Genomic DNA, 55,170 nt, shown 5'->3' with positions numbered 1-55,170 from the left:
AAGGGCGCCAGTTGGCGCCCTCAATTCTTCGCGTCGGATAAAACTCAGCTGTCGAGGAAGCTGCGCAGCTTGCGGCTCCTGCTCGGGTGCTTGAGCTTGCGCAGCGCCTTGGCTTCGATCTGGCGGATACGCTCGCGGGTGACCGAGAACTGCTGACCGACTTCTTCCAGCGTGTGGTCGGTGTTCATGCCGATGCCGAAGCGCATGCGCAGGACACGCTCCTCGCGCGGCGTCAGCGAGGCGAGAACCCGCGTCGTGGTCTCGCGCAGATTGGCCTGGATCGCCGCGTCGATCGGCAGGATCGCCATCTTGTCCTCGATGAAATCGCCCAGATGCGAATCCTCCTCGTCGCCGACCGGCGTTTCGAGCGAGATCGGCTCCTTGGCGATCTTCAAGACCTTGCGCACTTTTTCGAGCGGCATTGCGAGCTTTTCGGCCAGTTCTTCCGGCGTTGGCTCGCGGCCGATCTCGTGCAGCATCTGGCGCGAGGTGCGTACGATCTTGTTGATCGTCTCGATCATGTGCACCGGGATGCGGATGGTGCGCGCCTGGTCGGCGATCGAACGCGTGATCGCCTGCCGGATCCACCATGTCGCGTAGGTCGAGAACTTGTAGCCGCGGCGGTATTCGAACTTATCGACCGCCTTCATCAGGCCGATATTGCCTTCCTGGATCAGGTCGAGGAACTGCAGGCCGCGATTGGTGTATTTCTTGGCGATGGAGATGACGAGGCGCAGGTTGGCCTCGACCATTTCCTTCTTGGCGATCGCGGCTTCGCGCTCGCCCTTCTGCACCTGGTTGACGATTTTTCTGAATTCCAGGATCGAGATCGCCGTTTCGGTGGCCAGGTGCTGGATCTCGGCGCGCAGGTCCTTGATCGCATCCTTCTCGTTCTTGGTGAATTCCTTCCAGCCGCGCGAGGTCAGGTTGGCGATCGAGCGCGTCCAGTTCGGGTCGAGCTCCGAGCCCTGATATTCCTTCAGGAATTCCTCGCGGCGCACGCCGTAGCTTTCGGCCAGCCGCAACAGCTTGCCCTCGTTTTGCACCAGGCGCTTGTTGATGTCGTAGAGCTGCTCGACCAGCGCCTCGATGCGCGCCGTGTTGAGCGACAGCGACTTCACCGCCTTGATCAGCTGATCCTTCAGCTCCTTCAGCCGGCGGTCCTGGCTGGGCGACAGCGTGCCGGCGGCAGCCAGACGGTTCTCGACCTGCTGGTCCTGCAGCTTGCGCAGCTTCTTGTAGGTGTCGGCGATGACGTCGAGCGTCTCCATCACCTGCGGACGCAGTTCGGCTTCCATCGCCGCCAGCGACAGGCTGGCCTCGTCCTCGTCTTCCTCGTCGTCGTCCCCGATGCCGCGCGTATCGGCGCCGACATTGGTGATGTCGTCTTCATCGTCGCGCCCGCGACGCGGCTTTTCCTCGGCCTTGGGCGCTTCCTCAATGCGCTCGACCACCGGCGCCTGCTTGGCTTCGGGGCCGGCATAGGTGGCTTCGAGATCGATGATCTCGCGCAGCAGGATCTTGGATTCGTTGAGTTCGTCGCGCCAGATGATGATGGCCTGGAAGGTCAGCGGGCTTTCGCACAGGCCCGCGATCATCGTCTCGCGGCCGGCTTCGATGCGCTTGGCGATGGCGATTTCGCCCTCGCGCGACAGCAGCTCGACCGAGCCCATCTCACGCAGATACATGCGCACGGGATCGTCGGTGCGGTCGGTCGGCTCTTTCTTGGTGGTGGTGGCGGCGACCGCCGTACCGGTCTGTTCGGCCAGTTCGTTGGCGTCTTCCTCGGCGTCCGCCGCGGTGTCGCCGGCCTCGGCCTCTTCGCCCTGCTCGTCATCCTCGACGACATTGATGCCCATGTCGGACAGCATTGCCATCGTGTCCTCGATCTGCTCGGAGGTCACTTCCTCGGAAGGCAGCACCGAATTCAGCTCGTCCATCGTGACATAGCCGCGCTTCTTGGCGGCCTTGATCATCTTCTTGACAGCATCATCGGAAAGGTCGAGCAGAGGGCCATCGGTGGCGCCTTCGCGTTCGGTCTCGACCTCTTCCTTTTCCTTAGTCGCCATAATTTTTATCTTCTCCTAGCGGCCAAACTTTGGGGCCGCGTAAGCTGTCGGACCAGTCAAATCGGATACGCTCGTTTTTTGAAACGCGCCTCACCGGGCCACTAACCGCATCATCTCTTTTGTTTGGTGCATGCCATCACCCCAAAACCGGTTCCAATCTCGGCTGACCACTCTTGGGCGACATGCATTAAGTCCAGATTAACCCTGATATCTGTGGCAGGCGGCCTGCCTGTCCAGTGACCAGTACCTCACATCGCTCATTTCCCGTCGGCGCGGGTGCGGGTTAACGTTTCGAATCGTCCTGATTCCGCCATTCTGTCGGAAGGTCAAGCGCCTCTGGCATGATTCGCATGAAAAAAGCGAATCAATTACCCGACTTAGCGCGCCCTGCTCCTTGGGGAAGCCCGGCCACGCTCTCATTCCTGTTCTCAGCTGCACTTAGGCTCGCCCGGCCCTGCCCGACGAAACGCCAAATCCTTCGATCAGCGCTTCCGTCGCCTGTACATCCTGAAATTGCGCCTGAATTTCGATCAGATGGCGGAAGTTTTCGTCCGAAGGATCCGCTTCGAGAGCCGCTTCCGCCTGTTTCAGCTCCTTATGTAAGGTGCGCGCGCTGCGCTGCAAGTGCAGGGCCTGGTTCAGGGCATCTCGGGCATCGTCGAGCGCGGCCGTCTCCAGCGCCGGCCATTGCCGCGCCCGCCGGATCAGGCCGACGGCGCGCTCCCAGATCTCCGCGCAGCCGGCGCGTTCGATCGTCGCCACCACGGCATGGCGGTCATTGGCCATGTCATGCGCCATCGCGTCGAGGATGGCGGCGTGCAGCCGCTGCAGCTCGGAATTGGCGAGGTCGAGAAATTCTACATGGGCGAAATTCTCGTCGATCAGCGCCGGATGGTTGACCAGCGCGACAATGATCGTCGCCTCGCGCACCGACATGCCCTCGCTGCCGCGCTTGACCAGCGCCGACTGGCCGAGGCTTTCGGTGATCGCCATGCGGCCGCCACCAGGCTTGGCGAATTGCCCGCCGGGCGCGGCTGCCTTGCCCTGTCCCGGTTTCCAGTCCTGGCGCCCTTGCCGCGCATCGCGCTGCGAGCCGAAGAAGCTCTTTTCCCGCTCACGCATTTCCTGCTGGTAGTGATAGCGCGTGCTTTCGTCGCGGATGCGGCTGGTCAACTCCCGCAGCGTCTTTCCCAGTTCCGCCCGCCGTTCCGGCGTGTCGAAGACACCGCCGGCTGTCTCGCGCATCCACAACAGGTCGACCAGCGGCCGCGCATCGGCAAGCACCGCGCGGAAAGCGTCAGGCCCCTCGGCCTTGACGAGGTCGTCGGGATCCTTGCCTTCCGGCAGCAGCGCGAAGCGCGCCGAACGGCCGGCCTGCACCGAGGGCAATGCCAGATCCGCGGCACGCCATGCCGCCTTCAGCCCGGCCTTGTCGCCGTCGAAGCACAGCATCGGCTCCGGCGCCATGCGCCACAACAGCTCGAGCTGGTTCTCGGTGAGCGCGGTGCCGAGCGGCGCCACGACATTCTCGAAGCCGGCCTGTGCCAGCGCGATCACGTCCATGTAGCCTTCGACGGCAATCACCGTGCCGCCCTTGGCCAGAGCCTTGCGGGCACGGGCGAAATTGTAGAGCACATTGCCCTTGTGGAAGAGCTCCGTGTCGGGCGAGTTCATGTATTTGGCCAGCGCATCGGGCGCCAGCGCCCGGCCACCAAAGGCGATGATCTTGCCGCGCGAATCCGGGATCGGGAACATGATGCGGTCGCGGAACCAGTCATAGGAGACCGGAATGTCGTCGCCGTGGCGCACCAGCCCGCACGCCTCGATATCGGCTTTCGGCACGCCCTTTGCGGCGAGATGCTCCTTCAAGGCATTGCGGCTATCGGGCGCGAAGCCGAGCCGGAACGAATGCTGCGTCGCCGGCGTCAGCCCGCGGTCCCGCAGATACGCGCGGGCCTTGGCGCCCTCGGGTCCCTGAAGCCGTTCCTGGAAGAAGGCGGTCGCCATTTCCATGACGTCGGTCAGGCTGGCGCGTTCCTTCTCGCGCCGTTCCTCCTGGACGTCGCGGACTGGCATCGGGACACCGGCCATGTCGGCGATCTTCTCGACCGCTTCGGGGAAGCTCATTCCGTCGAGTTCGGTGAGGAATTTGAAATGGTCGCCCGAGACCGAGCAGCCGAAGCAATGGTAGCGGCCCTTCTTGTCCTCGCAATGGAAGGACGGGCTCTTCTCGCCATGGAAGGGACAGCAGGCCCAATAGTCGCCGCGCGACGTATTGGTCTTCTTGCGATCCCACGCGACGCGCTGGCCGATAACAGATGAAATCGGCACGCGGTCGCGGATCTCGTCGAGAAAGGCGGGCGGAAAGCGCATTGAGGGAACTCGTTTCCCCTCCATATAAGCATACCCGCGAAATCCGACGACCCCCAATGCGGACGATGCCCGGTTTCCACAGGGCAAAAAGAAAGGCGGCCCTTTGCGGACCGCCCTTCCCAGCTCAATCCAGCGATCGAACCTTACCGCGCGGCAAGCGCGCCGAAGACGACGCCGGAGAGGATGCCGACCAGCACGTAGTCGTTGCCGACGCGGATCCATTCCTGGCCGCGGCCGGGACGATGCAGGCCGTAGCGGCCATAGTCGCGGATCGGCTGGTGTTGCCTCCAGCCGGAATACTTCTGGCCGTTGCGCCAGTTGTTGCGCTTCACGACGACCTTCTTCTTGTAGACGCGCTTCCTCACGTCGTTGTGGTGGCCTGGCTTCTGCCAGTCGACCTTGGTGTAATTCGACTGCGGCGCGACCGGGGCGTTCATCGGCGCGGCCTGACCGGTCATGGAGGTGGCGGCCAGCATCGTGACAGCGAGAGCGGAAAGGACAATGCGTTTCATAAGAGGTCTCCTTGGTTGTCGATGCCCGAGGAATAGCGGCCGGGGGATGAACTGAAACTGAACGGCGGCATTACAATTGTGTAATGAAATCCTCCGCTTATTTCGAATATTTGAACATCATCGCAAAGACAGCCGCCACAAGCACGCCAACCGGCCGCTTCCCTGTCCCACCGCGACCCGGCGATGCAACCATTTGCGCACCCGTCCATTTCCCGACACCGCCTGTCGCCTTGCGGCGGCCCCTTGAAATCGACAAGATTTTATTATCCGGCTAAAATATTCCAGTTATATATGACGACTGCCATGACCATGATTCGTACCCTCGCTTCCCTTCCTGACCGCAGCGCCGTCCGCACCGCGCGCCCCGCCCGCATGCAGGCGCCGCAATGAGCGGTTCCGTCGTCCTTCTGCATCTGGCCGGCGCTGTCGCGCTGATGCTGTTTGCCACCCGCATGGTCAAGACCGGCGTCGAACGTGCTTATGGTGATGTGCTGCGCCATCGTCTGCGCGCCACCATGCGCAATCCGATCATGGCGGTGCTGGCCGGCACCGGCCTTGCGATCGCGCTGCAAAGCTCGACCGCGGTGACGCTTCTGGTGGGCTCCTTCGCCGGCTCCGGCATCGTTTCGGGTGCCGCAGGCCAATTGGCCGTGCGTGGCGCCGAGATCGGCTCGGCGCTGGTGGTCAAGCTGCTGACCTTCGACCTCACGCTTTTGGTGCCGCTCTGCCTGATCACCGGCACGGTGATGTTCATGGCCACCGAACGGCGCGACTGGCGCCAGACCGGCCGCATCCTGGTCGGCATCGGCCTTTTGATCCTGTCGCTGGAAATGATCGGCCAGGCATCGGAGCCGCTGCGCAACAGCCAGCTCATGCCGGTCATCATCAATTACTTCTCCAGCGATTCCATCACCGCCTACCTGCTGGCGGCGCTGATCACCTGGCTGTTCCAGTCGAGCATCGCGGCGGTTCTGCTGATGGCGACGCTGGCCGGCCGTGGCCTGATCAGCCCGGAACTCGGCGTCGTCCTCATCCTCGGCGTCAATCTCGGCTCCTCCATCATCGCACCGATGCTGACCCGCTCGGCCGGGCCTGCCGTGCGCGTCGTGCCGATCGGCAATCTCCTGATGCGCGGGCTTGGCTCGCTGGTCATGCTGATCCTGTTCATGATCTTCCGGCCGCATGTCGGCTTCCTCGGCGCGACGGCCGCGGATCAGATCGTCAACGCCCACATCCTGTTCAACGTCATCATCCTGCTGGCAGGCCTGCCGCTGGCCGGTTTCGTCTACCGCGCTTCGGAGAAGATCGTGGCGCTTGGCACCAAGCCGGAGCCAACGGCCTCGCTCGACGTCGTCGAGTTGTCCGCGCTCAACGAGAGCGCGCTCGACGTGCCGAGCCAGGCGCTGGCCAACGCCACGCGCGAGGTGGTGCGGGTCTGCGAGACGGTCGAGATCATGCTGAAACGCATCATCGAGCTCTATGAGAGCGCCGACGCCGACAAGATCAAGGCGCTGGCCGCCCTCGACGACCGCGTCGACCGGAAGCATGCCGCCATCAAACTCTACCTCGCCAAGGTCACCAAGAACCCGCTGACCGAGGACGAGGCGCTGCGTTGCCAGGAGTTGATCGGCGCCTGCGTCAAGCTCGAGCAGGTCGGCGACATCGTCGTGCGCAACATGCTGGTGCATGTGAAGAAGAAGTTCGATCGCGGGCTGGAATTCACCGACGAAGGCTGGAGCGAGTTGTGCGCCTTCCACAGCTCGGTGCTGGCCAATGCAAGGCTCGCCTTCAACGTGCTGGTCTCCCGCGACCCTGAAACCGCCCGCCAGCTGGTGCTGGAAAAGGACCAGTTGCGCGACCGCGAGAAGGAAACCAGCGCCAGCCATTTCCTGCGGCTGCGCGAAGGCACCGCCAAGAGCGTCGAGACCAGCTCGATCCATCTCGATACCATCCGCGACCTGAAGCAGATCAACTCGCTGCTGGCGTCGATGGCCTATCCGGTGCTCGAAGAGCGCGGCCTGCTGACGGGGTCAAGGTTGAAGGCGAGCTGAAGCCACCCCACCGGCTGCGGTGCTCACTTGACGGCAAAATACCTTTGCTCCGCTTCCGGCAGACAGGATAAGGATCGGCTACCCAGGCTTTCGGAGGAATCGATGGACACCCATTCGCGCAGTTTTGCCAAGGCGCTGTCCTGGCGCGTGACCGGCACCATCGACACGCTGATCATTTCCCTGGTCGTCACAGGAAGCGTCAAACTCGCCGCGGCCATCGGCATAACCGAGGTCTTCACCAAGTCCCTGCTCTACTATTTCCACGAGCGGGCGTGGCTGAAGATTCCCTATGGCCGCAAGAACACGGCCTGAAGCTGCCGGTCAAGAAAACCTAAAGTCGCGACAAAAATTTCTGGATTGCCCCCGCGGTCCATCCGTGGTTTGAGGCCATTCCAGCCAAGGCTTCCCCATGTCGCTTCCGCTTATCGCCCTGTTCATCGCCGCTTTCGCCTTCGGCACCACCGAATTCGTCATTGCAGGCGTGCTGCCGCAGGTGGCGCAAGGGCTTGGCGTCTCCGTCCCATCCGCCGGCTATCTCGTTTCCGGCTATGCTTGCGGCATCGCCATAGGCGGCCCGCTGCTGGCGCTCGCGACCAAGTCCTTGCCGCGCAAGACCTTGCTGCTCGGGCTCGCCGTCGCCTTCACCATCGGCCAGGCGGCCTGCGCGCTGGCGCCCGACTTCACCTCGATGCTGCTGCTGCGCATTGCCGTCGCGGTCGCGCACGGCGCCTATTTCGGTGTCGCCATGGTGGTCGCTGTCGGCCTCGTTCCCGAAGACAAGCGCGGCATGGCGGTGGCGGTCATCCTGTCCGGCCTCACCGTCTCCAACGTCATCGGCGTGCCGGCCGGCACGGCGATCGGCAACATCTGGGGCTGGCGCGCCACCTTCTGGGTGATGTGTGGGTTGGGCGTGGCGGCAACTCTTGCCATGGCCGCCCTGTTGCCGCGCACCACCGGCTCATCGGCCAAGCCCGCCGGCCTTGCCCGTGAGGTCCGCGTGCTGGCGCGCCAGCAGGTCTGGACCTCGTTGATCCTGATGCTGATGCTGATGCTCGGCCAGTTCTGCCTGTTCACCTACATCACGCCGACCCTGCTGGAAGTCACCGGGCTCGACGAGAACCTGGTGCCCTGGGTGCTGCTGCTCAACGGCGTCGGCGCCACGCTTGGCGTCTTCCTCGGCGGCAAGCTGTCGGACTGGAAGCTGATGCCGTCGCTGATCACCATGCTTGGCCTACAGGCGGCGACGCTGGCGGTGATCTACGCCGTCAGCCCCTACCCCGTGCCGATGGTCATCGCGATCGTCATCTGGGGCGGCCTCAATTTCGCCATCGGCACGCCGATCCAGACCCGCATCCTTGCGTGGACGGCGGATGCCGCCAACCTCGCCTCCTCGCTGATCCCGTCCGGCTTCAATGTCGGCATCGCGCTTGCCGCGTCGCTGGGCGCCGCCATGCTCAATGCCGGCTACGGCTACCGCAGCCTGCCGCTGGTCGGAGCTTTGGCGATGCTGGTCGCCGTGGTGGTCGCAATTGTCTCCCAGGTCTGGGAAGGGCGCAGCAACGCCACGCCGCCGCTGACGGCTCCAGCCGAGTAGCGGCTTCAGCTTTCGGTCTCCTTCAGCACGTCGATGAAGGCGCGCAGCGCCGGCGGCACCAGCCGATGGCCCGGATAATAGAGGAACAGGCCGGGAATGGGCGGACACCAATCGTCCAGCACGGTGACAAGCGCTCCCCGGTCGAGGTGAGCCTTGGCGGATTTGTCAGAGATGTAAGCAATCCCCATGCCGCCGGCGGCGGCCTCGGCCATCAACTCCATATTGTCGAGTGTCAGCGCGCCAGGGACATCGATCGCGATCTCCTGGCCATGTTTCTCGAACTCCCATCGGTAGGGTTTGCCACTCGGCAACCGAAACCGGATGCAGGTTTGATCCCTGAGATCATCCGGGACGCGCGGAACCGGGCGACCTGCCAGATAGGCCGGCGATGCAACGGCAATGAAGCGTGTCGGCCCGCCGAAGCGCACCGCAACCATGTCTTGCGGCACGGCCTCGCCCAGACGGATACCGGCATCAAAGCCTTCAGCGACGACATCGACCAGTCTTCCCTCGGTGACGAGATCGAGCGAGACTTGGGGGTAGCGCTGAAGAAAGACCGGCACCACGGATCCGAGCAACAGTCGCGCACCGATCTCGCTGGTGTTGATCCGCAGCGTCCCTGATGCAAGACCACGGAAGTCGTCGACCTCTGCCAATGCGGCGTCGATATCCGACAGAAGCGGCCGCAGGCGCGTAACGAGCCGCTCGCCCGCCTCGGTCGGCGCGACGCTGCGCGTGGTGCGATTGAGCAGGCGCACACCCATGCCCCGTTCCAGCGTCCGCATCATGTGGCTGAGCGTGGACGGCGAAAGGCCGAGATCGTCGGCCGCCTTGCGGAAGCTGCGATGCGAGACAATCGCGGCGAGCGCAGTCAATTCCGGAAGTCCGGGCTTACCACTCATGGGAAATCTTCATCAAGCTATATAAAATTGAACGGATAGTATCATGAATTGGATCGAGTAGTCTTGGCTGAAGTCAACATGAGAGGACATTTCCCATGACCAGGACATGGTTCATCACCGGCACCTCATCCGGTTTCGGGCGACTTTTGACAGAAAGGCTTCTGGCCCGTGGCGACCGTGTCGCCGCGACTGTACGAAAGCCACGGACGCTCGCCGATTTGAAGGCGCAACATGGCGATCGGCTCTGGATCGCGTCGCTCGAAATAACCGACACCGATGCTATCCGGGCGACGATCGGCAGGGCCTTTGGCGAACTGGGACGCATCGATGTCATCGTCAGCAACGCCGGCTATGGCCTCTTCGGCGCCGCCGAGGAACTGGAAGACGGCCAGATCCGCGACCTGATCGACACAAACCTCATCGGCTCGATCCAGCTGATCCGGGCAGCACTGCCGCATCTGAGGAAACAGCAGGGCGGCCGCATCCTGCAAGTCTCCTCGGAGGGCGGACAGATGGCCTATCCCGGCTTCAGCCTCTATCACGCCACCAAATGGGGCATCGAAGGCTTCGTCGAATCCGTTCGCCAGGAAGTTGAGCCGTTCGGCATCGGGCTGACGCTGGTCGAGCCCGGGCCGACACGCACGAACTTCGGTGCCAGCCTGGTCAGTTCCGGGTCCACGGATGCCTACGAGAACACCCCGGTCGCGGACTTACGCCGGGCTTTTTCCGAGGGTTCGTTCGACATCAAGGGCGATCCCGGCAAGGTGGTCGAGGCGATGATCGCCTCGGTGGAGCAGGATCCCGCGCCTCGACGATTGACCTTCGGCGCCACCGCCTACGCCTCGATCCATAGCGCGCTCCAGGGCAGGCTTGCGGAGTTGGAGAACCGGAAGGACGTGGCACTCGCCATGGATATCGACCCCTGACCCAAACGGTAGCATGCGGTCACCCGCGCCAGCGCAAGAGGCGCATGGCGTTGGCGGTGACCAGCACCGTGGCGCCGGTGTCGGCCAGGATCGCCGGCCAGAGGCCGGTGATGCCTAAGACGGTCGTGACCAGGAAGACCGCCTTCAGCCCCAGCGCCACGGTGATATTCTGGCCGATATTGGCCATCACCGCACGCGACAGCCGCAGCATCCGGACAACGTCCGTGACGCGGCCATGCAGGATCGCCGCATCCGCCGTTTCCAGCGCCACATCGGTGCCGCCGCCCATGGCGATGCCGATGTCGGCGGCGGCGAGCGCCGGCGCGTCGTTGATGCCGTCACCGACCTTGGCCACCGTCAGCCCTTCGCGCTGCAACTCGCCGATCATCCGCTGCTTGTCCTGCGGCAGCAGTTCCGCCCGCGCCTCGATGCCGAGCGAGGCGGCGATGGCTTCCGCCGTGCGGCGATTGTCGCCGGTCAGCATCACCGCGCGGATACCCTCGGCCTTCAGCGCCGCGATGCCCGCCGCCGCGTCCGGCCGCGGCTCGTCACGCATGGCGATCAGCCCGGCCAGCACACCATCGGCCACCAGCACAGACACGGTCTTGCCCTGGCCGTTGAGGCTGTCGATGGCAAGGCGCTGCGCTTGCGTCATGTCAGTGCGTTCGCCCGCCGCCGGGCCCGAACCGAGGAAGATGGAGACGCCGCCGACGCTGCCCTCGACTCCCTTGCCGGAGATCGCCTTGGCCGAGAGCGCCGGCGGCACCGGTGCCTTGTCCGCCTTTGCCCTGTCCAGGATCGCCACCGCCAGCGGATGGCTGGAGCCTTGCTCGAGTGCCGCCGCCAACGCCAGTACGCTGCGTTCGTCGCGGCCATAGGCCACGATGTCGGTCACCACAGGCTTGCCCGCGGTCAGCGTGCCGGTCTTGTCGAAGGCGACCGCGGTGATCCGGCGAAAGCCTTCCAGGACCGCGCCGCCCTTCATCAGCAGGCCCCGCCGGGCGCCGGTTGCCAGCCCAGCGGCGATTGCCGCCGGCGTCGAGATGACCAGAGCGCAGGGACAGCCGATCAAAAGGATCGCCAGGCCCTTGTAGATCCATTGGTTCCAGTCGCCGCCGGCGACAAGCGGCGGCAGCACCGCCACCAGCGTGCCGACTGCCAGCACACCGGGCGTATAGTATCGTGAAAAGCGGTCGATGAAGCGCTCGGTCGGCGCCTTGGCCTCCTGCGCTTCCTCCACCAGCCGCACCACGCGGGCGATGGTGTTGTCGGAAGCGGCCGCCGTCACCCGCACCTTCAGCACGCCGTCGCTGTTGATCGTGCCGGCGAACACAGGCTCTCCAACGCTCTTGCGCTTCGGCGTGCTCTCGCCGGTCACGGGCGCCTCGTCAATGTCGCTCGAACCCTCCGTGATCTCGCCATCGGCCGGGATGCGGTCGCCCGGCCGCACCGTGATGACGTCGCCGACCGCAAGGTCTTCGGCGGGAACCTCAACCGTGCCGCCTCCCCGCTCGACCAGCGCCGTCTTCGGCACCAGATCGGCAAGGCCCTGGATGCTGGCCCGCGCACGGCCGGCGGCGACACCCTCGAGAAGCTCCCCGATCAGGAACAGCACCACGACGGCTGCCGCTTCTTCCGTGGCGCCGATCATCACGGCCCCAACAGCGGCGATGGTCATCAGCATCTCGATCGAGAACGGCGTGCCGGCGAGTGCCGCCATCAGCGCACGCCGCGCGATCGGAACGAGACCGACCAGCAAGGCGGCCAGGAAGACCCAGCGCTCGGTCGTGGGATACAGGTGACCGATGCCATAGGCGGCCAGAAGCGCTGCCGCGCAGGCCAGCGTCAGCGCCGCGCGACGGCCGCGCCACCACGCCTGCCCAGGCTCGGCATGGCTGTGGAGATGGGATGACCCTGCGGCCTCCTTGGTGATTTGTTGGCCGCCGACATGGTCGTGGCCTTCGTGTCCGTGACCTTCATGGTCATGGCCTTCACGGTCAGGGCCTTCATGGTCAGGGCCTTCGTGGTCATGAGCGGCATGATCGTGCGCCTTGGCCGTTGGCCTGCCGGCAAGAGCCTCCGCCTTGACGATGCCGTAGCCCAGCCGCGCCACCTGCCGCAGCACCTTGTCATCGTTGAGCGGACCGCCATGGCTGACGGTCATCGAGGCGCCGGTCACCGAAACCGAGACATCGGCCACACCGTCGAGGCGGCGCACCGCCGTATCGATCTTGGCCGCGCAGGAGGCGCAATCCATGCCGCCGATCCTGAACCGTGTCTGCTTTAGAAGAGCCGTCATCACATCACCTGTCTGCTCTTTCACCGGCTGCCGCGCCGGACCTTGCACCTTGATGTCAGCCAATGTAATTGCTCTAGTCACTAGAGCTTCAAGAGGCAAAATGCATGTTTTCGATCGGTGATCTCTCGCGCCGCACCGGGGTCAAGGTGCCGACCATCCGTTATTACGAACAGATGGGCCTGGTCGCCGCGCCCGAACGCTCGGAAGGCAACCAGCGCCGCTACTCCAGGCAGGAGCTGGAACGGCTGGCCTTCATCCGCCACGCCCGCGACCTGGGCTTCGCCGTCGAGGACATCCGTTCGCTGATCGAGCTCAGCTTCCATCCCGAGCAGCCTTGCGGCCATGCCGACAAGATCGCGCAGGAGCAGCTGGTTTCCGTGCGCGAAAAGATCGCCCAGCTGAAGCGGCTGGAAACCGAGCTGGAGCGCATCGCCTCTTGCTGCGACGGCAAGACGGTCGGCGACTGCTACGTCATCCGCGCGCTGTCCGACCACGCGCTCTGCGCCGATGAGCACAAGTGAGACTTTGATTTCGGCGAGGAGATTCATTTTCGCGGCGAAAGGAGTTAATCGGCGGAAAAGAATCGAACAGCGGCAAGGCAGGGACAACGGATGAAAGTGTTTATCAGCGCCGACATAGAGGGTACCGCCGGCATAGCGGACTGGGACGAGGCGCTGAAGGAAAGACCGGATTACCAGGAATTCCGCGAACTGATGACCGCCGAGGTCGCCGCCGCCTGCGAAGGCGCCAAGGCCGCCGGCGCCAAAGAGATCCTGATCAAGGACGCGCACCAGACCGGGCGCAACCTCATTGTTTCGAAACTGCCCGACCATGCCAGCATCGTGCGTGGCTGGAGCGGCCACCCCCATGTCATGATGTTCGGCCTCGACAAGAGTTTCGACGCGGCACTTTTCACCGGCTATCACGCCAAGGCCGGCGTCGAGGCGAACCCGCTTGCCCACACCATGAACGACAGGATTTCGCGGCTGATCATCAATGGCGAGGTCGCCTCGGAGTTCACCGTCAACGCCTATACCGCGGCCCTGCTCGGCGTCCCGCCAGTGTTTCTGTCGGGCGATCGCGGCATATGCGATGACGCCCGCGCGCTCGTGCCGGAAATCGGCACGGTAGCGGTGAGCGAAGGCTTCGGACGCGCCGCGCTGTCCATGTCGCCGGCGCGAGCGATCGACCGGATTCGCGAGGGGGTGGAAAAGGCGCTGTCGCGTGACCTGACGGCGTGCCGCCTCGATCTGCCCAGGCATTTCGACGTGGAGATCGAGTTCAACAATCCGACCGACGCCTACCGCGCCAGCTGGTATCCGGGAGCGGAGCATCCGCGCGAGCGCACCTTGCGCTTCGTCTCCGACGATTATTTCGAGGTGCTGCGCGCGCTGCGCTTCCTCACCGTGTGACGCCACTGGCCGAGCTGGCCGCCGCTTCCCAGAAACGGTTGGCGATCGGGCGCGCGCCATCGGCGTGGCGATAGAGGCGGATCTCGGTGGTCAGCTCCCAGTCGGGATCGACGGACGCCGGCACAAGTGCTCCCTGGGCCAGTTCGCCGGCGATCAGACGTTCCGGCAGCCACGACACGCCCCAGCCGGCGAGCGCCATCGCCTTGTGGCCGATGCAGATGGTGTTCTCATGCGTTGTGTTGCGCACGAAGGGCGCACGCTTGGCGAACAGCTTGTTCAGCGCCATGCCGAAAAATGAGAAGTCGCCATAATCGATATAGGGCAGCGGCGTGTGTGTCCTCAGCGCATGGTCGAGCAGCGGTCCCTCCGGATGCGGCGCCGCCACCGGCTTCACCTTCTCCGTACCCAGCACGAGGAAGGAAAAGCGCGAACTGTCGAGCAAGAACGGCACCGAGGGATGGAAATAGGTCAGCAGGAAATCGCAATTGCCGTCGAGCAGCGTGTCGATGTTCTCCTCGATGCCGCCCTTGTCCGGGCTGACATGCGAACTGAAGCGCGGCAGGTGCGCGCGCATGTCGTCCAGCCATGCGGGCAGGAAGGTGACAGTTAGCGTGTGCAGCGCCGAAAACGTCACCCTGTGCTTTTCCGCCTCGTTGCGCGGGCGCAGTGAATCGCGATTGCGATGCATAGTGCGTATGGCGTCCTCGGCCATCGGCAGGAAGCGCGCGCCCTCCGCCGTCAGCGTTATGGGAAAGGTCGCCCGGTTGACGAGGGTGGCGCCCATCCAGCCTTCGAGCTGCTTGATGCGCCGGCTGAAGGCCGGCTGCGTCACGCCGCGCAGATAGGCAGCCCTGGAAAAACTCAGGCAGCCGGCCAGGCAGCAGAAATCCTCCAGCCATTTCAGTTCCATGCAATCCAGTCTCCCGCGTCTTGCGCAGCTCCGTATAGCGGCCTTTCCTCACGCCGCGCAAATCCCATGCAAAAAATGCATAAGCACGAAGAAACATGGCATTGGCCACGGTCCAGCGATGCCACTAGCGTCCGCCCACTTCATCAAAACGGGAATGATCGTGGCGCGCGAAGTCTATGTGGAAGGCAGTTTCGTCAGCGAGCACGAGGCGAGGATTTCGGTCTTCGACAGGGGGCTGCTGTTCGGAGACAGCATCTATGAGGTGACCGCGGTCATCGAGGGACGCCTGATCGACAATGATCTCCACCTGGCGAGGCTCGAACGGTCGCTTGGCGAACTCGAAATCCCGATGCCGCTCTCGAAGGAAGCAATCGTCGAAGTCCAGACCCAGTTGATTGCCCGCAACAAGCTGCGGGAAGGTGTCATCTACCTGCAGATCAGCCGTGGCATCGCCGACCGCAACTTCGGCTATGCCGAAGACATCAAGCCGACCTTCTTCGCCTTCACCCAGGCCAGGGATATCAGCGACACGGCGGCATTGCGCGACGGTATCCGCGTCGCCGTCGTCGACGACCAGCGCTGGGCACGACGCGATATCAAGACCACCATGCTGCTTGCGCAGGTCCAGGCCAAGCATGTCGCCTCTCAACGCGGCTGCAAGGAGGCCTGGCTCGTAGAGGACGGCTTCGTGACCGAGGGCGCCTCCTCCACCGCCTATATCGTCACCGCCGACAACCGCATCGTCACCCGTGCCAACTCGCGCGCCATCCTGCCGGGCTGCACGCGCCGTGCCGTGATCAAGGTGGCCGATCAGTTGAACCTGGTCGTCGACCAGTCACGCTTCACCGTCGAAGAAGCGCAGAACGCCCGCGAGGCCTTCCTCACCAGCGCATCGAGCCTGGTGACCCCGGTGATCGAAATTGCGGGACGAGCGATCGGCGACGGCAAGTCCGGGCCGGTCACGCGGCTCCTGCAGAAGACCTATCTGGACCTGGCATTGGGGAGCCCTGCACAGGTTCAGTAGGAGAAGACCCGCAACGACAATCAACAATGGGGAATTGAAAATGAAATCCTTGAAATACGCATTATGCGCCTCCGTCCTGACATTGGCCTGCGCCACCTCGGCCGTGGCCGAGACCCAGGGCTATGGCGACTGCCAGGTGACCGGCGAGCGCGGCACCGACAAGATCACTCCGGCGGTTGCCGGCCAGTTCACCGTCATCATCAATCTGCCGGCGGTCGGCCAGTTCAACGGCGATACGCCCGACACGATCAAGGACGGCTACGAGTTCTGCATGGCGGTCAACATCGCGCATCGGCTCGGCCTCGATACGGTGAAGCTGGTCAACGCCTCGTTCGATTCCATCGTCGCCGGCCAGAACAAGGATTACGACATCGCGCTGGCGCTGATCTCGGTGACGGAGCCGCGCAAGAAGGTCGTCGACTTCTCGGTGCCCTACATACAGTCGGACAATGGCGTGGCGGTGAAGGCCGGCGACACGGTCACCGAAGAAACCATCAAGACCAGCCGCGTCGGCGTCCAGGCGGGCACGACGCTGGTGCAGTTCGCGCAAGAGACCCTCAAGGCCAAGAGCGTCGATGTGTTCGACGACACGGCCTCGATGTTCACCGCGGCAGCAGCCGGCAAGGTGGACGCCGTGATGACCGACCTCGGCATCGTGCTCGGCCAGGTGGCGAATTCCAACGGCAAGCTTGCCGTCGTCGGCAAATACGCCACCGACCGGCCGACCGCCGGCATCTACCCGAAGGGCTCGCCGAACGGAGCGGTCATCGACAAGGTCATGACCGACCTCAAGAACGACGGCACGCTGAAGAAGCTGGAGGCCGCTTATCTGCTGCCGTCCTGGGGTGGCCTCTCCCCCGACAGCGTGCCGACCTGGAAATACTGATGTCGATTCCGACAGCCGAATCGGGAAGCGAGCGCGCCAGCCAATGGCGTGCTCGCAGCAAGGTCCGCACGTATGGCAGGCGGGCCTGGGTCGTGCTCGGCGTGGCTGTCGCGATGTTCCTCGCCATTGCCTGCACGTCCCTGCACATCGCCGCCTATGTACTGCGGCAGGGCTGGCCGAACGTCCCTGTCCAGATCATGTCGGCGCTCGCCTGCGTGCCGCCGCTATGGGTCATCGGGCTTGCCTGGCGCGCTGTCAGGCTGTCGGCGCGCGCGGCATCCTCGGATGATGTACATGCCGGCCGCGAACTCGGGTCCATATCCTCGGATGCATCCTGGAATGCCCTTTCCTATTCGGTGGCGCTCCTGATCATCTGCGCCTTCGCCTGGTTCCTGGTGGTCAACGATGCCGCCGTCAGCCGGACGTTCTTCGATCTCGACCTGATCTGGAAGTCGGCCTGGACCATTCTCAAGGCATTCGGCACCAACATCTCGATCTTCTTCTTTTCCGCGATCCTCATCCTGGTCTGGGCGCTGGTCGTCGCCATCGCCCGCACCTTGCCTGGCAAGGCCGGCCGGCCGATCCGCACGCTTGCGATCGTCTATGGCGACCTGTTCCGCGGCCTGCCGGCCATCATCACCATCTATCTCATCGGCTTCGGCCTGCCGCTGACCGGACTGCCCATCCTGAAGGACCTGTCCTCCAACGCCTATGCGATCATCGCGCTCACACTGACCTACGGCGCCTACACCTCGGAAGTCTATCGCGCCGGCATCGAAAGCGTGCATCCGAGCCAGATCGCGGCGGCGCGTTCGCTGGGCCTCTCCTATTTCAGGACGATGCGCTATGTGGTCGTTCCGCAGGCGGTACGCGGCATCATTCCGCCGTTGATGAACAACTGCATCAGCCTGCAGAAAGACACCGCGCTGGTCGCCATCATCGGCACCATCGATGCCTTCAACCAGTCGAAGATCGTCGCCAGCAATAACTTCAACCTGTCGGCGGTGACGACTGTGGCGCTCCTCTTCATCCTCATCACCATCCCGCAGGCCCGGTTCGTCGATCGGCTGATCGAGCGGGACCGCCGCAAAATGCGCTCGGGATCCTGACGAGCGGGGAGTAACCACCATGGCATTGGTCGAAATCGACAAGGCCTACAAGCGATATGGCGCGGTCGAGGTGCTGAAGGGCATTTCGCTGGACATCGAGGAACACCAGGTGGTCTGCCTGATCGGCCCTTCGGGTTGCGGCAAGTCCACGCTGCTGCGCTGCATCAACTGTCTCGAGCCCATCCAGGGCGGCGAGATCAGGCTGCATGGCGACCGCGTCACCGGTCCGGGCGTCGACCTCGACCTGCTCCGGCGCGAGATCGGCATCGTCTTCCAGAGCTACAACCTGTTTCCGCACATGAGCGTCATCGAGAACATCACGCTCGGCCCGGTCAAGGTGCTGGGCACGCCGCGCAAGGCGGCCGAAGACAAGGGCATGGCGCTGCTCGAACGGGTCGGCCTCGCCGCCAAGGCACGGGAATATCCCGACCGCCTGTCCGGCGGCCAGCAACAGCGTGTGGCGATCGTGCGCGCGCTGATGATGGACCCTGCCCTCCTGCTGCTCGACGAGATCACCTCGGCGCTCGATCCCGAGCTCGTCTCGGAAGTCCTGGACATCGTGCGCGACCTGGCGACCAAGGGCATGACCATGGTGCTGGCGACGCACGAAATGGGATTTGCGCGCGAGGTTGCCGACAAGGTCTGTTTCCTGCAGGAAGGGCTGGTCTATGAGGAAGGCCCGCCTTCGCGGATTTTCGGCAACCCGCAGGGCGAACGCACCCGCGCCTTCCTGAAACGGATCATCGACGCGGGACGTTTGTAAGGAGCAGGGATGATCAGGACTGTCGGTGATTTCGGCCTGACCTGCGGCACCTTGCCGGCGGGCGCAAGGAATTCCATCACCGACGTGCCCGGCGTGCGGGTCGGCCATTCCACCCTGCGCGATGGGGACATCAACACCGGCGTGACCGCGATCTTGCCGCATGACGGAAATCTGTTCCGCAAGAAGGTGACGGCGGCAAGCCATGTCATCAATGGTTTCGGCAAGACGGTCGGCCTGACGCAGGTGCAGGAACTCGGCACCATCGAAACACCTGTTCTCTTGACCAACACGCTCTCGGTCGGCACCTGCGCCACGGCCCTGATCCGCGACGCCATCCGCCAGAATCCGGATATCGGCCGCACCACCGGAACCGTCAATCCGGTGGTCGGCGAGTGCAATGACGGTCCGCTGAACGACATCCAGGCCCTGGCCGTGACCGAAGAACACGCCCTCGCCGCACTGGCGGACGCTCGTGAAGGCGCGGTCGAACAGGGCAATGTCGGCGCCGGAACGGGAATGAGCTGCTTCGGCTTCAAGGGCGGCATCGGCTCGGCGTCCAGGAGAATCGCGCTTGGCGGCGAACATCACCTTGGTGTTCTCGTGCTCTCGAATTTCGGCAGGCCGGGCGACCTCATTCTGCCCGATGGGCGCCGGCCCGACCCCAGGCGGCCGGCCGAGGCCGAACGCGGTTCGATCATGGTCGTGCTGGCAACCGACGTGCCGCTCGAACACCGCCAGCTCGAGAGAGTAGCACGCCGCGCCGGGGCAGGCATCGCGACACTTGGCTCCTTCTGGGGCCATGGGAGCGGCGACATCGCCATTGCCTTCAGCACCGGAAATCCGGTCGACCACGACGAAAGCCGCGATCTGGTACCACTGCTGACGCTCAACGAAGCACGCATCGACATCCTTTTTCGGGCGGCGGCGGAAGCCACGCAGGAGGCCGTGCTGAACTCCATGCTGTCGGCCGAAGCCTTCACCGGCAGGGCCGGCAAGCACCGCGCATCGCTGGCCGACTGGCTGCGCGATCAGGCCTAGCGGCGAGGCGGCCTACAAATCGATCCGGAACCGCAGACTCTCCACCCCGCCATAGGCGGCATCCTCGAGGAAGCGCTCGACGAGCTTGCCGCCATTGGCCAGGATCACCTTGTGTGATGCCGGATTGCCCGGCTTGGCGGTGATCTCGACATAGGGAAGGCCGACCGCCCTCGCCTCGTCGAGCATCAGCCGCAGGGCCTCGGTTGCGTAGCCGCGCCGCTGCTTCCAGGGCACCACCGCATAGCCGATATGGCCAAGCACATGCGACGGCAGCATCGCCGTTCCTTTCTGCCAGCGAAAGCCGATCGAGCCCGACGCCTCGCCATCCCAGATCCAGCGGCGGAATCCCGGCAGGCGCGGCACTTGCGTGCCATCGGGCAAGGTGATCGGGCCGCCCCTGGCTTCAGGATCATCCAGGCTGGCCAGGAAGGCCACCGGAGCCTGCTCTATCGCCGCGAGCTGCTCGCGCGTTGCCTCCACGGGCCGAACATTGTCCGGCGACCAGCCGCGCTCGAGCGCCGCCTTGTAGGACGGCAGATGTTCAAGCGCCGGTTTGACGATCTCGACCATGATCCATGCTCTCCCAGTGACGCTGGGATAGCCTTGGCCGCTAGAGCGCTCAAGCCGCCTGGAAGCGGATCTCGCCCTCGTTCAGGAAGCAGGCCTTGTCGAAGAGGGACAAATCAAGCGGGTTGGGCAGGCGAACATCACTGATATCCGGGACCGGCTTCTTCGCGGGATCGTAGGACCGGTCGATCTGCGAGATGAAGACCAGGATCACGCCGCTATCGCGCGCGAAAGCCTTCAGCGTGCGGACCTGGTCCATCAGGCCTGGATTCTCTCGTTTCTGATCGAGCAGTTGCAGGTAATCGATGACCGCCAGCGTGCCACGCGGCGCCGACCCCAACACCCTGACGATATAGCCGGCGCTGATGGCATCGGAAGTGTCGAACTCGAACAGCCGGTCGAACCGGGCCGGCTCGACGCCGATGGCGCGGAGCCGCTCCAGTACATCGCGTTGCGTATATTCCAGCGTGAAGAACACGCTGCGGTGGCCCGACTTCATCGCTTCGACCGCCAGTTCGAGGCTCATCAGCGTCTTGCCATGGCCCGGCCGCGCGCCGACCAGAACCAGGTCACCAGGTGTGAGTTGCGCGAACAACCTGCTGGCGGGCGCCGTCTCGGACAGCTTCGCCGCAAGCAGGCTCCAACTGGCAAATCCCTCTTGCGCGGCAATCCGGTCAAGCGCCCGGTGGAGCGGGATTTTTGCCTCGCGCGACAACAGCCTGGCTTGACGCTTCAGATGGTAGGCGGGCGCGGATAACATCATCTCAAAAACCTCCTGGTGCGAGCAGTTTTCGCAACCCCTCCTTATGCCTGATGCTCGAACAGTCGGTTCGGTGACGAGAGTGCCCCGCATGAACGAATGCTTTCCCGGTGGAGGGAGGAGGCGTGGGCCACGCCAGAATCAGATGATAGCTCAATCCGAACGGACGTAGAATTGGCGTCGCGAAAATCGTTGCACCCCGCTCGCACCTTCAGCCCGCGTTTGCCAGGGCGACCGCATCCTGGCCTGCCGGAAAACGGAGTTTGCCCGAAGTGTCGTGGACAGCGGCCCAGATAGCTTCGGCAACGTCGCTTTCCTTGGTGGTCAGCGCGGGCCGGGCGAAGGCCGCGAAGATCGGGGCCGCGAAATCGGCATAGGCTTCAGGGATCATGTCTTCGATGCGCACCGAAGTATTATGCGAAAAACGCGTTGTTGGCGCGTATCCGGGCTCGACCAGCTTTGCGCGGATACCGAAATAGGCAAGTTCGTGCGCGAGCGATCCGGTGAAGCCCTCGATGGCCTGCTTGCTGGCGGTGTAGGCGGCCGCCAAGGGCATTGCGGCGAGGGTGGCGCTTGAGGTGACGTTGACGATCACGCCGGACCGGCGCTCGCGCATCTGCGGAATCACGGCCTGCGCCATGGCCATCACGCCAAGCGTATTGGTCTCGAAGACCTTGCGGATGTGCGACATCGTCGTCGCCTCAAAGGCGCCGACCACGCCGATGCCTGCATTGTTGACAAGAACGTCGATCGGACCCGCGGCTTTGACGGTGGCCGAGATACTGGCCTCGCTGGTGACGTCCAGCGGCAGGACCCTCAGGCGCTCCGAGCGCGGCAGTATGTCCTCCCGCGGTGTCCGCATGGTGGCGATGACGTTCCACCCATTGACGAGAAAATGGCGGGCTGTCTCGAGGCCATAGCCAGATGAACAGCCGGTGATGAGGATCGTTTGCATGCTTGGCTCCGTTGGTTTCAATGCCCTTTCGTAGGCTTGCCAACACAGACGATCCATAATCAATAGTCTTATTTTTATTTCCAACTGTCCAAAAATGGCTCATACCGGGCGAGCAAGTGACCTTGAAGAGGCTACGCCGCGCGAGGCACTGCCCTATGCGGTCACGCGGGCGTCGCGGGCGAACTTGCCCGGTGAGCAACCAAGCCGTTTCCTGAAAGCAGTGCTGAAGGCGCTGGCGGACTCGTAGCCGATCTCACCGGCTATTTTGTCCAGGGTTTTCGAGCCTCGGATGAGAGCATCCTTCGCCAGCGCCATGCGCCAGCGGGCCAGGTACTCGATCGGGCCGCAACCGAGCACGTCCACGAAGCGAGCCGCGAAGGCCGACCGCGAAAGTCCCGCGATCCTGGCGAGTCCCGCGACCGTCCAACCCGCCCGGACATCCCCGTGCATGGCGCGGAGCACGCGCGCCAGCGCCGGATCCCGCATCCCACCGAGCAGGCCGGCCGCGCCGGAACCGATGCCACGCCATCGCAGCGCTTCGACGAGCAGAATCTCGAGCAATCGCTGCAAGACCATTTCCTTGCCCGGATCTTCGTTCTCGCACTCCTCCATGATGAGGCTAATGACCCTGCCAAGCCTGGAGGAACGCCCCTGCGATCCCGGCACGTGGATGACGCTCGGAAGGAGCGCGAGCAGAAGCGCGGCATTGACCGGCTCGATTCGAAACGTCCCGCCGAGCGCGACAAAATCCGGGTCTCCATCTTGCTCGCCATGCTGGACGGCAACGTCCATTGGCGTCCGGAGCTCACAGTCGATGCCTGGATGGCTGCTGAGCGAGAAGGCCGGCGTGGAAGGCAGCAGGAGGAAGTCTCCCTTCTCGAACTTGACTGGATCCTGGCCCGCAAAGGCGATCCAGCACGTGCCCTCCACGATTATTGTAAAGCCAGGCGCATCATAGGCGGCGTAACGCACGCCCCATCGACCACGCCCCTTGATGGGCTTGGAAATCGCCGTGCTGGGTTGCAAAAGAGCAATGATGTCACTGAGAGGATCCATTCCAGACGATCCATAATTATTTTGCGCTCGGTAATTATAGATCGTCCTCCCGGCCTGTCCAGTTTGGCTGGGAGCGCGGCAGGCGTCCCTGCAGTGCGTCATCCGCAGGCTGATCGCAAAACGATCGCTGCGGGCAAGCTAAACAAGATGTGTCTCGCCGATGGGCGCGGGACATTTTATGATTGCTTGCGGATATGACGCTGCAAGGATTCGCATGGCTTCGGCAGGAGAATTGATCCGGTGCGGTTGAGATCTGTCCCATTGGGTGTGGTCGTCACCCTCAGCCTCCTTGTCATGGTCATTGCCTTGACGGCGACGGCCCGATCCTTCGCCGCATTGCAGCCATCAGGTGTTCCGGCCTGGCTGCAGGCCCATGTCGGCGACAGCGACGGCCAGATCTCGGCCGTGGTGCTGGAGCGGGCGCGAGCGCTCTACCTGAAAAAGGTGGCGCAAGGCGCGGTCAGGAACCCCTGTTACTTCGCCATGGACGCTACACGTCCCGGCGATCTCGGCAATGGCGTGCTGGGGCGCCGGTACTATGTCATCTGCGAGGCCAGCCAATCGTTTCGCGCCATCGCGTCAGGCCACGGCGGCGGAAAAAATCTGAAAGGCACTGCCGATTTTTCAAATGGCAGGCGCTGCTCCAAGAACTTCGGCAATGCCATGGATTCGGAGCTGACCGCCGGCGGCGCCTATGTCACCCGCGAGGCGAAGACCTCCTTCAAGGGCTTCTACAGCACCGGCGCGAAACAGGATGCCGCCTTCCTGCGGACTTTCATCCAGTTCGACGGCGAGGGCGAAGCCGCCAATGCGAGACAAAGGGTGATCGGCGGCCATGCGGCGCAAGTGCTGCGCGCCATGTGCATGCGCAAAAGCCCGAACAGCTCCTATGCCGACCATGATGGCCTGGTGCCGTTCGGCAAGCTGGTCGAGTATGCCGGCGGCCGCAGCAATGGCTGCACCAGCTGGTCGCCGGCGGACGCACGGCAGATCATCGCGATGGTGAAGGACAATCCGACGACACTCTACATCTATCCGGAATCGCGCGACATCGCCGCCGTCGCGCAGGCGGCCAAAGGCCATTCGCCATCCGGCGAGGCGCCCTATTGGAACGCATCATGCCTTAAGGAAATCGGCGCGCCGAAATTCTGGCCGCAAAAAACCCTCGAGCCGATGATCGCCCAGTACAAGAAGGATCACCCCGCCCCACCCGTGCAGCCGCTGCCGATGTGCAAGGGGCCGTGAACCGGCAGGACGGCTTGGCGGCCACCATCAGGTCGAGCCGGGCAACGAGTGCCCGCCAGCCCTTGAACCTTCCAGGGCGGACATGCTGGATGAGATCGGCGAAAGGCACCGTCCTGCTCTGAGGTGAAAGAAGACAATCTCGGTCGTGATCCTCGGCCAGCGATAGGCCCCTACTGCAGCAGCCCTTTGACGATGCCACTCGCCTTGCCGAAATCCATCTGGCCGGCATATTTCTGCTTCAGCGCGGCAATCACCTTGCCCATGTCCTTCTGGCTGGCGGCACCGGTCTCGGCAATCGCCTCGCGCGCCGCGGCGGTGATCGCGGCATCATCGAGCTGGGTCGGCAGGAAGCCGCGGATGATCTCCATCTCGCCGCGCTCCTGCGCCGCCAGTTCCGGCCGCTTGCCGTCTTCGAACGCCTTGGCCGATTCCTCGCGCTGCTTCACCATCTTGGCCAGGATCTGCAGGATTTCCTCGTCGCTGGCGGGGTCCTTGCCCGAACCGCGATTGGCGATGTCGCGATCGTGGATGGCGGCCTGGATCAGCCGCAATGTCGGTAGCCTGTGCTTGTCCTGCGCCTTCATCGCGCTCTTCAGGGATTCGGCGATTTTTCCGCGCATGATGTTTTCTCCTTCGGTCGGCGCGGACAATAGCGCCGGGGCCCAGCCAAGGCAAACCCAGATATTGTGGACCAAGCCTCTGATATTGCTTGATGAAATAAATCATGGCGGCATTTCGCATGATCATTGACCGCCCTGCCCCCTTCCCCTATGTACTGGGCCTTGCATGAACTGAAGCTTGAATGCGTGGAGGCCGCGAATTCGCCGCTCCGCGCCGTTTGCTGCGCGGATGGCCCGCCGGGCCTTTTGCAGCGCGCAGCCTGATAGGAGTGCCGCCATGGCCGAGACGACGCCCGCGCTGACCCCACCCTGGGCCACCGAAAAGCCGACCGCTCTTCTGGTGCTGGCCGACGGGACCGTCATCGAGGGCCGCGGCCTCGGTGCCACCGGCTCCGCCGTCGCCGAAGTCTGCTTCAACACCGCGCTCACCGGCTATCAGGAAATCCTCACCGACCCCTCCTATGCCGGCCAGATCGTCACCTTCACCTTCCCGCACATCGGCAACATCGGCACCAATGACGAGGACATCGAGGATCTCAACCCGGCCGCCCGCGCCGGCGCCGTCGGCGCCGTGTTCAAGGCCGATGTCACCAACCCGTCCAACTACCGCGCCGCCGGCGATCTCGACCAGTGGCTGAAGAAGCGCGGCATCGTGGCGCTCTCGGGCATCGACACCCGTGCGCTGACCGCGCTGATCCGCGAAAAGGGCATGCCCAACGCCGTCATCGCGCATGCGCCGGACGGCGTCTTCGACCTGGACGATTTGAAGCAGCGCGCCGCCGCATGGTCGGGTCTGATCGGGCTCGACCTCGCCAAGGAAGTCACCTCGGGCCAGTCCTCGGTCTGGCGCGAGACGCCCTGGGTGTGGAACGAAGGTTTTGGCGAACAGACTGATCCGTCGCTGCACGTCGTGGCCATCGACTACGGCGTCAAGCGCAACATTTTGCGCCTGCTCGCCGGCCTCGGCGCCAAGGTCACCGTGGTGCCGGCCAAGACAGGCGCCGAAGAAATCCTCGCCATGCGGCCCGACGGCATCTTCCTCTCCAACGGCCCTGGCGATCCGGAAGCCACCGGCGACTATGCCGTGCCCGTCATCCAGGATCTGCTGAAGACCAACATCCCGGTGTTCGGCATCTGCCTCGGCCACCAGATGCTGGCGCTGGCGCTCGGCGGCAGGACCGCCAAGATGCATCAGGGACATCATGGCGCCAACCATCCGGTCAAGGACCACACCACCGGCAAGGTCGAGATCGTGTCGATGAATCACGGCTTCGCCGTCGATGCCGACTCGCTGCCCGAGGGTGTCGAGGAAACCCATGTCTCGCTGTTCGACGGTTCGAACTGCGGCATCGCGCTGACCGGCCGTCCGGTGTTCTCGGTCCAGCATCACCCTGAAGCCTCGCCCGGCCCGCAGGACTCGCACTATCTGTTCCGCCGTTTCGTCAACCTGATCCGGCAAAAGCGCGGCGAGGAACTGCTGGCGGAGCGGGCTTAATTCGATCCGTCAGCGCGGCCCCTCATCTGCCTGCCGGCACCTTCTGCCCGTGAACGGGCAGAAGGAAGCTGTGGCGACCTCAGCGCTCCTATTGCAACGTCGACGATTTGCGAAAGCGGCGCTGGCTGCATCTTTTTCCCCGTCACCATAAGGGTAGAAATGCCCGGCAGGGCAATGAGGGGCAGCGCCAACATCTCGCAGCCCTGCACCGCCCCACCCTTACGCCACCGGCCGGCCTTCACTCGCCTCCAGTATGGCGAACCATTGCTGGCGGTCGAGGCTGATCTCCAGCGCCTTGACCATGGCCGCCAGCCGCTCCGGCTTCATTGACCCCAACACCGGCACCAGCCGGGCCGGATGGCGCAGCAGCCAGGCGATGGCAACAGTGGCGAGATCACCGGCGCCGACTTCGGCGGCGACCGCCGCGAGTGCTGCCCGCACGCGAGCCTCCCGGGCTTCCTTGCCGGTGAACAGCGAGCCGCCGCCAAGCGGCGACCAGATCATCGGCGCGTAGCCCAGGCGCTGCGCGTGGTCGAGACTGCCATCGGTCAATGCGGACGTCTTCAGCACCGACATCTCGATCTGGTTGGTGACCAGGGCAAACGGCAGCCGCGAGGCCAGCAGATCGAACTGTGATGGCGTGAAATTCGAGACGCCGACCGCTCTCACCTTGCCGGCCTTGACCAACCCGGCCAGTGCCGCCGCCGTCTCGTCGGCATCCATCAGCGGATCCGGCCGATGCAACAGCAACAGGTCGAGATAATCGGTGCCGAGATTGCCGAGCGAGCGGTCGACCGAGGCGGTTATGTGGGCGGCGCTGGTATCATAGTGCTTCAGCCGGTTCCGCGGCCGGTTGGCCGAGGCCAGCATGATGTCGCATTTCGAGATCAGCTCGATCTCCTCGCGCTTGCCTTTCCAGCGCGACAGCCCCGCGCCGAAGGCCGCCTCCACCTCGTAATTCCCGTAGATATCGGCGTGGTCGAAACTGGTCAGGCCGAGATCGACAGCGGCGCCGATCAGCCTCCCGACCTGATCGGCATCAGGGCGGGCGTCGCCGTCGAGCAGGCGCCAGGCACCGAAGACCAATCGCGACAGCGACACCCCGTTCCTGGTCAGCACCATGCGGCTGTCACGGCTCATATCCGCGCTCCATCTTCCGCCACGTTGGCGGTGATAGTCCCGACCACGGCCGGTCTCGCCACCCTGGTGACGAAGACGATGAGCGCCAGCACCAGGAAGCAGGCACCGACCAGATAGGGCGCCCCGCCGAAGGCCACCGGCGCGCCAGGCCCAGTGAACCAGGAAAAGATCGCCGTGTAGAGCAGCGGCGTGATGATGGAAGTGATCGAGAAGATCGAGGTCATCGCGCCCTGCAGTTCGCCTTGTGCGGAAGGTGGCACCTTGGCGGCGGCGAGGCTCCTCAACGGCGGATCGGCCAAGGCCTCCAGGCAACCCACGACGATCACCGCGTAGACCATCCAGCCCTGCGTGGCGAAGGCATAGCCGAAGGCGCTGGCCGCCGTGAAGGTCAGCCCGATTGCCGCCGTCTTCCATTCACCGAGCCTCGAGACCACGCGCGGCAGCACCGTTGCCATGACGATCGCGCCGCACAGGCCGAAGGCGCCGAGCGAGAAGCCGATCTGCTGCTGGCTCCAGCCATAACGGTAGCTGGATACGAAAGACCACACCGCCGGATACATCATGTGGCCGAGCGTCATCAGGAAGAAGACGAGCCCGATCCAGCCAATGCCTTGATATTGGCGCATCTGCAGAAGCGTGCCGACCGGGTTGGCGCGTTTCCATTCGAAGCGGCGGCGATGCTTTTCATCGAGCGTTTCCGGCAGGAGGACCATCGCGATCAGGAAATTCACGAAGGCGAGCCCGGCGGCGAAATAGAACGGCACGCGCGGTCCGAACGTGCCGAGCAATCCGCCCAGCACCGGTCCGATGACGAACCCGACGCCGAAGGCGATGCCAAGCAGGCCAAAATTCTTTGCTCGGTTCTCGTCGTTCGAGATGTCGGCGATGAAGGCCGATGTCGTCGAATAGCTGGCGCCCGAAATGCCGGCCAGCACACGCCCGATGAACAGCATCGGATAGGACCAGGCGATAGCGCAGATCAGATTGTCGATGGAAAAGGTCAGCACCGAGGCCAGCAGGATCGGCCGCCGCCCGAAGCGGTCGCTCAGGCCGCCCATGATGGGTGCGAAGAAGAACTGCATGGCCGCGTAGACGAAGAACAGCCAGCCGCCCTCGATGGCCGCCTCGCTGACGCCGACACCGGTCAATTCCTGCAAATAGGCCGGCAGCACCGGCATGATGATGCCGAACCCGATAATATCGAGCAGCAGCGTGGTGAAAACCAGCGCGAGGCCCCGCCTGGCGGTTTTGGGATCGATCATGATGGGTCAAGCTCCTCCAGCCGCCCCGGGGGCACGGGCGGACGCACCTTATAGGCGAGCCGGCGAAAAGGAACAATGAGGGAACAGGCAGGAATGCGCGTTCCTGACACTCCCTGACGGCGACTTTGCCGTCAGGTCGGCGCCTGGAAAGGAGTGTTCAGAGAGGCCCGCTCATCGTGTTGCAGTCTGAAAGCTTGCCGCTCTTGTAGCCGCGCGCCAGCCAGGTCTGCCGCTGCTGCGAGGTGCCGTGGTTGAAGCTTTCCGGCACCACATAACCCTGCATCTTCTTCTGCAGCGTGTCGTCGCCGATCTGCTTGGCGGCATTCAGCGCGCTTTCGATGTCGCCCTGCTCCAATATGCCCTTCTGGGCCGTGTAATGCGCCCACACGCCTGCGAAACAGTCGGCCTGCAGCTCGATGCGCACCGACAGCTGGTTGGCATCGGCCTCGCTCATGCCCTGCCGCATCTGGTTGAACTTGCCCATGATGCCGGTGAGATTCTGCACATGGTGGCCGACCTCGTGAGCGATAACATAGGCGCGGGCGAACTCGCCGGAAGCGCCGAACTGCTGGTCGAGCTGCTGGAAAAAGGTCATGTCGAGATAGACCTTGTGGTCGCCGGGACAATAGAACGGCCCGGCCGCCGCCGAGGCAAAGCCGCACGCCGAGCGCACCTGGCTGGAAAACAGCACCAGCTTGGGGTCCTCATAGGTCAGCCCTTGCGACTTGAAGATGCCGGTCCAGGTGTCCTCGGTCTCGGCCAGCACGGTCGCGACGAACTGCTTCATCTCGTCATTGGCGGGCGCCGCGCCGCTGTTCTGGCCGCCGCTGTTGTCCGATATCTGCCCGCCGCCGCCCGGCAGCAAGGCGCCGCCGTCACCGTTGAGCAATTGCAGCGGATTGATGCCGAAGACACCCCAGGCGATCAACGCCACGACCGCGAAGATGATGAGGCCCGAAAGCGACATGCCGCCACCGCCGGAACTGCCGCCGATGGGAATGCGGAACTGGCCGGGGCTGCCGCCCAATCCTCCGCCGGAGCCGCTGTCGCTGCGGTCGTCCTCGATATTGTCACTCTGACGACGGCCTCTCCAGAGCATGGCAACTCCTCGCGCTGCAAACTTTTCCGTTGCTCCGGCAGGCCGGCTCAACCCAACAAACAATTAGCCCAATGGTTGCGCCAAGTCACAGTATTTTTCGAGACCGCCGGGGTGCCGGCATGGTGCTCTGGCCGAGAGCCAGCAGGGCCTGTAGCTTGCCCGCAAACCGGGGGCGTGCGAGACTTGATGGGGTGCAGGATGTGCAGGCGTGAACAAGCGGGGCGCCTTGACGGCGGCCCGGCCTCAGCCCTTCTGCTTGGCGCCGGCACTCTTGCCGTCGGAGCTTTTCGAGCGCTCCTCGAAACGCGCGGCGCCCTTTTTCAGCGGACGGCCGGTTTCGGCCTCGGTCTTGCGCTCGTCCTTCGCCGCCGCCTGTTTCAACCCTTTGGCGGCTTGCTTGCCCTTGGCGGTCGGTGCTTGTTCAACGCCCATTGCTTCCTCCCCTGGTGCGACATCATCGCGATGTCAGGAGCAACGCGCGTAACGTGCGGTGGTTCCGAGACGGCTAAGCGGCCTAACGCGGCGCGGTCATGGCCTTGCGAAACGCTTCCAGCGTCTCGGCGCTGACATGGTGCTCGATGCCCTCGGCGTCGATGCGCGCCGTTTCGGCGCTCACGCCCAATGAACGCAAGAAGGCTTCCACCGTCTGGTGGCGGATGCGGCTTTCCTCCGCGACCTTGCGGCCGGCATCGGTCAGGAACACGCCGCGATAGGGTTTTCTCGAAACGAGCCCGTCGGCGCACAGTCGCGTCAGCATCTTGGCCACCGTCGGCTGGGCGACGCCGAGCCGTGCGGCGATGTCGACCTGGCGCGCCTCGTTGCCGTCCTCGATCAGATCGGCGATCAGCTCGACATAGTCCTCGACCAGCGCGCTGCGGCGCGCCTCGCGCGTCTGCCTGAACCCTTCCGAATGGACATCGGCATCGGGCAATGGCTCGCGCGGAACCGGTCTGTTCTTCAGCGCCAATGCGCGCTCCTCCTCGGGAGTTTGGCCGTCGGCGCTTTTATAGCACGGGCTCTGATTCTTCAGGCCGTTTATTTGCATTCCCCCACAGGCGCAACCGGCGTTTCCGATTGGCACCTTCACACGCAATTCGGACCATCCGGTAAAAAGCACCGACAATGAAATATAGCCTATTGCATAATGTTGAGCCATGGCATAGGTTGCGGATATACCCCCGGAAGTCGCGGAAAGCCTTTCCATGTCAGATGCAGACGTTACAGCCACCCGGTCCGAATGGCGGCTCGCCGGACGGGACGAGGACGACCAGCCCAGCCTGCGCGAGGTCAATTCCTCGGTCGCGGTGCCGAGTTCCGGTGTCTGGTTCCGCCGTCTGTTCGCCTTCATGGGCCCCGGCTACATGGTCTCGGTCGGCTATATGGACCCCGGCAACTGGGCGACCGACCTCGCCGGCGGCGCCCAGTTCGGCTACACGCTTTTGTTCGTCATCATGCTGTCCAACCTCATGGCGATCCTGCTGCAGGCGCTGGCCGCACGCCTCGGCATCGCCACCGGCCGCGATCTCGCCCAGGCCTGCCGCGCCTATTACCCGCGCCCGGTCAATTTCGTGCTGTGGATCGCCTGCGAACTCGCCATCATCGCCTGTGACCTCGCCGAAGTCATCGGCACGGCGATCGCATTGCAGCTGCTGTTCGGCATTCCGCTGATCGGGGGCGCCATACTCACCGCGCTCGACGCCTTCCTGGTGCTGCTCCTGATGAACAAGGGGTTCCGCTATCTCGAAGCCTTCGTCATCGCGCTTTTGATCATCATCTTCAGCTGCTTTGCCATCCAGATCTTTGTCGCCGCCCCACCGGCCGGCACGATCCTGCATTCGATGTTCGTGCCGTCCTCGGAAATCGTCACCAACCCCGCGATGCTCTACATCGCGATCGGCATCATCGGCGCCACCGTCATGCCGCACAATCTCTATTTGCACTCCTCGATCGTGCAGACCCGGGCCTATGAGCGCACGGAGAAAGGCAAGCGCGACGCCGTCAAATGGGCGACGATGGACTCCACCATCGCCCTGATGCTGGCGCTGTTCGTCAACGCCGCCATCCTGATCGTGTCGGCTGTCGCCTTCCACGACACCGGCCACCAGGATGTCGCGGAGATCGGCCAGGCCTTCGAGTTGCTGTCGCCGCTGCTGGGCCTGGGCATCGCCTCGATCCTGTTCGCCGTGGCGCTGCTTGCCTCCGGCCTCAACTCGACGGTGACGGCGACGCTCGCCGGCCAGATCATCATGGAAGGGTTCCTGCGCCTGCGCATCCCCAACTGGGCCCGGCGGCTTCTGACACGCGGCCTCGCCATCATCCCGGTGGTGGTCGTCACCGCGCTCTACGGCGAAAAGGGCACTGGCCAGCTGCTCGTGTTCAGCCAGGTCATCCTGTCCATGCAATTGCCCTTCGCGGTCATTCCGCTGGTGCAGTTCGTCTCTGACCGCAAGAAGATGGGCAGCCTCGCCATTCCACGCGTCGTGGCGGCCCTTGCCTGGGTGGTCGCCGCGATCATCCTCGTGCTCAATTTCAAGCTGCTCTACGACACGATGTTCGGGGTCGGCTAAGGCTCTTCCGGATCGCGAGACAAACCGCCAAATCGCGCTATCTTGGCGCCATGAGCACGATAGAAGATACCAGGAGATTCTACGCCCGGCTGATGGCGGCCAATGCCGGCTCGTCGGATCCACGCCTGGAAGAGGTTTTCGCCAGCGTGCCGCGCGAGGCCTTTCTCGGCCCCGGACCGTGGACGATCGTCGCCGGCAACGGCAGGGTCACGACGCCCAGCGCGGACCCCTCCCATATTTACCAGAACGTGCTGGTGGCGCTCGATGCCGACAAGGGCATCAACAATGGGGAGCCGTTCCTGCACGCCATGTGGATTGGAAAACTGGCACCGAAACTCGGTGAGACCGTCACCCATATCGGTGCCGGCACCGGCTACTACACAGCCTTGCTCGCCAGGCTTGTGTCGCCCGGCACCCTCACCGCTTTCGAACTCGACGACAAGTTGGCCCATCTGGCACGCGGAAATCTCAAGGCTTACGGCAACGCGACTGTCGTCCATGGCGATGCCGTGACCATGCCCTTGCCGCCATCCGACATCATCTATGTCAACGCCGGGGTCGTCGCCCCTCCGGCCGGATGGCTGAAGGCATTGCGCCCCGGCGGCCGCATGATCTTCCCCTGGCGCCCGGCCGAGCGCGTCCCGCTGGCGGTGATGGTGACCCGCACCCAAAAGGGCTTCGCCTGCGACCCCTTCATGCGCTCCTGGTTCATCCCATGCGTCGGTGCCTCGGTTGCGGATCTTGCGGCGAAGATCCCGACCCGGGAGCAAGCCGCGCGCAGCCGCTCGATATGGCTGACGAGCGACAAGGCGCCGGACCGCACGGCCACGGCCATCTTCGGCGACGTCTGGTTCTCATCGAAAAACCTCGGCGCCAAACCCGGCGACTGACGGATCGATGGGCAGGCTTTTCCAAAATTTCCCGAACCCTGTCGGAATGGTCGCCGGCGCTCCGTCCTTGGGCCATGGTCCTGCCGCGACGGCGTGGACGACACAAGGGAGAGTACCATGAGGAAGATCATCGCCGCCACTTTCGTCAGCCTGGACGGCGTCATGCAGGCGCCGGGCGGCCCGGAGGAGGATCCGGTCGGCGGCTTCAAGTTCGGCGGCTGGACCTTCCATTACTTCGACGAGGTGGGAGGCGCGGCAATGGAGGAGCTCTTCTCCAAACCCTTCGCCCTGCTGCTCGGCCGCAGGACCTATGACATCTTCGCCGCGTACTGGCCGTATCAGAAAGATCCGATCGCGGATGCCTTCAACCCGGCGACCAAATATGTGGCGACGCATCGGCCCGACACCCTCACCTGGCAGAACACGCAATCGCTTGGGCCCGACATCGTCGCGACATTGCGCCGCGTCAAGCAGGAGGATGGACCTGACCTGCTCATCCAGGGATCGGGCAACCTGATCCAGACCCTGCTCGCCAACGGGCTGATCGACGAGATCCGGCTGATGATCTTCCCGCTGCTGCTTGGCAAGGGCAAGCGGCTGTTCGGCGATGACGCCATGCCGGCCGCCTTCAGGCTTGCCAAGTTGCAAACCTCCAGCACCGGCGTCATCATCGCGACCTACGAGCGCTCAGGCGAAATCGAGGTCGGCTCCTTTGTCACCGGGGAACCGTCCGACGCCGAACTCGAACGGCGCAGGAACTGGAAATAGCGGGACCCGGCCCTGGCACCTTTCCTCTCCCCTGATCGACCGGGGAAAGGAGCCCAAGTGCTGCTTGGTCTCAAGCCGCGACAGGCCGTCGCGCCAGTCCATCGCGTATATGCCGCGCGAATTCCTGCGCCGCCGGCCCGACGCCGTGCCTTGGCAAATGCAGGTTGATCGAAAAATTCGGCAGCGGCGGCAGGCCGGTCTCGAACGGCAGGATGTCGAGATCGGCCGGCACGGTCGAAGCGAGCCACGTGGTGACGGCAAGGTCGGAGCGCACCGTCGCCGTCGTTGCGTCGATATTGCCGTTCTCGAACACGGTGCGCCATTCCAGTCCATGCTCGTTGAGCGCCGCCAGCACCACCGGCCGGAAGGCGCAGGTGTCGGCAACGATCGACACCGGCAGCGGCCGCTTGGCACGCGCGGTGCCGCCTCTGGCGCCGACCCAGACCAGCCGGTCGATGGCCAGGCATTCGCCTGATGTCGGGCCGACCCGCTCCTCGATCACCGCAAGGTCGATGGTTCCGGCCGCGAGCGCTGACGCCAGTTCCGGCGACGAGGCGCAGACCAGCGAGATCTCGACCTGCGGATAGGTCTCGGCATAGGCCTTCAGCACCGGCGCGAGCAAGGTTCCGACCAGATCATAGGGCACGCCGAGCCGCACCTGCCCGGCAACCGCCGAGCCAGTCATCTCCGCCCAGATCTCGTCGTTGAGGCTGAGCAGGCGCTTTGCCTTGTCGAACAGGCGCTCGCCCGACCGCGTCAGGCGCAGGCCGCGCCGGTCGCGCTCGAACAGCCCGCAGCCAAGCGTCTCCTCCAGCCGCCTCACCTGCTGGCTGACGGCGCCCTGCGTCAGGTGCAGCGCATTGGCGGCCGCCGTCATGCTGGCCTTGTCGGCGACGGTGACGAAGGTGCGCATCAGTGCGGTATCGAGATTGCGGATCATATCCGCATTATAGATACTAATGCCTGACATCACAAACATTGCATTTACTGATGCTAACCCTGGTCTACCATCGGGCCTCCGAAAAGGACGTCCCATGCTCCAGCCCATCCTGCCGCTCATCCTGTTTGCCTTCGTGGCCACGGCCACGCCAGGCATCGCCACCACCTTGTCCACCGCTTCGGGCGCGCGGTTCGGCTTTCGCCGGTCCGTTCCGCTGATGGCCGGCAGTGCCGCCGGCCTCGCCACCGTGACAGGCGCGGCCGCCGCTGGGCTCGCCGGCCTGCTGCTCGCGGTCCCTTCGCTGCAACTGGCGATGAAGATCGCCGGCTCGCTCTATCTCCTTTGGCTGGCGGTCAAGATCGGCCGCGCCGGGCCGCCCAATCTCGACGTGACCATGGCCAGGCCGAACAGCTTCCTCGGCGGTGCCGGTATCCAGTGGATGAACCCCAAGGGCTGGGCGATGGGGCTGGGCGCGGCGGCCTCGTTCGCCGCCCTGGCCGACGGACCGGGACATCTGGCCTTGCTGCTCGGCTCGACCTTCGGCCTCACCGCCGCCATCTCGCTGTCCGTCTGGTGCCTCGCCGGCATGGTGCTGGCCCGGCTGCTCAAGACCGAATGGCAATGGCGCGCGCTCAACATCGTGCTGGCGCTGGTGCTGGCGGCGTCGGTCATTCCGATGTGGCGGTCGGCTTAGAGACGCTCAAGCCAGGTCTGCACCAGCACCCCCAACCGGACCTTCGGTCCGACCTCCCCACAAGGGGGAGGTAGGGAGTCCAACTTCTTCGCACCTCCACGAGACCATTATCGCGTAGGCGGAACAGGCGCTTCCTCACCCTCCCCCTTGTGGGGAGGGTCGCTGCGAAGCAGCGGGGTGGGGGTGCTGGTTCGCAAAGGCGAACCAGCCCTTGGCTCTTCAAACCCCGTAGCGGGCCGCCGGCTTGTCGGCGTGCAGGCTGCCGTAGAAGGCTTGCCGGGCACCGAGGAAGGTGTCCAGCTTGCCGGTGTCGGCAAGAGCGGGCACGGTGACGGCCTCGCCACTGGCCAGGCCAACGAGCGCCGCATCGACCATATCGTCGGCGGACATGATGATTTCCTTCGGGAGCTGGTCGATATCACTGCCGGCAAGGTCCCAGAAATCGGTCCGGGTCGCGCCAGGCAGCACCACCTGCACCTTCACATTGGTGCCCGCGACCTCGCGGTGCAGGGCCTCGGTGAAGTTGACGACATAGGCCTTGGTGCCGCTGTAGATACCGCCGAACGAGGTCTCATAGGCAAGCACCGATGCGATGTTGACGATGGCGCCGCGGTTGCGCGCCAGAAGACCCGGCAGCACGGCCCGGGTCAAACGGGTCAAGGCGATGACGTTGACCTTGATCATGCGTTCGGCGGCGTCGGCGTCGGCGGTCGCCACCACCTGCTGGCCGCCAAGGCCGGCATTGTTGACGAGCAGCGTCACGCTGTCGTCGGCCGATATCAGCCGCTCTACGCGGCGCAAATCGTCGTCATCGGACAGGTCGGCTGTAATGAAGCTGACCTTGCGATCGTAGGCGTAGCGCAGCTTCTCAGCCAGTTCCTCGAGCCGGTCGGCGCGGCGCGCCACCAGAACGAGATCATAACCCTGCCCGGCCAGCCGGTCCGCATAGACCGCGCCGATGCCCGATGATGCACCGGTGACGACCGCCGTGCCCTTGTTTGCCTGTCCACTCATTGTCCTGTTCCTTCTATCTCGAATTGTTCGCTTCGACCTGGCCGCCGGCACCGTGGACGTCAGCCCTCACCTTGCCGGCAAGCCGCCTGATTGATTTAGTGGCATATGCCACTATCATCGAAATAGGCATATGCCACTATCTTGTCAATGAGCGGATCCGGGATTATTTGTCAGGCAGCAGCCGGGCATCATGTCCGCGCCGCCGAGGGAATCGCCATGTCGAAAGAGGCCCTGCCCGGACTGTCGCTCTGCAACAACGCCATGCTGCGTCGCGCGACGCGCAAGATTGGTCAGTACTACGACGATGTGCTGGCGCCCTCGGGCCTGAAAGCCACGCAGCAGGGCCTGCTCTACCAGATCCACATCTCCAACGAACCGGCGATGGGCGCCATTGCGTCTGCCCTGATCATGGACCTGTCGGCGCTCGGCCACACGCTGAAGCCGCTGATCCGCGACGGCTATGTCGAGACCTTCGCCGATCCGGCCGACCGCCGCATCAAGCGGGTGCGGCTGACGCCTCGAGGGTTGGTCAAGCTCGATGAGGCGATGAAGCTGTGGCAGGTGGCCCAGCAGCGTTTCGAAGACATGGTCGGCAAGGAGAAGGCGGCGAAGCTGCGCGCGGCGCTGGATGATATTTCCGCGCTGGATTTTGATCTTCCGCCGGCCAGCTGAGCTGGCCGGCGGATTCAAGACAGGTCCTACTCAGCTGGCATCGCGACCGGCCGTGCCGCCCAGCGGCCGGCCAGCACGATGCCCAGCCCGATCAGCGGGAAGGCGGCGGCGACCAGGCCGAGGTCGGCCGGCGCGCCGTAGCGCAGCACGCCACCGCCAACCACCGCCCCCAGCGCCACGCCGAGATAGAGCGCCGAACCATTGAGCGACAGCACGATCGGGGCCGCATCGGGCGCCAGCTTGATGATGCGGCTGGCCTGCGCCGGCGGGAAAGCCCAGCCGACGATGCCCCACGGCACCATCATCGCCATCAGCGCCGGGCCGGCAATATGCTGCGGCAGGAAGGTCGGCACGACCGACAGCATCACCAGCATGGCCGCGCTCAGCGTCAACGACCAGCCGACGGTGCGCGTGGCGCCGAAGCGGTCGGCCGCCTGGCCGCCGGCGATGTTGCCGATGACCGCGCCGACGCCGAAGGCGAGCAGCATGCCGGGCAGCGCGATCTGGCTGAGCCCGGCGCCTTCGATGGCAAGCGGCGCGACATAGGCAAAGACGGTGAAGGCGCCGGTCAGTGCCAGCAATGTCGTCACAAGGATTGGCATCACGCCGGGCCGCATCGCTGCCGCCAGACGGCGCCTGAGCGGCAGCCTGGTACCGACGATGCCGCGCGGCAGCCGGTACCACAGGATCGCGCCGGCGAGCGCGCCAAGCCCGGCAATGGCATAGAAAGTGCCACGCCAGCCAGCGACCGCCGCGACCAGCGCGCCAAGCGGCGCCCCGACGGCAACGGCCACGGTGGTGCCGCCGACGACGACGGCGATGGCACGCGCCCGGTGATGGTCATCGACCAGCGCCACCGCCGTGCCCTGCGCTGTCGCGGCGAACAGGCCGGACGACAACGCCATGATGATGCGCGCCGCCAACAGCACTTCGAAGGATGAGCTCAAGGCGGCGGCAACGTTGCCGATGACGAAGAACACCAGCGTCCACAGGATGACGCGGCGTCGGTCCCATTCGCCGGTCAGCGTCGCCAGGATCGGCGTGCCGACCGCGTAGGCGAGCGCGAAAGCGGTGATCAGCGAGCCGGCGAGCGGGATGGAAATGCCGGCATCCCTGGCGATGTCGGGAAGAAGGCTGGAGATGACGAAGCCTTCGGTCGAGATCGTGAACGATCCGAGCGCGAGCCAGAAGAGCCGCTTATCCATGGCAGGGTGTCCTTAGTTCAAAAGTTATTGAACAATTGGACATAACAGGCCATGATGTCAATGAAGCCAGGGGAAAATAGCTGAACCATCCTGACAGCCCTGTGTCAGCACGGATCCCGGAACGGAGAAACAGTGTGCACGGCCACGGCGGGACGGACGCGTTGAAATCGGCCCGAACTGTGCTTAGGTTCCAGCCATGACGTTACCTCATCCCAATACGGACCAGATCAGCCTGCCCATCGTGCTCGGCGTGCTCGGCGACCCGACGCGGCTTGCCATCGTGCGCTATCTCGCCAGCAAGGAAGGCGTGCCGCTGAACTGCAGCCAGTTCCTTGATCTCGGCTCCAAGACCAATCTCAGCTACCACCTCGCCAAGCTGCGCGAGGCCGGCGTTACCCGCGCCGAAGTGGTCGGTACCAACCGCATGATCACGCTGCGCCGCGCCGACCTCGACGCCCGCTTCCCCGGCCTGCTCGACAGTGTCATCGCCGCCGCCGGCGACGATCCCGCACTGCCCGCGGTCGGCGGCCACGACATCGAAGTGCTGGCTTAGGCTCACGCCTTCGAGCCAGGAGTAAGCGATGCGTAGCTTTCAAATGGAAAAATACGTCTGGGCGTCGGTCCTATATTACACTGTGGCCGTGGCGGCATCTGCGCTTCTTGTAGCCGCTTGTATGAGCGGCCTTGGCATCCTGTGGACCCTGATTGCAATATTTGGATACGTTGCGCTGATTGTATCTCTTGAGATGTGGCAACGCAGAAGGCACCCACGAAGCGTCCATCAGATAGAATTGGCCAAATGGCGATTGGACAGCTAGTCGCCAACGCAACCCGCGACGCAGTCGGATACTTTTGGAGAACTCACCGCTTCTCGCCCCTAGCGCTGCCAGAAACCGATATGCGGGGCGAGAAGGTCCTCGTCCATCTCGGGAAAGGGGCCGTGGACCTCGACCGGCTTCTGCCCGGAGGCGAGAACCGTGCGCGACGAGAGATTCATCGTCGGATTCTCGGCGTGGTCGCCGGTCAGCGCCAGAAGCTGGGTCTCCTCGAAGCCGTAGACCAGCCGGCCGATATTCGCCCAGTAGAGCGTTCCGGTGCACATCGCACAGGGCTCGCCGGTCGAGACCAGCGTGCAGGACCACAGGAATTCCGGCGGATAGGCGTCTGCGGCACGCCGGCTAAGCTCGGTTTCGGCGTGGCGCACGGTGTTGATGTTGCCTTGCCGCATGAGGATGCGATCGTCGGGGCCGACGAGCACACAGCCGAAAGGATGGTGCCCATGCGCGGCAGCCTCGCGCGCCACGTCATTGGCGGCGCGGAGGTGGGCGAACATCTGGTCGCGGGTCATCGCCTGGTGCCTTTCGAGGCTGTCTAAGCGGATATTCCCATATGGACTTCGGGATGGCGTGGACGCTAGCAGATGGAGGGCTTCCGCGATAGCCACGGGCGCGCGGTGCTTCCCAACTGGCCCGAACAATCTCAAGGGTTGATAACGAAGGCGGGGGCTTGATAACGAAGATGGGCCGGAGCCGCCAATGGGGCTGCACCAAGGAGCCCGCCGCATGCGCATTGCCGTCCTCGCCGATATCCATGGCAACGTCCTGGCGCTGGACGCCGTGCTCGAGGATCTGCGCCGGCGTGGCGGTGCTGATCTCACCGTCAATCTCGGCGACAGCGTTTCCGGCCCGCTCTGGCCGCGCGAGACGTTTGCCCGGCTTGAGGCGCTGAACCTGCCGACGGTGCGCGGCAACCACGACCGCCGCGTCGCCGCCGATCCCGCGGACGAAACCATGTGGGCGTCCGACGTCCACGCAAAGGAGCGGCTGACCGAGGCGCAGCGCCAGGTCCTCTTCGGCCAGCCGCTGACGCTGGAGATCGCACCGGGCATTGTCGCCTTCCACGCCCGGCCCGACCATGACGAGAAATATCTGCTCGACGCGATCGTCGATGGCCAACTGGTGCGCGCGCCGCTGGCGGCGATCCGGCGGCGGCTGAAGACACTCGACCCCGCCTGCCGCATCGCGCTCTGCGGCCACAGCCACCGCCCGGAGCTGATCCGCGTCCCCGGCGGTCCCGTCATCTTCAATCCGGGCAGCATCGGCTGCCCCGCCTATGATGATTCCACCCCGCCGGCCCATGTTTCCGAACAGGGCTCGCCGCATGCGCGCTACGGCATCGTCACCTTGGGCGGCGAAGGCCGGCCCGACCGTTTCGAAGCCATCGCCGTCGACTACGACCACGGGGCGGCGGCGCGACAGGCCGAACAGGCGGGGCGCCCGGAATGGGCTCACGCGCTCAGGACCGGCTTCATGCCGTAGGCATCCCCGCACGGCCAAATCCGCGATCCCGACCCATGAATCCGCACCGCCGCCGGGGCTTTGGAGGCAACGGCAGGGAGCCTCCCGCCCGACCATCACCATGGCTTGCTTGAATTTTCGGACTTACATGGCGGCGCTTCGTCCCTTATAAAACCGGCCGGGCACGCGGCGGAACCGCCACGGCATGGTGATTTGAGTATCGGCGCACGGCCAAATGAAGAGGCGCACAGTTACGCTCCGAAAAAGTTTGCATGCGCTGATTGCGGCTCCGTTGCTGATGGCGGCGTGGCCGGCTGTCGTGCCTGCCCAGGCCGAAGAGGCGCCGTTCATCTCCATCGTCACCGGCCTCGCCCCAGACGATTTGCTCAATATCCGCGCCAAGCCATCGGCGATCGGCAAGACCGAAACCCGTCTGGCTGCCGGTGCAAGCGTCAGGAACCTTGGCTGCAACGACATTGACGGGCACCCATGGTGCAAGGTTGTATCAGACAATCCCAAAGCCACCGGCTGGGCGCCCGCGCGCTACCTCGTTCCCGTCAATCCGGCAACCGTGCCCGACCCCGACCAGGCGGCGGATGCGCCAACCGCCGCGAGCGCCGCAGCCGATCCGGCCATGCCCGCCGACGGGGACCCAGCGGCGGTGGCACCTCCCGCCGCCCAGGCATCGAGCAGCGCCACGCCGCCGCCCGACCTGACGGCAAGGCTGGGCGGTGCGGCCCAACCTGTTGCTCCCGAAGCTCCGGTGAAATCCGCCGCCACCATCGCCATGCAGGATGCCTACGGCCTGGCCCTGGTGGCGAGCGAAACGCCGTCGACCGGGGAAATCCCGGTGCCAGACGGCGAAGCCGGCATGGCCGCGGACAGCGGCTCGGCGGGAGGATCCCTTCCCGTTCCCACGCCGCGGCCGGAATCCGCCGATGCCGCGCCCGCCGTCGACACGCAGACCGTGGCCGAACTGCCGCCACAGCCCGCCGCCCTTGCCACCGGCGGCACTCTCGAGATTCCCTGCGCCCGCTATGTCGGCCAGCCGATGACGCCCTGCGCGGCAACCGTCGTGCACAAGGGCGCTGACAAGGCCGACGTCACCGTGACCTGGCCCGACGGCGGCACCCGCGTCATCTCCTTCTATGCCGGCCTGCCGGCCGGCTCGAACGCCAAGAACGAATTCCGCTTCACCCGCGAGGGCAGCCTCAGCATGATCCGCATCGGCGTCTCCGAACGCTTCGAGATCACCGACACGGTGGCGTTCGGGCACTAGGTGCCAGGGGAGTAAGGCAGCAGGGCAGCAGGGCAATATGTTAAAAGGCGCTCAAGCCTCCCCTACTGCCCTGGTCCCTCATTTTCGGGGTTACATCTGCCAAAACTCTTCCCTATAAGGCCCACCTAGCCTGATACCAGAATCGCGAGCACAACCGGCCGGGTCTTCCCGTCCCGGTTTTTTGTGCAAGCCGCCCGCCGAACGGACCTATGACATGCCAAGACGCACCGACATCAAGTCGATCCTGATCATCGGGGCCGGCCCCATCGTCATCGGCCAGGCCTGCGAGTTCGATTATTCCGGCACCCAGGCCTGCAAGGCGCTGAAGGAAGAGGGCTTCCGCGTCATCCTGGTCAATTCCAACCCGGCCACCATCATGACCGACCCGGAACTGGCCGACGCCACCTATATCGAGCCGATCACGCCCGAGGTGGTCGCCAAGATCATCGCCAAGGAGCGGCCCGACGCGCTGCTGCCGACCATGGGCGGCCAGACCGCGCTCAACACCGCTCTGTCGCTGCGCCGCATGGGCGTGCTCGAGCGCTACAATGTCGAGATGATCGGCGCCGACGCCACGGCCATCGACAAGGCCGAGGACCGCGCGCTCTTCCGCGAGGCGATGAGCAAGATCGGCCTGGAAACGCCGAAGTCGATGCTGGCCAACGCCACCGACGTCAAGAACGCCGACCGCAAGACGCATGAGGCCGAGCGCGCCGCGCTCAAGGCCGAGAAGCCCGACAATCTCGACGCCGCGCTCGACGCGCTGGAAACCCGCTGGAACCTCGGCGAAGGCGACCGCAAGCAGCGCTACATCAGCCACGCCATGGCGATCGCCGCCCAGGCGCTCGACCATGTCGGCCTGCCCGCCATCATCCGCCCCTCCTTCACCATGGGCGGCACCGGCGGCGGCATCGCCTACAACAGGGCCGAATTCTACGAGATCGTCCAGTCAGGCCTCGACGCCTCGCCGACCACCGAAGTGCTGATCGAGGAAAGCGTGCTCGGCTGGAAGGAGTATGAGATGGAGGTCGTCCGCGACAAAGCGGACAATTGCATCATCGTCTGCTCGATCGAGAACATCGACCCGATGGGCGTGCATACGGGTGACTCGATCACCGTCGCCCCTGCCCTGACGCTCACCGACAAAGAATACCAGATGATGCGCAACGCCTCGATCGCGGTGCTGCGCGAGATCGGCGTCGAGACCGGCGGTTCCAACGTGCAGTTCGCCGTCAACCCGGCCGACGGCCGCCTCGTCGTCATCGAGATGAACCCGCGCGTCTCGCGCAGCTCCGCCCTGGCCTCGAAGGCGACCGGCTTCCCCATCGCCAAGATCGCCGCAAAGCTCGCCGTCGGCTACACGCTGGACGAGCTGGAGAACGACATCACCGGCGGCGCCACGCCCGCCTCCTTCGAGCCGTCGATCGATTACGTCGTCACCAAGATCCCGCGCTTCGCCTTCGAGAAATTCCCCGGCGCCGAGCCGGTGCTGACCACCGCCATGAAGTCGGTCGGCGAAGTGATGGCCATCGGCCGCACCTTCCAGGAATCGCTGCAGAAGGCGCTGCGCGGCCTCGAAACCGGCCTCACCGGTCTTGACGAGATCGAGATCCCCGGTCTCGGTTCCGCCAACCATGCCGACGACCGCAACGCCATCCGCGCCGCCCTTGGCACGCCGACACCCGACCGGCTGCGCATGGTGGCGCAGGCGATCCGCATGGGGACCTCGCTGGAAGACGTGCACGCCATGTGCAAGATCGACCCGTGGTTCCTCGAACAGATATCAGGCATCCTGGCCATGGAAGCCCGCATCCGCGAGCACGGCATCCCGCAGGATGCGGTCAACCTGCGCATGCTGAAGGCCATGGGCTTCTCCGATGCCCGCCTCGCCTCGCTGACGAAGACCGACGCGGAAGTGATTCAGAAGATTCGCGAAAAGCTCGACGTTCATCCAGTTTATAAACGCATCGACACCTGCGCGGCCGAGTTCGCCTCGCCCACCGCCTACATGTACTCGACCTATGAAGTGCCCTTCGCCGGCGCGCTCGCCAACGAGGCGCAGGTCTCGTCGCGCAAGAAGGTCGTCATCCTCGGCGGCGGGCCGAACCGCATCGGCCAGGGCATCGAATTCGACTATTGCTGCTGCCACGCCGCCTTCGCGCTACGCGATGCCGGCTATGAAGCGATCATGATCAACTGCAACCCGGAGACGGTCTCGACCGACTACGACACGTCGGACCGGCTCTATTTCGATCCGCTGACGGCGGAGGACGTGCTGGAGATCCTGCGCGCCGAGCAGGCGTCGGGCGAACTGGTCGGCGTCATCGTGCAGTTCGGCGGCCAGACGCCGCTGAAGCTCGCCGACGCCCTGGAGAAGGCCGGCATCCCGATCCTCGGCACCTCGCCTGACATGATCGATCTGGCGGAAGACCGCGACCGCTTCCAGAAGCTGTTGCACAAGCTCAACCTCAGCCAGCCGAAGAACGGCATCGCCTATTCGGTCGAGCAGGCCCGCCTCGTCGCCGGCGAGCTCGGCTTTCCGCTGGTGGTGCGCCCGTCCTATGTGCTCGGCGGCCGCGCCATGCAGATCATCCATGACGAGGGCATGCTGCAATCCTACCTGCTCGACACCGTGCCCGGCCTGGTGCCGGAGGACATCAAGCAGAAATACCCCAACGACAAGACCGGCCAGATCAACACGCTCCTGGGCAAGAACCCGCTTTTGTTCGACACCTATCTCAGTGGCGCCATCGAGGTCGATGTCGACTGCCTCTGCGACGGCAAGGCGACCTTCGTGTCGGGCATCCTGGAGCACATCGAGGAGGCCGGCATCCATTCGGGCGACTCGGCCTGCTCGCTGCCCGTGCACTCGCTGCCCTCGGACCTGGTCGACGAGCTGGAACGCCAGACGGCGGCGCTGGCCCGCGCGCTCAATGTCGGCGGCCTGATGAACGTGCAGTACGCGATCAAGGACGGCACGGTATACGTGCTGGAGGTCAACCCGCGCGCCTCGCGCACCGTGCCCTTCGTCGCCAAGACGATCGGCCGCCCCATTGCGAAAATCGCTGCCCGCATCATGGCCGGCGAGACGCTGGAAGATGCCTTCGCCCATTATGGCGCGATGCCCGACCCGCGCAATCCCGGCCACATCGCGGTCAAGGAAGCCGTCTTCCCCTTCGCCCGCTTCCCCGGCGTCGACATATTGCTCGGGCCGGAAATGCGCTCGACCGGCGAGGTCATGGGCCTCGACCGCGACTTCGCGCTGGCCTTCGCCAAGAGCCAGCTCGGCGCCGGCGTCGACCTTCCCCGCTCCGGCACGCTGTTCGTCTCGGTGCGCGACGAGGACAAGAAGGGCATCTTGCCGGCGGTGAAGCGCCTGGCCGGCCTCGGCTTCAAGGTGCTGGCCACCTCAGGCACACAGCGCTTCCTTGCCGAAAACGGCGTCGACGCCCAGAAGATCAACAAGGTGCTCGAAGGCCGCCCCCACATCGAGGACGCCATCCGCAACCGCCAGGTCCAAATCGTCTTCAACACGACGGACGGCCAGAAGGCGGTATCGGACTCGAAATCGCTGCGGCGCGCCACACTGATGCAGAAGGTGCCGTATTACACCACGCTGTCGGGTGCGGCTGCGGTGGCGGAGGCGATTGCGGCGCTGAAGGCGGGGAGCCTGGAGGTCAGGCCGCTGCAGGAGTATTTTGCTTAGGCGACTAGCTGATCTCCCCCCTTGTGGGGGAGATGGCCGGTAGGCCAGAGGGGGGCGCTGTCCCGCCGGCGCTGCGATTCTTCTGACAAATCATTCAGCACAACACATCAATTACCACCCGCTCCAAAGAGAAGGCGGCAGAAGCGTTACGCAGCCAAACCTTCATTTGGCCTGTCTTCGTCTTCACGGTTATCTCTTTCCGCAGCGTAAGTAGATTCGCGCGAGCGGGTAGAATTTCCCGACGCAAAAATTCGATACGAATCGCCAGAAGCCGGCTTCCAAGACCAGTCTTCAGCAGAAATGGTTTCGTTGGATTGCATCGTCTCCAAAAAACGCTCACCAAATACTTTCATTAGCCTTCCCTTTCAATTTCTAACAATCGACCGTTGAGCTAGCGATTCCGCAACTCTAGCAGAAATAGGAAGCCCCACCAAGTCTTCAATCCAAAGCCACTGCCCCGAAGAATTTACCTCCAGATACCACCAACGGTCGTCGTCATCCACGATAAAGTCAAATGCTCCGTAATATAGGCCAAGCTTACTCATAATTGAATTTATTCGCCTTATAACTTCTGGCGGTGAAGCGATGGCGGAATGCGGAGTATTAGGCACATCATACCGGCGCCAATCTATGCTTGCTCGACTCGAAAGCTGCGATTCGATCTTACAGCTAAAATGACTCCCATCCACATAGGTATGACGAACCTCATAGCTCTTTCTTATATATTTCTGAAGTGTAATTGGATTTTCGTCATGCCCACCAAATTCACTCAAATCATCTTTATCAATCTTATTAACATACACACCCTTAAATTCGCCATTTGGCATCATATATATGTCTTGAGACATAAATTTCACAGCAACACTCTCGCTACGCTCGGCAAATTTCAGTAGATCTATTTTTGAATTGGACGATAGGATAGGAGGCAGGAGGAATCCTTGACTTTTGGCCACCTGAAATTGAAAGTATTTATTGTCCGCTAGCGACGCCGCCGCAATCGGATTCATCCAGAATATATCTCGTAGATGGGCGTACAGGCCATAAAGGCAACGGTTCCACTCCGCGCGCCATATCTTGGACGTGACATCTTCCTTCAAGTTCTGCTGTTCCAACGTTAGGCTCACCGTAAGGCGGCGCGCCCACACACAGCTGATATCCGCTGAGCTGGTTTCGATCCCATTTTGGCTGAAAACCCAAATGTCTCCGTCAAATGAAATAGATGTTTGTCGAAGAGACTCAACGTCAAGATTGAGCCTCGAGAATTCAGACCCAGACTGCCTGAGGTAAATTTCGACTGCGTCAACATGAGAGTCGAAAGCGTCCGCCAAAATCAGAATCATCAATCACCTTAGAATTCTTTGACGCATGCTCAGCAATCAAGAGACAGGATCGATATCTGGAATCTTGGGAATTTTCTTTTTCGCTCTCTCCAGCTTGTTCAGTGCCTTTCGCATCCTGGCGACTGCCTCCTTCGCCTTGTCGCCTTCGATCGTGTCCCGCTTGACCACTTCGTTCTCAATCAACTGAGATAGGTTCTCGTTGCCGACCTTGATGTCAGGAAACAGCTTCCGGATTTCGCGACGCACCACCGAAATTACAGCTTCGGACCGGATGATCGCCGAAACCGTAAACTTGTTGAACAGCTGGGCCTGCTGGTGGAAGGCATCCATCGCATCGGTCGTCAGCCCTTCCTTGGCGAACAGGAAAAGGCACTGCAGATGATCCGCGTTTTTGGGATTCATATCAGCAAGTACAATGCGGCAAACCTCTTCGTGGCTGATCTGGTTTGCCACATAGATACGGACCAGCCGCCACTCGACTGCGTTGGTCAGGATCACCCAATGAATGCCCTGATGAGCTCCATAGTCGATAACTTGTCTCAGGTGATTGTCGGCCAAGCTGCTGCCAGCTGATTTCACTTCGACAAGCAATCGCAGTTTTCCTGCGATCTTGATCGCGAGGTCACAATATGTCGCTTTGATCTGATGTTCCGACGTGAGTTCATCATATTTATCGTAGCCAAAAACGTCGGCCAGGATATCCTTGACCAAGGTAACCGTGTCGGCCTCCGCGACATCGGATTTTTGCTGGGCCACCGTGATCCGCTGATACTTCTTGAGATTCGACGCAACGCGCTCGATGAATTTCTTCGGTAGTTTGTTCAATGACTCGCCCTCCCTATCCCCAATAGGAATTGAGGACGAGTTTACTTGAAATACAAGTAAAAACTTACGCTAGGCATTGCCGGCCCTTCGCAGGCTCAGGGCATTCGAAGCTCGAAAAGCCGATTGGCTTTTCGTCCGCTGCGCGGACCGCTTCCCACCCTCAAGCCACCGCCACGCACTCAATCTCGATATCGAACTCCATCGGCCAGGACGCCACCGGCACGAAGCTGCGCGCCGGCGGGTTGGTGGAAAAATACTTCGCATAGACCCTGTTGATGGCGTTGTAGAACCCTGAATTGACCGCGTAGATGCGCACCATCACGACATTCTCCATCGAGGTGCCGGCCGCTTCCAGGCAATGTTTCAGCGCCTTGAGCGATGCCTCGGTCTGCGTTTCGATGTCGCCGCGCACCATCTCGCCGGTCACCATGTCCACCGGCGGCGTGGCCGAGATGAACACGAAGCCATTGGCTTTCACCGCGGTCGAACAGGGCAGGCCGAGCGCCCGCACCTTGGCCGACATGACCGGCACTTCGATGACTTCCTTCTTCATGGCAATCTCCCCGTTTGCGGGGAGCTTATAGCGCTACCGGCCGAACGCCAGCGCCGAGGCATGGGCCAGGCCTCAAGCCACCGCCACGCACTCGATCTCGATGTCGAACTCCATGGGCCATGACGCCACCGGCACGAAGGTCCGCGACGGCGGGTTTTCGGGAAAATACTTGGCATAGACGCGGTTGATGGCGTTGTAGAAACCGGAGTTGACGGCATAGACGCGCACCATCAACACATTGTCGAGCGAGGTACCGGCGGCTTCCAGGCAATGCTTCAGCGCCTTGAGCGAGGCCTCGGTCTGCACCTCGATGTCGCCCTTGACCAGCCTGCCGGTCGAGATATCGAGCGGCGGCGTGCCGGACACGAAGACCAGCCCCGCGCCCCTGGTCACCAGCGACAGCGGCACGCCGAGCGCCCGCACGGCCGCCGACAGCACCGGCACTTCCACAACTTCCTTCTTCATGGCAATCCTCCCCTTGGTTTGCGGGGCAGCTTATCCCGATGCCGGCCGAACGCCAGCGCAGTTCCTCCCTTCTCCCCTTGCGGGAGAAGGTGGATCGGCGCGATAGCGCCGAGACGGATGAGGGGTGTTCCAGCGGAGTGAGGCGTTGGTGTTCCCTGGAACACCCCTCATCCGACCTCGCTTCGCGAGGCCACCTTCTCCCACAAGGGGAGAAGGAAAAGCCAACGCCGTCCAGCGCTCACCCCTGCCCCGGATAAGGCGTGCCGTCCTTGTGCAGGAAGCGCCCGTCCGAACTCGGGCTCATCATGTCGATGTCGGAGCACGTGATGACATCGTCCGGGTCGCGCGAGCCGACTTCGAGGTAGCGGGCTGTAACCGACGACCGGTTGATCATGTGGTGGCCGTTGCCGCTGTTCTTGGCGAAGGCAGCACTATCGCCCGCCTTGAGCAGCGTCTCGCCGCCATCCTCGACCAGCGTCAACTCGCCTTCCAGCACATAGACAAGCTCATCCTCATGGCTGTGCCAGTGGCGCTGGCTCGACCAGCCGCCGGGCGGGAGCGTCATCAGGTTGACGCCGAAATCGGCGAGGCCGCCGGCGTCCCCCAGGCGCCGGCGCGTGCGGGTGGCGCAAGGGGCATCGAAGGGCGCGGGATAGCCGGAGCCCTTGCGGATGGGGACGGATGAGAGGTCGATCTTGGGCATGGGTGCGTCCATGGGTTGGTGGGGGAGTGTATACGACCGCTCACCACCAAACCATCGAAGTCAGCGCCGCCCCTCATCTGCTTCTCCTGTGCGGAAGAAGGGTAACGGCGGCCTCACGACAGCAGCGTCACCTCGCCCTCATCCTCGCCGTCCCAGTAATGGGCGCGCGTGGCCTCTATCTTGATCATCGCCAGTCCCGGCGTGTCGGTGCCTTGCTCGAACCATTCGTCGATGTCCTCGTTCCAGTGTTCCTCGAACGCCGCCTTGTCGCGGATGATCTCGGCCTTGCCCGCGACGGCGACCCAGAAGCCATCATCGCCCTTGAAGGCCAGCGAGACATTGGCATCGCGCTCGATCTCGGCCACCACCTCCGATTTCTCCCAGGTGAAGTAGTAGGAAGAGCCGTCATACTCGACGTCCTGGTTGTTGCTCATCGGCCGGCCGGCAATGGCGCCGCCTTGGGAATGGGTGGACAGCATGGCGACATCGATGTCGCGCATCTTCTCGGCGATTTCGGCAAGGCTGCGGTTGGGCATGGTGTGCTCCTGTCAAAGGGGTTGGCTAGGGCAACGTGCGATCTCCCCTTTGGTTCTCAGGAATATCTGGAGCGCCGAGCATTCATCCGCCATCGGCACAGGATGCGGCATGCAGAGGCCGCGCACCATCACGCATGGCCTTCTTGACGCTATGGGCGACGAGGCCCCAGCAGAAAGGCTGTCACCATCGCACTCACGCATGCCACCGCCAACAACGCAACGGCGCCCGACGGGCTGGCCTCCCGGCGAATTGAAACAGTTTGTCCTGAAGTGGACGCATTTTGAACCAAGCCGTCCAGGTCCGACCTGCTGCCATGTCGAACGGAATACGCGCGGGTCAACTCCGCGCCGAGCAGAAAGATCTCCGATGAATAGTAGACCCAGAGCAGTATGACGAGCAGCCCTCCGGCCGCGCCGTATGACGATGCGATCGCACTTGTGCCGATATACCAGCCTATAAGCGACTTCCCCAATGTGAACAGTGCGGCGGTCACGACAGCACCGATCCCGACATCCCGCCATTCCAAGGCACGATCCGGCAAGACTTTGTAGATGGCGGCAAACATCACGGAGATCAGGGCAAAGGAAATCAAGGTGTTGATCGCGCTCAGAACAAATTCGCCAAATGGCAATTGAGCGCTGATCATGTCGCCCAGGGCCGAGATCGCGGCGCTCGCCACCAGGGACACCAGCAACATGAAACCGAGTGCGGCGACCAGGCCGAGACTTGCCGCACGCGCACGCAGGAGACGCGACAGCGAACTTCCTTTCGTCTCAACCTTCCATATCGCATTCAGGGCCTGCTGCATCTCGCCAAAGACCGCGGAGGCGGTAACGAACAAGGTGACCACGCCAACGATGGCCGCCAGCGTCCCCGATGATCTGCTGGATGCTCCTTCGAGCGCTGTCTGAAGGAGCGCCGCGCTTTCTGAACCCATCAGCCCCGATATCTGGGCAGACAAAGCCAACTGCGCTGCGTCATGACCAAATGCGATGCCAGCTATCGCAACGACAATTATCAGGACCGGGGCCAGCGACGTGGCGGCATAAAAGGCCATCGCCGCGCCGTGACTAAGGGCGTTGTCGTTGACAAAGCCGACCACGCTTTCTCGCAGCAAGTCCCATGCGTTTCCAGTTGTGAGTCGCACTTCGAATCCATGAAGAGGGTCGCAAACCGTCCACTATCAATGCGGCGCACCCTCCGATGTTCCGGCCGACCTGAGCGGGAGCTTCACCAGCGATGTGAAGCGCACGATCAATGGTACCGAAACCGTGCGCAAGGCGAGCAGGTAAGGCCCCCTTCTCCCCTTGTGGGAGAAGGTGGCCGAGCGAAGCTCGGTCGGATGAGGGGTGTTCCAGCTTGGCGATGCGCCTGTTCAAAACCCCTTCAATGTCGGAGACGAAGCAGAACTACTGCCGCCTCGTTTTCTTCTCAGCGAGAGAAGGCACCTCCATCAGCGCCATGGCTGCAAACTTGTGTCCCGAACATAGGCGATGATGGTGTCACAGACAGAATCCAGTTCTCGCAACACATCATCATTCCAGAAGCGTAACACGCGGAACCCTCGCAACTTCAGCTCGGCGCTCCGCTCACGATCGTGGACAGAGTCTGCATGCTGGCTACCGTCTATCTCAACGATCAGCATTGCCTCCGCGCACAGAAAGTCAGCAATGAAACGTCCAATCGGCACTTGGCGGCGGAACTTGATCCGATCCAGTTTTCGACCGCGCAACTCATGCCTAAGCTTGTCCTCGGTCTCGGTCGGCTCGTGCCGCAAGGTTCGGGCAAAACGTCTCTTTTCTGGCAGGACAGGATGGTGTGGCATTGCGAAACAATAAGTGAGGTTGGCGTTCACTGGAACACCCCTCATCCGACCTCGCTTCGCGAGGCCACCTTCTCCCACAAGGGGAGAAGGGAGGCCGCACCACCCTCAGTGGCAGCACCTCTCGCCATATTGCAGCTGCTCGTGCCAATCCGGCCTTCCCTGCGGCGTGAAATCCATCAGGTTCCACAGGATCTCGCAGGTGCCGATGGCGCGCGGGTCCTGGCCGGGCTCCGTCGGCGCGAAGCCGAGCTCCGACGACCAGAAATGGCGGATGCCGTCACCGTCCCGATGGAACACCGACAGCAGCGGGATCTGCGCGCCGTCGGCATCCTCGGCATTGTAGTCGCGCTTGAAACTGTTGGCGGCCGACGACACCAGCCGCATGTTGCGCCAGCCGCGGTCCCGGCCGAGCGTGACGAGGTTTTCCAGCGCGGTCTTGGCCACCACGGCGAAGTTGAAGCCGGCCGCTTCGAGATGGCCGACCGCGCCGTCGAACTGGTCTAGCAGCGCCGTGCAGGACGGGCATGGCTGGTCCGGCCGTGCGAGCCTGGCCGTGCCGCCGCTTGCCGCCACATCGCGCGTTTCCCGCGGGTGGCGCGGAAACATCATGTTGTACAGGATGAGCGAATCCCTGCCGGGCGCGAACAGCTCCGACAGTTTCACCTTCGCCGGCCTGCCGCCGGCATCGAGCGCGTCGAAGACATAATCCTGGCGGACAAGCCCGCCCGGCGGCAGCGCACGCCGCGCCTCGGCCACGGCTTCCATGGCACGGCGCAGTTCGATTTCCTTCTTCAGGAGTTTTTCGCGTGCGGTGCGGTACCTGGCGGATTCGTTGGGAAAGGTGATCATGATCGGCTCCTTGGGTCCGCGCGCCGGCGTCCCGGCGCGGTTGCTCTGCGACCCAAGGACGTCTGGCCGCGATCGGTTCCGACATTCTTGCGCGGCTTGCGGCGACGATAGCCAAACCCTGGAAAGAGCGGATGACGGCTACTGTGCCGCCGGCACCGGGCAGTCTAGGTCGCCTTCCTCGCAATGGAGATAGCTCTGGAGCTCCTTCAGCCGGTTCTCGGTGAGCCCCGCCTGGCAGTTGGCGACGACCATGGGATAGACGCTGCCGGCGGTTTCGCGCGGCCCGCCCTGGAAGGCACATTCGGAATCGCGGAAGGCGACCCAGGCGCGTTGCGCGTCGACCAGCAATTTCTTCGAAGGCGCATTGTCCTTCAGCCGACCCATGATCTGCTTGTAGGCCTCGTTGAGTTTCTTGTCGGCCGCATCGAAATCCTTGCCGGCGCATTGGTCCATCGTCGCCTGGTCCTGCGCATTGGCGCAGTCGTCGGCGGCCCGCGCGGCGCCGGCAACGAGCGGGGCCGCAAGGACCAGGGTGGCAAGGCTGGAGAGCAGAAGCCGCATCATGTTTCCTCCGGTTTCAGTCGAGACCGGAGCTTAACCGTCAAGCCACTTCGGGCAAGATGCGACGTGCCACCTTGGTGGATAGTTTCTTTCGCGTGTTGGAACCCCTCCGCCTTTCCCGCATTGCCTCCATCGGCTACGGCTTGCGGGACCAGGGAGAAGAATGCACGACGCCGACGAGATCGACCTGCGCTGTCCGCAAGTGGTGGCCGACAATGCCGCCAGGGGGCTCAGGCTGCGCGAGCGGTTCGGCCGTGGCGGCACCGAGATCGGTGTCGCGCGGGCGACCGAGCTGAAGAATCGCGAGAAGCTCGCCTCGTCAGCTATTTCGCGCGCCACGAGGTCGACAAGCGCGGGAAAAACTTCGGCAATGAGGACAACCCCTCAGCCGGCCACATCGCCTGGCTGCTGTGGGGCGGCGATGAGGGCCGCGCCTGGGCGCTCGAGCCCAAGAAGAAGATCGGCAATGCGCCGGATATCTAGAGAGAAGACCGCGCAGGACGGCAGGCCCCGGAACCCCCGCCCCGGGACCTGCCGCAGGCACATGCCGATGCGGCCTCCTCCTGTGCCTAGCTGATCGACGGTCCCGGATCAGCTGAAGGCGTCATCACGCTTCGTTAGCATAAGCCGGCGGCCGCCTCTGTGAAGCAGTTCACAGAGCGCTGGGTTTTCCGGGAAAATCGGCCGGCAGGAAGCGATTGGCGGCGGCAATTCCAGGAAAGCGTGAACGGTTTTTCCCGGGAAAAGCGCGCGCTTTCCCCATGGAATTGCCTCAAAACAAAAGAGTCACGAAGAGGTTCGCCGTTTCCGTGAAACGGTGAACTGTTCTAGCCTTCCCAGGCGACCGGCGTCATCCCCAGCCGCTCGTAGAGCCGTACCGCGGCGGGATTCTCGACCGTATTGGTCTTCAGGTCGACACGGTCAGCGCCCCGGTCGCGAAAACTGGCAAAGACATGCCACATCAGCGCTTCGCCGATGCCCTTGCCGCGCGCCTCGGGATGAACGGCGAGGTCCTTGACGAAGGCCGACGTCCAGCACAGTGCCGCCGCCGCCAGCCGGCCCTTGGCATCGATGACGAGGAAACACAATTCCGGATCGAATTCGGGGTCGCCGGAGATGCGCGGCCACCATTCGTCGAATGGGCCGTCGGTGCCGTCGTCGAACACCTCGCTCAGCAGCGCATGAAGAGGCGGCGCGTCGCCGGGCTCGAAGCTGCGCATCACAAAACCGTCCGGCCAGTGCGGTGCAACGAGGGTCTCGTCGAGGATCTTGCGCAACCGGATGTCGTTGAGGGCCGGCGGGCGCGGCTCGGGCATCGCGCTCAGGCGTCTGGCTGCAGGCGGCGCCGCTTGCGGTCGACACCGAGGCCGGTCGCCTCGAGCAGGCCCTTGCGCTTGGCGTCGAAATAATAGC

Annotated in this window: 55 protein-coding genes and 1 pseudogene (1 of these 56 running past the window's edge); 23 read left to right on the top strand and 33 right to left on the bottom strand. The window is 63.7% G+C overall.

Features of this window, described 5'->3' with window-relative positions; genetic code table 11:
* Nucleotides 1-44 precede the first annotated feature (44 nt).
* The 3 genes from rpoD to EB815_RS12300 all read right to left on the bottom strand — a co-directional run bounded on the left by rpoD (nucleotide 45) and on the right by EB815_RS12300 (nucleotide 4,954).
* Entirely contained in the window at nucleotides 45-2,069 is a 2,025-nt protein-coding gene (rpoD, locus tag EB815_RS12310) for an RNA polymerase sigma factor RpoD (protein WP_056578576.1), read from the bottom strand.
* 438 nt (nucleotides 2,070-2,507) lie between these two features.
* Entirely contained in the window at nucleotides 2,508-4,442 is a 1,935-nt protein-coding gene (gene dnaG / locus EB815_RS12305; RefSeq protein WP_056578579.1) for a DNA primase, read from the bottom strand.
* Nucleotides 4,443-4,585: 143 nt separating this feature from the next.
* Complete coding sequence (locus tag EB815_RS12300; RefSeq protein WP_056578582.1) at nucleotides 4,586-4,954, bottom strand: RcnB family protein; 369 nt, start codon at nucleotides 4,952-4,954, stop codon at nucleotides 4,586-4,588.
* A gap of 386 nt (nucleotides 4,955-5,340) precedes the next feature.
* Here EB815_RS12300 and EB815_RS12295 point away from each other — a divergent pair, with 386 nt between their 5' ends.
* The 3 genes from EB815_RS12295 (at nucleotide 5,341) to EB815_RS12285 (ending at nucleotide 8,599) form a co-directional block, all read left to right on the top strand.
* A complete protein-coding gene (locus EB815_RS12295) occupies nucleotides 5,341-7,005 on the top strand; it encodes a Na/Pi cotransporter family protein (RefSeq protein ID WP_056578585.1) in 1,665 nt (554 codons plus the stop codon).
* 102 nt (nucleotides 7,006-7,107) lie between these two features.
* The gene (locus EB815_RS12290) at nucleotides 7,108-7,317 is read left to right on the top strand and encodes a DUF2061 domain-containing protein (protein WP_056578587.1); all 210 of its coding nucleotides are present in this window, start codon (nucleotides 7,108-7,110) and stop codon (nucleotides 7,315-7,317) included.
* Nucleotides 7,318-7,414: 97 nt separating this feature from the next.
* The gene (locus tag EB815_RS12285) at nucleotides 7,415-8,599 is read left to right on the top strand and encodes an MFS transporter (RefSeq protein WP_056578590.1); all 1,185 of its coding nucleotides are present in this window, start codon (nucleotides 7,415-7,417) and stop codon (nucleotides 8,597-8,599) included.
* Between the two features lie 5 nt (nucleotides 8,600-8,604).
* On the opposite strand, the gene EB815_RS12280 is transcribed toward EB815_RS12285, so the two are convergent.
* A complete protein-coding gene (locus EB815_RS12280) occupies nucleotides 8,605-9,501 on the bottom strand; it encodes a LysR family transcriptional regulator (RefSeq protein ID WP_056578593.1) in 897 nt (298 codons plus the stop codon).
* 95 nt (nucleotides 9,502-9,596) lie between these two features.
* Here EB815_RS12280 and EB815_RS12275 point away from each other — a divergent pair, with 95 nt between their 5' ends.
* Entirely contained in the window at nucleotides 9,597-10,427 is an 831-nt protein-coding gene (locus tag EB815_RS12275) for an SDR family oxidoreductase (protein ID WP_056578596.1), read from the top strand.
* Nucleotides 10,428-10,446: 19 nt separating this feature from the next.
* On the opposite strand, the gene EB815_RS12270 is transcribed toward EB815_RS12275, so the two are convergent.
* On the bottom strand, nucleotides 10,447-12,726 hold the full coding sequence (locus EB815_RS12270; protein ID WP_056578988.1) for a heavy metal translocating P-type ATPase: 2,280 nt from the start codon (nucleotides 12,724-12,726) through the stop codon (nucleotides 10,447-10,449).
* A gap of 104 nt (nucleotides 12,727-12,830) precedes the next feature.
* Here EB815_RS12270 and EB815_RS12265 point away from each other — a divergent pair, with 104 nt between their 5' ends.
* A complete protein-coding gene (locus EB815_RS12265) occupies nucleotides 12,831-13,247 on the top strand; it encodes a MerR family transcriptional regulator (protein ID WP_056578599.1) in 417 nt (138 codons plus the stop codon).
* A gap of 90 nt (nucleotides 13,248-13,337) precedes the next feature.
* Nucleotides 13,338-14,138: a M55 family metallopeptidase gene (locus tag EB815_RS12260; protein ID WP_056578602.1), complete on the top strand. Its 801-nt coding sequence runs from the start codon at nucleotides 13,338-13,340 to the stop codon at nucleotides 14,136-14,138.
* Here the strand turns inward: EB815_RS12260 and EB815_RS12255 are convergent.
* Nucleotides 14,128-15,048: a LysR family transcriptional regulator gene (locus EB815_RS12255; protein ID WP_056578604.1), complete on the bottom strand. Its 921-nt coding sequence runs from the start codon at nucleotides 15,046-15,048 to the stop codon at nucleotides 14,128-14,130. The genes EB815_RS12260 and EB815_RS12255 overlap by 11 nt on opposite strands.
* Nucleotides 15,049-15,208: 160 nt before the next feature.
* Between EB815_RS12255 and EB815_RS12250 the strand changes: the two genes are divergently transcribed.
* The 5 genes from EB815_RS12250 to EB815_RS12230 are packed head-to-tail and all read left to right on the top strand — an operon-like array spanning nucleotide 15,209 to nucleotide 19,868.
* Complete coding sequence (locus EB815_RS12250; RefSeq protein ID WP_056578991.1) at nucleotides 15,209-16,072, top strand: D-amino-acid transaminase; 864 nt, start codon at nucleotides 15,209-15,211, stop codon at nucleotides 16,070-16,072.
* Between the two features lie 40 nt (nucleotides 16,073-16,112).
* Nucleotides 16,113-16,958 carry an ABC transporter substrate-binding protein gene (locus EB815_RS12245; RefSeq protein ID WP_056578607.1) on the top strand — a complete coding sequence of 282 codons (846 nt, stop codon included), beginning with the start codon at nucleotides 16,113-16,115 and terminating at the stop codon, nucleotides 16,956-16,958.
* On the top strand, nucleotides 16,958-18,067 hold the full coding sequence (locus EB815_RS12240) for an amino acid ABC transporter permease (RefSeq protein WP_056578610.1): 1,110 nt from the start codon (nucleotides 16,958-16,960) through the stop codon (nucleotides 18,065-18,067). The genes EB815_RS12245 and EB815_RS12240 overlap by 1 nt, the downstream gene beginning before the upstream one ends.
* A gap of 19 nt (nucleotides 18,068-18,086) precedes the next feature.
* Nucleotides 18,087-18,830 carry an amino acid ABC transporter ATP-binding protein gene (locus EB815_RS12235; protein ID WP_056578613.1) on the top strand — a complete coding sequence of 248 codons (744 nt, stop codon included), beginning with the start codon at nucleotides 18,087-18,089 and terminating at the stop codon, nucleotides 18,828-18,830.
* Nucleotides 18,831-18,839: 9 nt separating this feature from the next.
* Nucleotides 18,840-19,868, top strand: a complete 1,029-nt coding sequence (locus EB815_RS12230; RefSeq protein WP_056578616.1) for a P1 family peptidase — start codon at nucleotides 18,840-18,842, stop codon at nucleotides 19,866-19,868.
* A gap of 12 nt (nucleotides 19,869-19,880) precedes the next feature.
* On the opposite strand, the gene EB815_RS12225 is transcribed toward EB815_RS12230, so the two are convergent.
* The 4 genes from EB815_RS12225 to EB815_RS12210 all read right to left on the bottom strand — a co-directional run bounded on the left by EB815_RS12225 (nucleotide 19,881) and on the right by EB815_RS12210 (nucleotide 23,206).
* On the bottom strand, nucleotides 19,881-20,438 hold the full coding sequence (locus EB815_RS12225; RefSeq protein WP_056578619.1) for a GNAT family N-acetyltransferase: 558 nt from the start codon (nucleotides 20,436-20,438) through the stop codon (nucleotides 19,881-19,883).
* A gap of 49 nt (nucleotides 20,439-20,487) precedes the next feature.
* On the bottom strand, nucleotides 20,488-21,198 hold the full coding sequence (locus EB815_RS12220; RefSeq protein WP_056578622.1) for a DNA helicase: 711 nt from the start codon (nucleotides 21,196-21,198) through the stop codon (nucleotides 20,488-20,490).
* A 208-nt stretch (nucleotides 21,199-21,406) separates the two neighbouring features.
* Entirely contained in the window at nucleotides 21,407-22,150 is a 744-nt protein-coding gene (locus EB815_RS12215; RefSeq protein ID WP_056578625.1) for an SDR family oxidoreductase, read from the bottom strand.
* Nucleotides 22,151-22,303: 153 nt separating this feature from the next.
* The gene (locus EB815_RS12210; RefSeq protein WP_056578628.1) at nucleotides 22,304-23,206 is read right to left on the bottom strand and encodes an AraC family transcriptional regulator; all 903 of its coding nucleotides are present in this window, start codon (nucleotides 23,204-23,206) and stop codon (nucleotides 22,304-22,306) included.
* 240 nt (nucleotides 23,207-23,446) lie between these two features.
* On the opposite strand from EB815_RS12210, the gene EB815_RS12205 reads away from it, so the two are divergent.
* On the top strand, nucleotides 23,447-24,451 hold the full coding sequence (locus EB815_RS12205; RefSeq protein WP_056578631.1) for a hypothetical protein: 1,005 nt from the start codon (nucleotides 23,447-23,449) through the stop codon (nucleotides 24,449-24,451).
* Between the two features lie 170 nt (nucleotides 24,452-24,621).
* On the opposite strand, the gene EB815_RS12200 is transcribed toward EB815_RS12205, so the two are convergent.
* A complete protein-coding gene (locus EB815_RS12200; protein WP_056578994.1) occupies nucleotides 24,622-25,071 on the bottom strand; it encodes a GatB/YqeY domain-containing protein in 450 nt (149 codons plus the stop codon).
* A gap of 277 nt (nucleotides 25,072-25,348) precedes the next feature.
* On the opposite strand from EB815_RS12200, the gene carA reads away from it, so the two are divergent.
* Nucleotides 25,349-26,566 carry a glutamine-hydrolyzing carbamoyl-phosphate synthase small subunit gene (gene carA / locus EB815_RS12195; protein WP_056578634.1) on the top strand — a complete coding sequence of 406 codons (1,218 nt, stop codon included), beginning with the start codon at nucleotides 25,349-25,351 and terminating at the stop codon, nucleotides 26,564-26,566.
* 219 nt (nucleotides 26,567-26,785) lie between these two features.
* Here carA and EB815_RS12190 read toward each other — a convergent pair whose 3' ends face one another.
* From EB815_RS12190 to mntR, 5 genes are all read right to left on the bottom strand, one after another.
* Nucleotides 26,786-27,706: an aldo/keto reductase gene (locus EB815_RS12190; RefSeq protein ID WP_056578637.1), complete on the bottom strand. Its 921-nt coding sequence runs from the start codon at nucleotides 27,704-27,706 to the stop codon at nucleotides 26,786-26,788.
* Nucleotides 27,703-28,968 carry a TCR/Tet family MFS transporter gene (locus tag EB815_RS12185; RefSeq protein ID WP_056578640.1) on the bottom strand — a complete coding sequence of 422 codons (1,266 nt, stop codon included), beginning with the start codon at nucleotides 28,966-28,968 and terminating at the stop codon, nucleotides 27,703-27,705. Before EB815_RS12185 ends, EB815_RS12190 begins: the two co-directional genes overlap by 4 nt.
* A 157-nt stretch (nucleotides 28,969-29,125) precedes the next feature.
* The gene (gene ypfJ / locus EB815_RS12180; protein WP_056578643.1) at nucleotides 29,126-30,067 is read right to left on the bottom strand and encodes a KPN_02809 family neutral zinc metallopeptidase; all 942 of its coding nucleotides are present in this window, start codon (nucleotides 30,065-30,067) and stop codon (nucleotides 29,126-29,128) included.
* 243 nt (nucleotides 30,068-30,310) lie between these two features.
* Nucleotides 30,311-30,499 carry a hypothetical protein gene (locus EB815_RS12175; RefSeq protein ID WP_056578647.1) on the bottom strand — a complete coding sequence of 63 codons (189 nt, stop codon included), beginning with the start codon at nucleotides 30,497-30,499 and terminating at the stop codon, nucleotides 30,311-30,313.
* Between the two features lie 82 nt (nucleotides 30,500-30,581).
* Nucleotides 30,582-31,034, bottom strand: coding sequence for a manganese-binding transcriptional regulator MntR (gene mntR / locus EB815_RS12170; RefSeq protein WP_056578997.1), 453 nt, complete (start codon nucleotides 31,032-31,034; stop codon nucleotides 30,582-30,584).
* 235 nt (nucleotides 31,035-31,269) lie between these two features.
* On the opposite strand from mntR, the gene EB815_RS12165 reads away from it, so the two are divergent.
* The 3 genes from EB815_RS12165 (at nucleotide 31,270) to EB815_RS12155 (ending at nucleotide 34,292) form a co-directional block, all read left to right on the top strand.
* On the top strand, nucleotides 31,270-32,634 hold the full coding sequence (locus EB815_RS12165; RefSeq protein WP_056578650.1) for an Nramp family divalent metal transporter: 1,365 nt from the start codon (nucleotides 31,270-31,272) through the stop codon (nucleotides 32,632-32,634).
* A gap of 50 nt (nucleotides 32,635-32,684) precedes the next feature.
* Nucleotides 32,685-33,524: a protein-L-isoaspartate O-methyltransferase family protein gene (locus EB815_RS12160; RefSeq protein ID WP_056578654.1), complete on the top strand. Its 840-nt coding sequence runs from the start codon at nucleotides 32,685-32,687 to the stop codon at nucleotides 33,522-33,524.
* A 117-nt stretch (nucleotides 33,525-33,641) separates the two neighbouring features.
* Nucleotides 33,642-34,292: a dihydrofolate reductase family protein gene (locus EB815_RS12155; RefSeq protein ID WP_056578657.1), complete on the top strand. Its 651-nt coding sequence runs from the start codon at nucleotides 33,642-33,644 to the stop codon at nucleotides 34,290-34,292.
* A gap of 70 nt (nucleotides 34,293-34,362) precedes the next feature.
* On the opposite strand, the gene EB815_RS12150 is transcribed toward EB815_RS12155, so the two are convergent.
* Complete coding sequence (locus EB815_RS12150) at nucleotides 34,363-35,232, bottom strand: LysR substrate-binding domain-containing protein (protein WP_081295149.1); 870 nt, start codon at nucleotides 35,230-35,232, stop codon at nucleotides 34,363-34,365.
* A gap of 94 nt (nucleotides 35,233-35,326) precedes the next feature.
* Between EB815_RS12150 and EB815_RS12145 the strand changes: the two genes are divergently transcribed.
* Nucleotides 35,327-35,926 carry a LysE family translocator gene (locus EB815_RS12145; protein WP_056578660.1) on the top strand — a complete coding sequence of 200 codons (600 nt, stop codon included), beginning with the start codon at nucleotides 35,327-35,329 and terminating at the stop codon, nucleotides 35,924-35,926.
* Between the two features lie 219 nt (nucleotides 35,927-36,145).
* Here EB815_RS12145 and EB815_RS12140 read toward each other — a convergent pair whose 3' ends face one another.
* Nucleotides 36,146-36,940: an SDR family NAD(P)-dependent oxidoreductase gene (locus tag EB815_RS12140; RefSeq protein WP_056578664.1), complete on the bottom strand. Its 795-nt coding sequence runs from the start codon at nucleotides 36,938-36,940 to the stop codon at nucleotides 36,146-36,148.
* A 216-nt stretch (nucleotides 36,941-37,156) separates the two neighbouring features.
* Here EB815_RS12140 and EB815_RS12135 point away from each other — a divergent pair, with 216 nt between their 5' ends.
* Complete coding sequence (locus EB815_RS12135) at nucleotides 37,157-37,612, top strand: MarR family winged helix-turn-helix transcriptional regulator (protein ID WP_056578667.1); 456 nt, start codon at nucleotides 37,157-37,159, stop codon at nucleotides 37,610-37,612.
* 26 nt (nucleotides 37,613-37,638) lie between these two features.
* Here the strand turns inward: EB815_RS12135 and EB815_RS12130 are convergent, their stop codons facing one another.
* On the bottom strand, nucleotides 37,639-38,817 hold the full coding sequence (locus EB815_RS12130) for an MFS transporter (protein WP_056578670.1): 1,179 nt from the start codon (nucleotides 38,815-38,817) through the stop codon (nucleotides 37,639-37,641).
* 196 nt (nucleotides 38,818-39,013) lie between these two features.
* Between EB815_RS12130 and EB815_RS12125 the strand changes: the two genes are divergently transcribed.
* The gene (locus EB815_RS12125) at nucleotides 39,014-39,370 is read left to right on the top strand and encodes an ArsR/SmtB family transcription factor (protein ID WP_056578673.1); all 357 of its coding nucleotides are present in this window, start codon (nucleotides 39,014-39,016) and stop codon (nucleotides 39,368-39,370) included.
* 324 nt (nucleotides 39,371-39,694) lie between these two features.
* Here the strand turns inward: EB815_RS12125 and EB815_RS12120 are convergent, their stop codons facing one another.
* The gene (locus tag EB815_RS12120; protein ID WP_056578675.1) at nucleotides 39,695-40,165 is read right to left on the bottom strand and encodes a nucleoside deaminase; all 471 of its coding nucleotides are present in this window, start codon (nucleotides 40,163-40,165) and stop codon (nucleotides 39,695-39,697) included.
* Nucleotides 40,166-40,379: 214 nt separating this feature from the next.
* On the opposite strand from EB815_RS12120, the gene EB815_RS12115 reads away from it, so the two are divergent.
* The 3 genes from EB815_RS12115 (at nucleotide 40,380) to carB (ending at nucleotide 46,099) form a co-directional block, all read left to right on the top strand.
* On the top strand, nucleotides 40,380-41,135 hold the full coding sequence (locus EB815_RS12115) for a metallophosphoesterase family protein (RefSeq protein ID WP_056578678.1): 756 nt from the start codon (nucleotides 40,380-40,382) through the stop codon (nucleotides 41,133-41,135).
* A gap of 214 nt (nucleotides 41,136-41,349) precedes the next feature.
* Nucleotides 41,350-42,393, top strand: coding sequence for an SH3 domain-containing protein (locus EB815_RS12110; RefSeq protein WP_056578681.1), 1,044 nt, complete (start codon nucleotides 41,350-41,352; stop codon nucleotides 42,391-42,393).
* 214 nt (nucleotides 42,394-42,607) lie between these two features.
* Entirely contained in the window at nucleotides 42,608-46,099 is a 3,492-nt protein-coding gene (gene carB / locus EB815_RS12105; RefSeq protein ID WP_056579004.1) for a carbamoyl-phosphate synthase large subunit, read from the top strand.
* Between the two features lie 146 nt (nucleotides 46,100-46,245).
* Here the strand turns inward: carB and EB815_RS12100 are convergent, their stop codons facing one another.
* The 11 genes from EB815_RS12100 to EB815_RS12050 form a co-directional block, all read right to left on the bottom strand.
* On the bottom strand, nucleotides 46,246-46,452 hold the full coding sequence (locus EB815_RS12100; RefSeq protein ID WP_155772541.1) for a hypothetical protein: 207 nt from the start codon (nucleotides 46,450-46,452) through the stop codon (nucleotides 46,246-46,248).
* Between the two features lie 12 nt (nucleotides 46,453-46,464).
* Nucleotides 46,465-47,442 (bottom strand): MvdC/MvdD family ATP grasp protein, encoded by a 978-nt coding sequence (locus EB815_RS12095; protein WP_155772540.1) that lies wholly within the window; start codon nucleotides 47,440-47,442, stop codon nucleotides 46,465-46,467.
* Nucleotides 47,443-47,475: 33 nt separating this feature from the next.
* Complete coding sequence (locus EB815_RS12090) at nucleotides 47,476-48,264, bottom strand: type I restriction enzyme HsdR N-terminal domain-containing protein (protein WP_056578686.1); 789 nt, start codon at nucleotides 48,262-48,264, stop codon at nucleotides 47,476-47,478.
* 160 nt (nucleotides 48,265-48,424) lie between these two features.
* Entirely contained in the window at nucleotides 48,425-48,817 is a 393-nt protein-coding gene (locus EB815_RS12085; protein ID WP_056578689.1) for a RidA family protein, read from the bottom strand.
* Between the two features lie 72 nt (nucleotides 48,818-48,889).
* Nucleotides 48,890-49,282: a RidA family protein gene (locus EB815_RS12080; RefSeq protein ID WP_056578692.1), complete on the bottom strand. Its 393-nt coding sequence runs from the start codon at nucleotides 49,280-49,282 to the stop codon at nucleotides 48,890-48,892.
* 238 nt (nucleotides 49,283-49,520) lie between these two features.
* Nucleotides 49,521-49,985 (bottom strand): cupin domain-containing protein, encoded by a 465-nt coding sequence (locus tag EB815_RS12075; protein ID WP_056578695.1) that lies wholly within the window; start codon nucleotides 49,983-49,985, stop codon nucleotides 49,521-49,523.
* A gap of 113 nt (nucleotides 49,986-50,098) precedes the next feature.
* Nucleotides 50,099-50,521 carry a pyridoxamine 5'-phosphate oxidase family protein gene (locus tag EB815_RS12070; RefSeq protein WP_056578698.1) on the bottom strand — a complete coding sequence of 141 codons (423 nt, stop codon included), beginning with the start codon at nucleotides 50,519-50,521 and terminating at the stop codon, nucleotides 50,099-50,101.
* Between the two features lie 149 nt (nucleotides 50,522-50,670).
* Entirely contained in the window at nucleotides 50,671-51,639 is a 969-nt protein-coding gene (locus EB815_RS12065) for a YihY/virulence factor BrkB family protein (RefSeq protein ID WP_244494155.1), read from the bottom strand.
* Nucleotides 51,640-51,975: 336 nt separating this feature from the next.
* On the bottom strand, nucleotides 51,976-52,377 hold the full coding sequence (locus EB815_RS12060) for an endonuclease domain-containing protein (RefSeq protein WP_244494156.1): 402 nt from the start codon (nucleotides 52,375-52,377) through the stop codon (nucleotides 51,976-51,978).
* Nucleotides 52,378-52,452: 75 nt separating this feature from the next.
* Nucleotides 52,453-53,196, bottom strand: a complete 744-nt coding sequence (locus tag EB815_RS12055; protein WP_056578707.1) for a DUF899 family protein — start codon at nucleotides 53,194-53,196, stop codon at nucleotides 52,453-52,455.
* A gap of 138 nt (nucleotides 53,197-53,334) precedes the next feature.
* Complete coding sequence (locus tag EB815_RS12050; RefSeq protein WP_320412018.1) at nucleotides 53,335-53,760, bottom strand: lysozyme inhibitor LprI family protein; 426 nt, start codon at nucleotides 53,758-53,760, stop codon at nucleotides 53,335-53,337.
* Between the two features lie 160 nt (nucleotides 53,761-53,920).
* Between EB815_RS12050 and EB815_RS33565 the strand changes: the two are divergent.
* Nucleotides 53,921-54,240 (top strand): annotated as a pseudogene (locus EB815_RS33565) (hypothetical protein).
* Between the two features lie 344 nt (nucleotides 54,241-54,584).
* Here EB815_RS33565 and EB815_RS12045 read toward each other — a convergent pair.
* Nucleotides 54,585-55,073, bottom strand: a complete 489-nt coding sequence (locus EB815_RS12045; protein ID WP_056578710.1) for a GNAT family N-acetyltransferase — start codon at nucleotides 55,071-55,073, stop codon at nucleotides 54,585-54,587.
* 5 nt (nucleotides 55,074-55,078) lie between these two features.
* Nucleotides 55,079-55,170, bottom strand: partial view of a transglycosylase SLT domain-containing protein gene (locus EB815_RS12040; protein ID WP_081295146.1) — the 3' portion only. The gene runs 886 nt beyond the window's last position; 92 of the gene's 978 nt are visible here — the last part of the coding sequence; the start codon falls outside the window, past its right edge; the stop codon is at nucleotides 55,079-55,081.

Source organism: Mesorhizobium loti (assembly GCF_013170705.1).
GTDB lineage: Bacteria > Pseudomonadota > Alphaproteobacteria > Rhizobiales > Rhizobiaceae > Mesorhizobium > Mesorhizobium loti_D.
The sequence above is the reverse complement of the archived record's forward strand: the minus strand, read 5'-3'. Positions and strand labels throughout refer to the sequence as shown.

What these genes read in the sequence shown, in the direction of transcription:
- EB815_RS12235 (WP_056578613.1), top strand. Translation starts at nt 18,087, where the DNA reads ATGGCATTGGTCGAAATCGACAAGGCCTACAAGCGATATGGCGCGGTC.
- EB815_RS12255 (WP_056578604.1), bottom strand. Translation starts at nt 15,048, where the DNA reads ATGGAACTGAAATGGCTGGAGGATTTCTGCTGCCTGGCCGGCTGCCTG.
- EB815_RS12050 (WP_320412018.1), bottom strand. Translation starts at nt 53,760, where the DNA reads ATGATGCGGCTTCTGCTCTCCAGCCTTGCCACCCTGGTCCTTGCGGCC.
- EB815_RS12125 (WP_056578673.1), top strand. Translation starts at nt 39,014, where the DNA reads ATGACGTTACCTCATCCCAATACGGACCAGATCAGCCTGCCCATCGTG.
- EB815_RS12120 (WP_056578675.1), bottom strand. Translation starts at nt 40,165, where the DNA reads ATGACCCGCGACCAGATGTTCGCCCACCTCCGCGCCGCCAATGACGTG.
- EB815_RS12300 (WP_056578582.1), bottom strand. Translation starts at nt 4,954, where the DNA reads ATGAAACGCATTGTCCTTTCCGCTCTCGCTGTCACGATGCTGGCCGCC.
- EB815_RS12130 (WP_056578670.1), bottom strand. Translation starts at nt 38,817, where the DNA reads ATGGATAAGCGGCTCTTCTGGCTCGCGCTCGGATCGTTCACGATCTCG.
- dnaG (WP_056578579.1), bottom strand. Translation starts at nt 4,442, where the DNA reads ATGCGCTTTCCGCCCGCCTTTCTCGACGAGATCCGCGACCGCGTGCCG.
- EB815_RS12230 (WP_056578616.1), top strand. Translation starts at nt 18,840, where the DNA reads ATGATCAGGACTGTCGGTGATTTCGGCCTGACCTGCGGCACCTTGCCG.
- ypfJ (WP_056578643.1), bottom strand. Translation starts at nt 30,067, where the DNA reads ATGCTCTGGAGAGGCCGTCGTCAGAGTGACAATATCGAGGACGACCGC.
- EB815_RS12100 (WP_155772541.1), bottom strand. Translation starts at nt 46,452, where the DNA reads ATGAAAGTATTTGGTGAGCGTTTTTTGGAGACGATGCAATCCAACGAA.
- EB815_RS12115 (WP_056578678.1), top strand. Translation starts at nt 40,380, where the DNA reads ATGCGCATTGCCGTCCTCGCCGATATCCATGGCAACGTCCTGGCGCTG.
- EB815_RS12070 (WP_056578698.1), bottom strand. Translation starts at nt 50,521, where the DNA reads ATGCCCAACCGCAGCCTTGCCGAAATCGCCGAGAAGATGCGCGACATC.
- EB815_RS12285 (WP_056578590.1), top strand. Translation starts at nt 7,415, where the DNA reads ATGTCGCTTCCGCTTATCGCCCTGTTCATCGCCGCTTTCGCCTTCGGC.
- EB815_RS12265 (WP_056578599.1), top strand. Translation starts at nt 12,831, where the DNA reads ATGTTTTCGATCGGTGATCTCTCGCGCCGCACCGGGGTCAAGGTGCCG.
- EB815_RS12185 (WP_056578640.1), bottom strand. Translation starts at nt 28,968, where the DNA reads ATGATCGATCCCAAAACCGCCAGGCGGGGCCTCGCGCTGGTTTTCACC.
- EB815_RS12045 (WP_056578710.1), bottom strand. Translation starts at nt 55,073, where the DNA reads ATGCCCGAGCCGCGCCCGCCGGCCCTCAACGACATCCGGTTGCGCAAG.
- EB815_RS12110 (WP_056578681.1), top strand. Translation starts at nt 41,350, where the DNA reads ATGAAGAGGCGCACAGTTACGCTCCGAAAAAGTTTGCATGCGCTGATT.
- carB (WP_056579004.1), top strand. Translation starts at nt 42,608, where the DNA reads ATGCCAAGACGCACCGACATCAAGTCGATCCTGATCATCGGGGCCGGC.
- carA (WP_056578634.1), top strand. Translation starts at nt 25,349, where the DNA reads ATGGCCGAGACGACGCCCGCGCTGACCCCACCCTGGGCCACCGAAAAG.
- EB815_RS12215 (WP_056578625.1), bottom strand. Translation starts at nt 22,150, where the DNA reads ATGCAAACGATCCTCATCACCGGCTGTTCATCTGGCTATGGCCTCGAG.
- rpoD (WP_056578576.1), bottom strand. Translation starts at nt 2,069, where the DNA reads ATGGCGACTAAGGAAAAGGAAGAGGTCGAGACCGAACGCGAAGGCGCC.
- EB815_RS12200 (WP_056578994.1), bottom strand. Translation starts at nt 25,071, where the DNA reads ATGCGCGGAAAAATCGCCGAATCCCTGAAGAGCGCGATGAAGGCGCAG.
- EB815_RS12240 (WP_056578610.1), top strand. Translation starts at nt 16,958, where the DNA reads ATGTCGATTCCGACAGCCGAATCGGGAAGCGAGCGCGCCAGCCAATGG.
- EB815_RS12245 (WP_056578607.1), top strand. Translation starts at nt 16,113, where the DNA reads ATGAAATCCTTGAAATACGCATTATGCGCCTCCGTCCTGACATTGGCC.
- EB815_RS12280 (WP_056578593.1), bottom strand. Translation starts at nt 9,501, where the DNA reads ATGAGTGGTAAGCCCGGACTTCCGGAATTGACTGCGCTCGCCGCGATT.
- EB815_RS12135 (WP_056578667.1), top strand. Translation starts at nt 37,157, where the DNA reads ATGTCGAAAGAGGCCCTGCCCGGACTGTCGCTCTGCAACAACGCCATG.
- EB815_RS12295 (WP_056578585.1), top strand. Translation starts at nt 5,341, where the DNA reads ATGAGCGGTTCCGTCGTCCTTCTGCATCTGGCCGGCGCTGTCGCGCTG.
- EB815_RS12085 (WP_056578689.1), bottom strand. Translation starts at nt 48,817, where the DNA reads ATGAAGAAGGAAGTCATCGAAGTGCCGGTCATGTCGGCCAAGGTGCGG.
- EB815_RS12190 (WP_056578637.1), bottom strand. Translation starts at nt 27,706, where the DNA reads ATGAGCCGTGACAGCCGCATGGTGCTGACCAGGAACGGGGTGTCGCTG.
- EB815_RS12140 (WP_056578664.1), bottom strand. Translation starts at nt 36,940, where the DNA reads ATGAGTGGACAGGCAAACAAGGGCACGGCGGTCGTCACCGGTGCATCA.
- EB815_RS12220 (WP_056578622.1), bottom strand. Translation starts at nt 21,198, where the DNA reads ATGATGTTATCCGCGCCCGCCTACCATCTGAAGCGTCAAGCCAGGCTG.
- EB815_RS12160 (WP_056578654.1), top strand. Translation starts at nt 32,685, where the DNA reads ATGAGCACGATAGAAGATACCAGGAGATTCTACGCCCGGCTGATGGCG.
- EB815_RS12165 (WP_056578650.1), top strand. Translation starts at nt 31,270, where the DNA reads ATGTCAGATGCAGACGTTACAGCCACCCGGTCCGAATGGCGGCTCGCC.
- EB815_RS12150 (WP_081295149.1), bottom strand. Translation starts at nt 35,232, where the DNA reads ATGATCCGCAATCTCGATACCGCACTGATGCGCACCTTCGTCACCGTC.
- EB815_RS12080 (WP_056578692.1), bottom strand. Translation starts at nt 49,282, where the DNA reads ATGAAGAAGGAAGTTGTGGAAGTGCCGGTGCTGTCGGCGGCCGTGCGG.
- EB815_RS12225 (WP_056578619.1), bottom strand. Translation starts at nt 20,438, where the DNA reads ATGGTCGAGATCGTCAAACCGGCGCTTGAACATCTGCCGTCCTACAAG.
- EB815_RS12075 (WP_056578695.1), bottom strand. Translation starts at nt 49,985, where the DNA reads ATGCCCAAGATCGACCTCTCATCCGTCCCCATCCGCAAGGGCTCCGGC.
- EB815_RS12290 (WP_056578587.1), top strand. Translation starts at nt 7,108, where the DNA reads ATGGACACCCATTCGCGCAGTTTTGCCAAGGCGCTGTCCTGGCGCGTG.
- EB815_RS12055 (WP_056578707.1), bottom strand. Translation starts at nt 53,196, where the DNA reads ATGATCACCTTTCCCAACGAATCCGCCAGGTACCGCACCGCACGCGAA.
- EB815_RS12145 (WP_056578660.1), top strand. Translation starts at nt 35,327, where the DNA reads ATGCTCCAGCCCATCCTGCCGCTCATCCTGTTTGCCTTCGTGGCCACG.
- EB815_RS12175 (WP_056578647.1), bottom strand. Translation starts at nt 30,499, where the DNA reads ATGGGCGTTGAACAAGCACCGACCGCCAAGGGCAAGCAAGCCGCCAAA.
- EB815_RS12275 (WP_056578596.1), top strand. Translation starts at nt 9,597, where the DNA reads ATGACCAGGACATGGTTCATCACCGGCACCTCATCCGGTTTCGGGCGA.
- EB815_RS12260 (WP_056578602.1), top strand. Translation starts at nt 13,338, where the DNA reads ATGAAAGTGTTTATCAGCGCCGACATAGAGGGTACCGCCGGCATAGCG.
- EB815_RS12155 (WP_056578657.1), top strand. Translation starts at nt 33,642, where the DNA reads ATGAGGAAGATCATCGCCGCCACTTTCGTCAGCCTGGACGGCGTCATG.
- EB815_RS12210 (WP_056578628.1), bottom strand. Translation starts at nt 23,206, where the DNA reads ATGGATCCTCTCAGTGACATCATTGCTCTTTTGCAACCCAGCACGGCG.
- EB815_RS12270 (WP_056578988.1), bottom strand. Translation starts at nt 12,726, where the DNA reads ATGACGGCTCTTCTAAAGCAGACACGGTTCAGGATCGGCGGCATGGAT.